Annotated in this window: 61 protein-coding genes and 2 tRNA genes (1 of these 63 only partly in view); 35 read left to right on the forward strand and 28 right to left on the reverse strand. The window is 55.1% G+C overall.

Annotated features, from left to right (window positions below):
* The 10 genes from FOM92_RS05320 to FOM92_RS05365 form a co-directional block, all read left to right on the forward strand.
* Positions 1 to 305: the 3' portion of a malonic semialdehyde reductase gene (locus FOM92_RS05320; RefSeq protein WP_143775740.1), read on the forward strand. Its footprint begins 286 nt before the window's first position; 305 of the gene's 591 nt are visible here — the last part of the coding sequence; its start codon lies beyond the left edge, outside the window; it ends in the stop codon at positions 303 to 305.
* Between the two features lie 17 nt (positions 306 to 322).
* Entirely contained in the window at positions 323 to 931 is a 609-nt protein-coding gene (gene tsaB, locus FOM92_RS05325; RefSeq protein WP_143775741.1) for a tRNA (adenosine(37)-N6)-threonylcarbamoyltransferase complex dimerization subunit type 1 TsaB, read from the forward strand.
* A complete protein-coding gene (rimI, locus tag FOM92_RS05330; protein ID WP_170226792.1) occupies positions 928 to 1,383 on the forward strand; it encodes a ribosomal protein S18-alanine N-acetyltransferase in 456 nt (151 codons plus the stop codon). The genes tsaB and rimI overlap by 4 nt, the downstream gene beginning before the upstream one ends.
* 95 nt (positions 1,384 to 1,478) lie before the next feature.
* Positions 1,479 to 1,913, forward strand: coding sequence for a Ros/MucR family transcriptional regulator (locus tag FOM92_RS05335; protein ID WP_143775743.1), 435 nt, complete (start codon positions 1,479 to 1,481; stop codon positions 1,911 to 1,913).
* A 112-nt stretch (positions 1,914 to 2,025) separates the two neighbouring features.
* A complete protein-coding gene (locus tag FOM92_RS05340; protein WP_143775744.1) occupies positions 2,026 to 2,448 on the forward strand; it encodes a Fur family transcriptional regulator in 423 nt (140 codons plus the stop codon).
* Positions 2,426 to 3,220, forward strand: coding sequence for a lysophospholipid acyltransferase family protein (locus tag FOM92_RS05345; RefSeq protein WP_246087152.1), 795 nt, complete (start codon positions 2,426 to 2,428; stop codon positions 3,218 to 3,220). The genes FOM92_RS05340 and FOM92_RS05345 overlap by 23 nt, the downstream gene beginning before the upstream one ends.
* 9 nt (positions 3,221 to 3,229) lie before the next feature.
* Positions 3,230 to 4,570, forward strand: a complete 1,341-nt coding sequence (gene miaB, locus FOM92_RS05350) for a tRNA (N6-isopentenyl adenosine(37)-C2)-methylthiotransferase MiaB (protein WP_143775745.1) — start codon at positions 3,230 to 3,232, stop codon at positions 4,568 to 4,570.
* 33 nt (positions 4,571 to 4,603) lie between these two features.
* The gene (locus FOM92_RS05355) at positions 4,604 to 5,566 is read left to right on the forward strand and encodes a PhoH family protein (protein ID WP_425473365.1); all 963 of its coding nucleotides are present in this window, start codon (positions 4,604 to 4,606) and stop codon (positions 5,564 to 5,566) included.
* A complete protein-coding gene (ybeY, locus tag FOM92_RS05360) occupies positions 5,559 to 6,065 on the forward strand; it encodes an rRNA maturation RNase YbeY (protein ID WP_143775747.1) in 507 nt (168 codons plus the stop codon). Before FOM92_RS05355 ends, ybeY begins: the two co-directional genes overlap by 8 nt.
* A gap of 32 nt (positions 6,066 to 6,097) precedes the next feature.
* Positions 6,098 to 7,036, forward strand: a complete 939-nt coding sequence (locus FOM92_RS05365) for a hemolysin family protein (protein ID WP_143775748.1) — start codon at positions 6,098 to 6,100, stop codon at positions 7,034 to 7,036.
* Between the two features lie 8 nt (positions 7,037 to 7,044).
* Here the strand turns inward: FOM92_RS05365 and FOM92_RS05370 are convergent, their stop codons facing one another.
* Entirely contained in the window at positions 7,045 to 7,713 is a 669-nt protein-coding gene (locus FOM92_RS05370; RefSeq protein WP_143775749.1) for an MOSC domain-containing protein, read from the reverse strand.
* Positions 7,714 to 7,843: 130 nt separating this feature from the next.
* Between FOM92_RS05370 and FOM92_RS05375 the strand changes: the two genes are divergently transcribed.
* The 4 genes from FOM92_RS05375 to FOM92_RS05390 all read left to right on the forward strand — a co-directional run bounded on the left by FOM92_RS05375 (position 7,844) and on the right by FOM92_RS05390 (position 11,308).
* A complete protein-coding gene (locus FOM92_RS05375) occupies positions 7,844 to 9,007 on the forward strand; it encodes a glycosyltransferase family 4 protein (RefSeq protein WP_143775750.1) in 1,164 nt (387 codons plus the stop codon).
* Positions 9,007 to 10,326, forward strand: coding sequence for a replication-associated recombination protein A (locus FOM92_RS05380; protein WP_143775751.1), 1,320 nt, complete (start codon positions 9,007 to 9,009; stop codon positions 10,324 to 10,326). The genes FOM92_RS05375 and FOM92_RS05380 overlap by 1 nt, the downstream gene beginning before the upstream one ends.
* Entirely contained in the window at positions 10,316 to 11,212 is an 897-nt protein-coding gene (locus FOM92_RS05385; RefSeq protein ID WP_143775752.1) for a hypothetical protein, read from the forward strand. Before FOM92_RS05380 ends, FOM92_RS05385 begins: the two co-directional genes overlap by 11 nt.
* A 20-nt stretch (positions 11,213 to 11,232) precedes the next feature.
* A tRNA-Thr gene (locus FOM92_RS05390) sits at positions 11,233 to 11,308 on the forward strand.
* Between the two features lie 12 nt (positions 11,309 to 11,320).
* On the opposite strand, the gene FOM92_RS05395 is transcribed toward FOM92_RS05390, so the two are convergent.
* On the reverse strand, positions 11,321 to 11,461 hold the full coding sequence (locus FOM92_RS05395; protein ID WP_143775753.1) for a DUF2256 domain-containing protein: 141 nt from the start codon (positions 11,459 to 11,461) through the stop codon (positions 11,321 to 11,323).
* Positions 11,462 to 11,688: 227 nt separating this feature from the next.
* On the opposite strand from FOM92_RS05395, the gene FOM92_RS05400 reads away from it, so the two are divergent.
* Entirely contained in the window at positions 11,689 to 14,265 is a 2,577-nt protein-coding gene (locus FOM92_RS05400) for a TonB-dependent receptor (RefSeq protein ID WP_143775754.1), read from the forward strand.
* Positions 14,266 to 14,409: 144 nt separating this feature from the next.
* On the opposite strand, the gene FOM92_RS05405 is transcribed toward FOM92_RS05400, so the two are convergent.
* The 5 genes from FOM92_RS05405 to infA form a co-directional block, all read right to left on the reverse strand.
* A tRNA-Phe gene (locus tag FOM92_RS05405) sits at positions 14,410 to 14,484 on the reverse strand.
* Positions 14,485 to 14,551: 67 nt separating this feature from the next.
* Positions 14,552 to 14,731: a DNA gyrase inhibitor YacG gene (locus FOM92_RS05410; RefSeq protein WP_143775755.1), complete on the reverse strand. Its 180-nt coding sequence runs from the start codon at positions 14,729 to 14,731 to the stop codon at positions 14,552 to 14,554.
* Positions 14,715 to 15,707, reverse strand: coding sequence for a ribonuclease E/G (locus FOM92_RS05415; RefSeq protein WP_143775756.1), 993 nt, complete (start codon positions 15,705 to 15,707; stop codon positions 14,715 to 14,717). Before FOM92_RS05415 ends, FOM92_RS05410 begins: the two co-directional genes overlap by 17 nt.
* Positions 15,700 to 16,275 (reverse strand): Maf family protein, encoded by a 576-nt coding sequence (locus tag FOM92_RS05420; protein WP_143776330.1) that lies wholly within the window; start codon positions 16,273 to 16,275, stop codon positions 15,700 to 15,702. The genes FOM92_RS05415 and FOM92_RS05420 overlap by 8 nt, the downstream gene beginning before the upstream one ends.
* A gap of 19 nt (positions 16,276 to 16,294) precedes the next feature.
* Positions 16,295 to 16,513 (reverse strand): translation initiation factor IF-1, encoded by a 219-nt coding sequence (gene infA / locus FOM92_RS05425; protein ID WP_125230427.1) that lies wholly within the window; start codon positions 16,511 to 16,513, stop codon positions 16,295 to 16,297.
* Positions 16,514 to 16,694: 181 nt separating this feature from the next.
* On the opposite strand from infA, the gene FOM92_RS05430 reads away from it, so the two are divergent.
* Positions 16,695 to 19,394, forward strand: a complete 2,700-nt coding sequence (locus tag FOM92_RS05430) for a TonB-dependent receptor (protein WP_143775757.1) — start codon at positions 16,695 to 16,697, stop codon at positions 19,392 to 19,394.
* 9 nt (positions 19,395 to 19,403) lie between these two features.
* Here the strand turns inward: FOM92_RS05430 and FOM92_RS05435 are convergent, their stop codons facing one another.
* The 8 genes from FOM92_RS05435 to hisG form a co-directional block, all read right to left on the reverse strand.
* A complete protein-coding gene (locus FOM92_RS05435) occupies positions 19,404 to 20,246 on the reverse strand; it encodes a cupin domain-containing protein (protein WP_143775758.1) in 843 nt (280 codons plus the stop codon).
* Positions 20,243 to 21,421, reverse strand: coding sequence for a GNAT family N-acetyltransferase (locus FOM92_RS05440; RefSeq protein ID WP_143775759.1), 1,179 nt, complete (start codon positions 21,419 to 21,421; stop codon positions 20,243 to 20,245). Before FOM92_RS05440 ends, FOM92_RS05435 begins: the two co-directional genes overlap by 4 nt.
* Before the next feature lie 119 nt (positions 21,422 to 21,540).
* Positions 21,541 to 23,655, reverse strand: coding sequence for an alpha/beta hydrolase family protein (locus FOM92_RS05445; RefSeq protein WP_143775760.1), 2,115 nt, complete (start codon positions 23,653 to 23,655; stop codon positions 21,541 to 21,543).
* A gap of 180 nt (positions 23,656 to 23,835) precedes the next feature.
* A complete protein-coding gene (locus FOM92_RS05450; protein ID WP_143775761.1) occupies positions 23,836 to 25,932 on the reverse strand; it encodes a sodium-translocating pyrophosphatase in 2,097 nt (698 codons plus the stop codon).
* 137 nt (positions 25,933 to 26,069) lie between these two features.
* On the reverse strand, positions 26,070 to 26,987 hold the full coding sequence (thiL, locus tag FOM92_RS05455) for a thiamine-phosphate kinase (protein ID WP_143775762.1): 918 nt from the start codon (positions 26,985 to 26,987) through the stop codon (positions 26,070 to 26,072).
* A 76-nt stretch (positions 26,988 to 27,063) separates the two neighbouring features.
* The gene (nusB, locus tag FOM92_RS05460; RefSeq protein ID WP_143775763.1) at positions 27,064 to 27,513 is read right to left on the reverse strand and encodes a transcription antitermination factor NusB; all 450 of its coding nucleotides are present in this window, start codon (positions 27,511 to 27,513) and stop codon (positions 27,064 to 27,066) included.
* Positions 27,510 to 28,799, reverse strand: coding sequence for a histidinol dehydrogenase (gene hisD / locus FOM92_RS05465; RefSeq protein WP_143775764.1), 1,290 nt, complete (start codon positions 28,797 to 28,799; stop codon positions 27,510 to 27,512). The genes nusB and hisD overlap by 4 nt, the downstream gene beginning before the upstream one ends.
* Entirely contained in the window at positions 28,786 to 29,442 is a 657-nt protein-coding gene (hisG, locus tag FOM92_RS05470) for an ATP phosphoribosyltransferase (RefSeq protein WP_143775765.1), read from the reverse strand. The genes hisD and hisG overlap by 14 nt, the downstream gene beginning before the upstream one ends.
* Before the next feature lie 39 nt (positions 29,443 to 29,481).
* Between hisG and FOM92_RS05475 the strand changes: the two genes are divergently transcribed.
* Positions 29,482 to 30,561 carry a DUF2332 domain-containing protein gene (locus FOM92_RS05475; protein WP_246087153.1) on the forward strand — a complete coding sequence of 360 codons (1,080 nt, stop codon included), beginning with the start codon at positions 29,482 to 29,484 and terminating at the stop codon, positions 30,559 to 30,561.
* Here FOM92_RS05475 and FOM92_RS05480 read toward each other — a convergent pair.
* The 4 genes from FOM92_RS05480 to FOM92_RS05495 all read right to left on the reverse strand — a co-directional run bounded on the left by FOM92_RS05480 (position 30,558) and on the right by FOM92_RS05495 (position 34,002).
* Positions 30,558 to 31,472 carry an alpha/beta fold hydrolase gene (locus FOM92_RS05480; RefSeq protein ID WP_143775766.1) on the reverse strand — a complete coding sequence of 305 codons (915 nt, stop codon included), beginning with the start codon at positions 31,470 to 31,472 and terminating at the stop codon, positions 30,558 to 30,560. The genes FOM92_RS05475 and FOM92_RS05480 overlap by 4 nt on opposite strands.
* A gap of 94 nt (positions 31,473 to 31,566) precedes the next feature.
* The gene (locus FOM92_RS05485; protein ID WP_143775767.1) at positions 31,567 to 32,445 is read right to left on the reverse strand and encodes a pirin family protein; all 879 of its coding nucleotides are present in this window, start codon (positions 32,443 to 32,445) and stop codon (positions 31,567 to 31,569) included.
* Between the two features lie 328 nt (positions 32,446 to 32,773).
* Positions 32,774 to 33,610: a helix-turn-helix transcriptional regulator gene (locus FOM92_RS05490; RefSeq protein ID WP_143775768.1), complete on the reverse strand. Its 837-nt coding sequence runs from the start codon at positions 33,608 to 33,610 to the stop codon at positions 32,774 to 32,776.
* A gap of 116 nt (positions 33,611 to 33,726) precedes the next feature.
* The gene (locus FOM92_RS05495; RefSeq protein ID WP_246087154.1) at positions 33,727 to 34,002 is read right to left on the reverse strand and encodes a BolA family protein; all 276 of its coding nucleotides are present in this window, start codon (positions 34,000 to 34,002) and stop codon (positions 33,727 to 33,729) included.
* 43 nt (positions 34,003 to 34,045) lie between these two features.
* On the opposite strand from FOM92_RS05495, the gene FOM92_RS05500 reads away from it, so the two are divergent.
* The 12 genes from FOM92_RS05500 (at position 34,046) to FOM92_RS05555 (ending at position 45,061) form a co-directional block, all read left to right on the forward strand.
* On the forward strand, positions 34,046 to 34,642 hold the full coding sequence (locus FOM92_RS05500; protein WP_143775769.1) for a J domain-containing protein: 597 nt from the start codon (positions 34,046 to 34,048) through the stop codon (positions 34,640 to 34,642).
* Between the two features lie 11 nt (positions 34,643 to 34,653).
* The gene (cobS, locus tag FOM92_RS05505; protein ID WP_143775770.1) at positions 34,654 to 35,649 is read left to right on the forward strand and encodes a cobaltochelatase subunit CobS; all 996 of its coding nucleotides are present in this window, start codon (positions 34,654 to 34,656) and stop codon (positions 35,647 to 35,649) included.
* 40 nt (positions 35,650 to 35,689) lie between these two features.
* Positions 35,690 to 36,226, forward strand: a complete 537-nt coding sequence (locus tag FOM92_RS05510) for a peroxiredoxin (RefSeq protein ID WP_143775771.1) — start codon at positions 35,690 to 35,692, stop codon at positions 36,224 to 36,226.
* Complete coding sequence (locus tag FOM92_RS05515; protein WP_143775772.1) at positions 36,223 to 37,425, forward strand: alpha/beta hydrolase; 1,203 nt, start codon at positions 36,223 to 36,225, stop codon at positions 37,423 to 37,425. Before FOM92_RS05510 ends, FOM92_RS05515 begins: the two co-directional genes overlap by 4 nt.
* A complete protein-coding gene (gene cobT / locus FOM92_RS05520; RefSeq protein WP_143775773.1) occupies positions 37,425 to 39,239 on the forward strand; it encodes a cobaltochelatase subunit CobT in 1,815 nt (604 codons plus the stop codon). Before FOM92_RS05515 ends, cobT begins: the two co-directional genes overlap by 1 nt.
* Before the next feature lie 64 nt (positions 39,240 to 39,303).
* Entirely contained in the window at positions 39,304 to 39,975 is a 672-nt protein-coding gene (locus FOM92_RS05525; RefSeq protein ID WP_143775774.1) for a nitroreductase, read from the forward strand.
* 64 nt (positions 39,976 to 40,039) lie between these two features.
* On the forward strand, positions 40,040 to 41,476 hold the full coding sequence (cysS, locus tag FOM92_RS05530) for a cysteine--tRNA ligase (protein ID WP_143775775.1): 1,437 nt from the start codon (positions 40,040 to 40,042) through the stop codon (positions 41,474 to 41,476).
* Positions 41,473 to 41,829: a hypothetical protein gene (locus FOM92_RS05535; RefSeq protein ID WP_143775776.1), complete on the forward strand. Its 357-nt coding sequence runs from the start codon at positions 41,473 to 41,475 to the stop codon at positions 41,827 to 41,829. The genes cysS and FOM92_RS05535 overlap by 4 nt, the downstream gene beginning before the upstream one ends.
* Positions 41,826 to 42,770: a D-2-hydroxyacid dehydrogenase gene (locus FOM92_RS05540; RefSeq protein ID WP_143775777.1), complete on the forward strand. Its 945-nt coding sequence runs from the start codon at positions 41,826 to 41,828 to the stop codon at positions 42,768 to 42,770. Before FOM92_RS05535 ends, FOM92_RS05540 begins: the two co-directional genes overlap by 4 nt.
* Positions 42,771 to 42,772: 2 nt before the next feature.
* A complete protein-coding gene (locus FOM92_RS05545) occupies positions 42,773 to 43,165 on the forward strand; it encodes a nuclear transport factor 2 family protein (RefSeq protein WP_143775778.1) in 393 nt (130 codons plus the stop codon).
* A 3-nt stretch (positions 43,166 to 43,168) separates the two neighbouring features.
* Complete coding sequence (locus FOM92_RS05550; RefSeq protein WP_143775779.1) at positions 43,169 to 43,864, forward strand: HPP family protein; 696 nt, start codon at positions 43,169 to 43,171, stop codon at positions 43,862 to 43,864.
* A gap of 42 nt (positions 43,865 to 43,906) precedes the next feature.
* Positions 43,907 to 45,061, forward strand: a complete 1,155-nt coding sequence (locus FOM92_RS05555) for a cupin domain-containing protein (protein WP_143776333.1) — start codon at positions 43,907 to 43,909, stop codon at positions 45,059 to 45,061.
* 173 nt (positions 45,062 to 45,234) lie between these two features.
* Here FOM92_RS05555 and FOM92_RS05560 read toward each other — a convergent pair whose 3' ends face one another.
* From FOM92_RS05560 to groES, 3 genes are all read right to left on the reverse strand, one after another.
* Complete coding sequence (locus FOM92_RS05560) at positions 45,235 to 45,786, reverse strand: pseudouridine synthase (RefSeq protein WP_143775780.1); 552 nt, start codon at positions 45,784 to 45,786, stop codon at positions 45,235 to 45,237.
* A 229-nt stretch (positions 45,787 to 46,015) separates the two neighbouring features.
* Positions 46,016 to 47,662 (reverse strand): chaperonin GroEL, encoded by a 1,647-nt coding sequence (groL, locus tag FOM92_RS05565; RefSeq protein ID WP_143775781.1) that lies wholly within the window; start codon positions 47,660 to 47,662, stop codon positions 46,016 to 46,018.
* A 58-nt stretch (positions 47,663 to 47,720) separates the two neighbouring features.
* Complete coding sequence (gene groES / locus FOM92_RS05570) at positions 47,721 to 48,008, reverse strand: co-chaperone GroES (RefSeq protein WP_143775782.1); 288 nt, start codon at positions 48,006 to 48,008, stop codon at positions 47,721 to 47,723.
* Between the two features lie 342 nt (positions 48,009 to 48,350).
* Between groES and FOM92_RS05575 the strand changes: the two genes are divergently transcribed.
* Positions 48,351 to 48,875, forward strand: coding sequence for a sigma-70 family RNA polymerase sigma factor (locus FOM92_RS05575; RefSeq protein ID WP_143775783.1), 525 nt, complete (start codon positions 48,351 to 48,353; stop codon positions 48,873 to 48,875).
* 1 nt (position 48,876) lies between these two features.
* Entirely contained in the window at positions 48,877 to 49,512 is a 636-nt protein-coding gene (locus tag FOM92_RS05580; protein WP_143775784.1) for an NrsF family protein, read from the forward strand.
* Here the strand turns inward: FOM92_RS05580 and hisF are convergent, their stop codons facing one another.
* From hisF to hisB, 4 genes are read right to left on the reverse strand one after another with little or no spacing between them, the layout of a single operon-like run.
* Positions 49,513 to 50,271, reverse strand: coding sequence for an imidazole glycerol phosphate synthase subunit HisF (hisF, locus tag FOM92_RS05585; RefSeq protein ID WP_143775785.1), 759 nt, complete (start codon positions 50,269 to 50,271; stop codon positions 49,513 to 49,515).
* The gene (gene hisA / locus FOM92_RS05590) at positions 50,268 to 50,996 is read right to left on the reverse strand and encodes a 1-(5-phosphoribosyl)-5-[(5-phosphoribosylamino)methylideneamino]imidazole-4-carboxamide isomerase (RefSeq protein ID WP_143775786.1); all 729 of its coding nucleotides are present in this window, start codon (positions 50,994 to 50,996) and stop codon (positions 50,268 to 50,270) included. Before hisA ends, hisF begins: the two co-directional genes overlap by 4 nt.
* A gap of 13 nt (positions 50,997 to 51,009) precedes the next feature.
* A complete protein-coding gene (gene hisH / locus FOM92_RS05595; RefSeq protein WP_143775787.1) occupies positions 51,010 to 51,621 on the reverse strand; it encodes an imidazole glycerol phosphate synthase subunit HisH in 612 nt (203 codons plus the stop codon).
* A gap of 3 nt (positions 51,622 to 51,624) precedes the next feature.
* Positions 51,625 to 52,212: an imidazoleglycerol-phosphate dehydratase HisB gene (gene hisB, locus FOM92_RS05600; protein WP_143775788.1), complete on the reverse strand. Its 588-nt coding sequence runs from the start codon at positions 52,210 to 52,212 to the stop codon at positions 51,625 to 51,627.
* A 94-nt stretch (positions 52,213 to 52,306) separates the two neighbouring features.
* On the opposite strand from hisB, the gene FOM92_RS05605 reads away from it, so the two are divergent.
* Genes FOM92_RS05605 through FOM92_RS05615 form a run of 3 tightly spaced genes read left to right on the forward strand, consistent with a single transcriptional unit; the run spans position 52,307 to position 54,373 of the window.
* Positions 52,307 to 52,783: an SspB family protein gene (locus FOM92_RS05605; RefSeq protein WP_143775789.1), complete on the forward strand. Its 477-nt coding sequence runs from the start codon at positions 52,307 to 52,309 to the stop codon at positions 52,781 to 52,783.
* The gene (gene fumC / locus FOM92_RS05610; RefSeq protein ID WP_143775790.1) at positions 52,780 to 54,171 is read left to right on the forward strand and encodes a class II fumarate hydratase; all 1,392 of its coding nucleotides are present in this window, start codon (positions 52,780 to 52,782) and stop codon (positions 54,169 to 54,171) included. The genes FOM92_RS05605 and fumC overlap by 4 nt, the downstream gene beginning before the upstream one ends.
* 10 nt (positions 54,172 to 54,181) lie before the next feature.
* Positions 54,182 to 54,373 (forward strand): hypothetical protein, encoded by a 192-nt coding sequence (locus FOM92_RS05615; RefSeq protein WP_143775791.1) that lies wholly within the window; start codon positions 54,182 to 54,184, stop codon positions 54,371 to 54,373.
* Here the strand turns inward: FOM92_RS05615 and FOM92_RS05620 are convergent.
* On the reverse strand, positions 54,370 to 54,972 hold the full coding sequence (locus FOM92_RS05620; RefSeq protein ID WP_143775792.1) for a DUF2585 domain-containing protein: 603 nt from the start codon (positions 54,970 to 54,972) through the stop codon (positions 54,370 to 54,372). The genes FOM92_RS05615 and FOM92_RS05620 overlap by 4 nt on opposite strands.
* A 48-nt stretch (positions 54,973 to 55,020) precedes the next feature.
* On the opposite strand from FOM92_RS05620, the gene gmk reads away from it, so the two are divergent.
* A complete protein-coding gene (gene gmk, locus FOM92_RS05625) occupies positions 55,021 to 55,674 on the forward strand; it encodes a guanylate kinase (RefSeq protein ID WP_143775793.1) in 654 nt (217 codons plus the stop codon).
* A gap of 3 nt (positions 55,675 to 55,677) precedes the next feature.
* Here the strand turns inward: gmk and FOM92_RS05630 are convergent, their stop codons facing one another.
* Entirely contained in the window at positions 55,678 to 56,154 is a 477-nt protein-coding gene (locus FOM92_RS05630; RefSeq protein ID WP_143775794.1) for a DUF3429 domain-containing protein, read from the reverse strand.
* Positions 56,155 to 56,164 lie beyond the last annotated feature (10 nt).

A 56,164-nucleotide genomic window follows, 5' to 3' on the forward strand; every position in this document is an offset into this window, starting at 1 on the left:
AGTTGCCGGAATTATTCCCCCATACCGATGCACGCAGCTGGTTTGTTGGAAATGCGGAGCTCATAGAGAAAACGGCATTCCGCAACTCCAGCCTGCAAGGCGGCTATTTCATCCTTGCAGCGCGCGCGATTGGCCTGGACACCGGACCTATGTCCGGTTTCAACAATCAGGCGGTAGACGAAGCCTTCTTTGCCGGAACCGGCATCAAATCCAATTTCATTTCCACTCTCGGATATGGTGATCCGGAAAGCATTTTTGGCCGCAGTCCCCGTCCGGAGTTTGCCCGTTTCAACACTGTCGTGTGACGGATGGACCGGCTTTCGTGCGCACTCTTGTCATCGATACGGCGACGAAAGCCTGTTCGGTCGCGCTGTTTGATGGCGACAATCTGATAGCATCACGTTTTGAAGTTATCGGGAGGGGTCATGCGGAACGGCTTTTGCCCTTCATTTCGCAAATGCCCGATAAGGGTCGCGCAGATCAAATATATGTGAACGTCGGACCCGGCAGCTTTACCGGCATCCGGATCGGCCTTGCTGCGGCAAAAGCCCTTGGACTTGCCTGGCGCGTTCCGGTTCATGGATATGGGTGTCTTGCGCTGGTCGCTGCTATGACAGTTAGCGAATATCCTGATGCAACCAAAGTGGACGTGCTCATGACCGGTGGCCATGGCGAATATTTCTTTGGCAGCTTTGATCAGGCAAGCGAAGCGTTGGGGGAAATCAAATCCATAAAGGCCGAACATGTTGGCAGCCATTCCACGGCAAAACTGATCGCGGGCGACTTTGATGTGGGCGATGCCGGCCGCATCTGGTTCGAAACGCTGCCGGATGCACGAAAATGGCATCTGTTACGTCACGCCGCCCCATTGAAGCCCAGCCCCGTCTATGGCCGTCCACCCGATGCAAAGCCGGCAATGGTGGCAATATGATCCGTGTCATCGAAGGCGACGCCTCCCAAATCGCATCCATCATGCCGATTATGGAGAGCGCCTTTGACCCTGCCTTCGGCGAAGCCTGGACATCAGCACAATGCCTGTCCGCGCTCGCCCTGCCGGACTGCCGCCTTTTGATTGCGCAGGACGATACCATGATATGTGGCTTCGCCATTAGCCGCTGGGTATTGGACACTGAAGAATTACTTATGATCGGTGTAGCAAAAGAACGTCAGCGACAAAAAGTTGGGACTATATTACTTCAACAAACTATCAAATTGGCCAGTGAAGAAAACCGAAGCCAGCTCTTTTTAGAGTGCAGAGATGGTAATCATGCTATCGAATTTTACAGCAACATAGGTTTTAAGCCGATTGGTAGGCGTAAAAACTACTATAAAAGCTCCGATGGTGTTCGGCCCGATGCAATCACGATGGCCTATGCCTTATAGGATTAATAGCTTTTAGACCCAATGTTGACTCTCAATAACATCACCGATACGTGATTTTACGCTAGGAAAACAAAAACAGGGTCCAGGAGGCTAATATGTCCCAAGAACGCAATGATGCGGCAGAATTGCTCATCACTTTAACTGCAGATATTGTTGCCGCACATGTCAGTAATAATAGTGTTGCTGTGTCAGATGTGCCGATTTTAATTGGAAACGTCCACGCGGCACTCACCGGCTTGACGAACGAAGTGGAGGCACCGGCAGCAGCGCTGGAGCCTGCGGTTCCCGTGCGCAACTCTATCAAAAGAGATTACATCATTTGCTTGGAAGACGGTAAGAAGTTGAAAATGCTGAAACGGCATTTGATGACCCATTATGGTATGACGCCGGATGACTATCGCGCAAAATGGGGCCTTGCCGCAGATTATCCCATGGTTGCGCCCGCCTATGCCGAACAACGCCGCGTGCTGGCAAAGGCAATCGGTCTGGGTCGCGCACCTGGTTCCGGTCGCAAGAAAAAGGCCAAATAAATCCATTTTTATTTCGGCATTCCACGTTGAATGAACATGTTGGAGAGAGGCCGGACTAGCATCCGGCCTTTTTCTTTGACGAATCGTCCGCTGCCACTAAACATCTGCCGCAATGGACACGAAAATCGACATCGAAGCGCTCTGTCAGGAACGCGGGTTACGTATAACCGACCAGCGTCGCGTCATCGCACGTGTGATTTCCGATGCTACCGACCATCCCGATGTCGAAGAATTATACCGCCGATCTTCTGCAATCGACCCGAAAATCTCGATTGCGACCGTGTATCGCACCGTCCGCCTTTTCGAAGAGGCCGGAATTTTGGACCGTCACGATTTTGGCGATGGCCGTGCCCGTTATGAAGCATCTCCGGAGGCACATCACGACCATTTGATCGACGTCGAAACGGGTCGCGTTGTGGAGTTTGTAGATCCCGAGCTGGAAGCGCTGCAAAAGATCATCGCCGAACGCTTGGGATATCGTTTGGTGGACCATCGTATGGAGCTTTACGGCGTTGCCATCGACCGCAAGGATTGAACGGCGCAATCCGGCCGCATTCATCGCCGGGCAGATCATGTTTTTGCTCCGCCTGTTGGTAATGGCCTGCAGCCTTATCGCCGGTCTTGTTCTCCACAATTTCTGGCGTCTTTTCAGACTGGAGTCGCCTTGGCCCCGCTTATTCCTACTGTCCATTAGCTGGACCAGCGGTATCGCCACGGCCACAACGGGCGTGCGGATCCGGCGCAATGTCTTTTACGCGGCGAACCACCATAGCTGGATTGATATTCCGGTCATGTCCGGCGTCACCGGTTGTACATTTGTTGCCAATGACGGGATTGAGAGCTGGCCTCTGATTGGCTGGCTTTGCAAGATCAACAACACGATATTTGTCAGCCGCGAAAACAAGTTGAGCGTCGGAAACCAGGTGGACGAATTGCGCGACGCCATCACCGGCGACCAGCCCGTGACCATATTTCCGGAAGGCACGACCCACGACGGTTCTGGACTATTGCCTTTCAAGCCCTCTCTGTTCGCAGCCCTTGTTCCCCCTCCCCCCGGTATGCTGGTCCAGCCTGTTTATCTGAGTTACGGACGGCATACGCATCGGATTGCATGGGTCGGCGATGAAAAAGTCACAGACAATTTCTGGCGGCTGCTTTCCTATCTGAAGCCCATAACCGCGACCCTGCATTTTCTCGAACCCTTTGATCCTGCCCATTATCCCGATCGCAAGGCCATTTCGGCTGAAGTGCGGGCACGCATCGGCTCGGCGATGGAGGGTGGCGGCCAGAGCATGCCCTATGTATAGGCGCTCCGCATGAGTAACAAATCGCCTAAAACCTATTCCATCAAAAATTACGGCTGCCAGATGAACGTCTATGACGGCGAACGCATGGCAGAACTGTTTGACGCCCAGGGTATGGTTGCTGCCGACGACAAAAATGATGCGGATATTGTTGTCCTGAACACCTGCCACATACGCGAGAAAGCGGTGGAAAAGGTCTATTCCGAAATCGGCCGTCTCGGCAAAACAAGCCGCGCAGAAGGTGGACCTATGATTGCGATCGCAGGCTGCGTTGCGCAAGCAGAAGGCAGTGAGATCAGCCGCCGGGCACCGACGGTCGATATTGTTGTAGGCCCCCAAGCCTATCACAATTTGCCACAGATGATCGCGGATGTGACCAAAGGCAAACGGGCCGTCGACCTTGATTTGCCGGGTCTCGATAAATTTTCCCAATTGCCACCGAAACGCAAAACGGGCGCTTCGGCATTTCTGACCGTGCAGGAAGGTTGCGATAAATTCTGCACCTATTGCGTCGTGCCCTACACCAGAGGGGCCGAGGTTTCACGCAGCTGGAAGGCGTTGCTGGACGAAGCAAAGGCCCTGGTCGACAGCGGCGCCAAGGAAATTACGTTGCTCGGCCAGAATGTGAACGCATGGTCCGGCGAAGATGATAAGGGCCGGATGCAGGGGCTGGACGGCCTAATTCGTGCGCTTGACCAGTTGGATGGTGTGCGCCGGATACGGTATATGACGAGCCATCCCAACGACATGACCGACGGCCTGATCGCGGCACATGGCGATGTCGAAAAGCTGATGCCGTTCCTGCATTTGCCGGTGCAAGCAGGGTCCGACCGCATATTGAAGGCAATGAACCGAAGTCACAGCCGCGACAGTTACATGCACATTCTGAACCGCGTACGCGCCGTGCGTCCCGATGTCGCACTTTCGGGCGATTTCATCGTTGGATTCCCGGGTGAAAGCGATGCTGACTTTGAAGATACGATGAGCCTCGTGCGGGCGGTCGGTTATGCGCAGGCTTTCTCGTTTAAATATAGCCCGCGACCCGGAACACCCGCCGCCGAAATGTCCGACCAGATCCCGACCGATGTCATGGACGACCGGCTTCAGCGGTTGCAAGCACAACTGATCGCGGACCAGACAGCATTTAACGCGCGGACCGAGGGCAAGGTCTGCGATATATTGCTGGAACGGCCCGGGAAATTGCCCGGCCAGTTGATCGGAAAATCCCCGTGGCTGCAATCCGTGCATGTGCTTGCGCCGGGGCTAACTATCGGTGATATTGTTACCGTTACAATGAGTGAGTCTGGACCACTAAGTTTGAAAGGCGATCCGATAATGAGAGCAGCAGCCTGAATGGCAAAAAGGGCGCAAGCGCAAGCAGGAGACATGTCGCGGCTCGAAATGAGCTTTGACAAACCCCATTTGATCAATGCTGTTTTCGGCGAATTTGACCGAAATCTGGTCACCATAGAAAACCGTCTGGGCGTATATATCTCGGCACGTGGCAATCGCGTGCAAATTGAGGGCGAAGCCGGCGCAACCGCGCGGTCACGGGACATATTGAATGATATCTATTCCCGCGTCCTGCGTGGCGAGAACATTGATGCAGAGGCTGTGCAGGCCATTATCGCCATGACTGCGGAACCGACATTGGAAGGCATCGTGCGCAAGGAAGTATCCGATGCGCCCGGCATCATGATCCGTACCCGCAAGAAGACACTGGTGCCGCGTTCGGCAACGCAGATTCCGTATATGGAGGCACTTGCGCGCGACGAGATTATTTTCGCGCTCGGTCCGGCAGGCACGGGCAAGACCTATCTCGCGGTCGCACAAGCGGTCGCGATGCTGATAACTGGCGCCGTCCAGCGTCTCATCCTGTCCCGCCCTGCGGTCGAAGCCGGCGAGCGACTGGGCTTTCTTCCCGGGGATATGAAGGAAAAGGTCGATCCTTATTTGAGGCCGATTTACGACGCGCTCTACGATTGCCTGCCTGCCGAGCAGGTCGAACGGCGCATTGCATCAGGCGAAATCGAGATCGCGCCGATTGCCTTCATGCGCGGACGTACGCTGGCGGATAGTTTCATCATTCTGGACGAGGCCCAGAATACGACAGCGGCGCAGATGAAGATGTTTCTGACCCGGTTTGGCATGAACAGCCGGATGGTCATATGCGGGGACCCCCATCAGGTCGACATTCCAGGTGGAGAGCGCATGTCCGGCCTGAACGATGCAGTCCAGAGACTTGAAGGTGTTGAGGGCATCAAGACGATCCGGTTCAACAGCGGCGACGTCGTCCGGCACCCGCTGGTCGGGCGGATTGTCGATGCTTATGAGGGCGGGAATGATTGATGTCGATCTGACGATCGGACTGGAATGGGGCAATAGCGGTTTCGGGCAGGTTGAAGTTGAAAAAGCGGTCGATGTGGCGGTCCGTTTCGCCGCCGTGCCTGAGCTTGCCGACCCCGTAGTTCCGGTCAGCGTCAGCATCAAATTGTCCGATAATGCCGAGGTGCATGCCCTGAACCGGGAATGGCGGGAAAAGGACAAGCCAACCAATGTGCTTTCGTTCCCGATGCTGGATGATGACGAACTGGATGCCTTGATTGAAGGCACCTATGAAGCACCCGAGATCATGCTCGGCGATATCATTCTGGCATTTGGAATATGCGAGGCAGAAGCGGCGGACAGAGGCATAGAGGTCGCCCATCACGCAACCCATTTGGTGATCCATGGCATGCTTCATTTGCTGGGCTATGACCATATCGAAGATGATGAGGCGGAAGCGATGGAGGCACTGGAGGTAAAAGCGCTTGCATCCATGGGCCTACACAATCCATATAGCGACTAGTTCAGGGCAAAAAGAGGTACTGATTTTCCCCAATGCCAGAGGGTGACAGTTTTGGCGGTGTAAAACCCGCAAGTGACGACGATAGCGACGGACGAATATGGCAGCGGTTAAAGACGATGTTCTTCGGCCGCGACCACGAACCGACACTACGCGAGCAGCTTGAAGAAGCGATTGCCGAACATGAAGAAGACAGCGAAGATCGCGGGCAGCCGGACAATGACGGCGACCTGACGGCTGTCGAGCGCACAATGCTGCGCAACCTGCTGCATTTTTCGGAACATCGCGTTGACGATGTCATGGTCACCCGCAGCGACATCATCGCGATCGAGGAAAGTGCAAGCTTTGCCGAATGCGTCGCCGCCTTCGCCGAACATGGCCATAGCCGCCTTCCCGTCTACCGCGACAGTCTGGATAGCATCATTGGCATGATCCATATCAAGGACATCTTCGCCGTCTTGGCCGAAGGCCGCGAAACGCCCGAAAATCTAGAAGCCTTCATTCGGCAACCGCGCTTCGTTCCCCAGAATATGAGCGTTCTGGCTTTACTTGACGAAATGCGGCGCACGCGCACCCATCTTGCGATTGTTCTCGATGAATATTCGGGAACCGAAGGCCTCGTTACCATCGAGGATCTGGTCGAAGAGATTGTCGGGGAAATTGAAGACGAACATGACGACGAACCCGAGGAAATGTTCCGTCAGATAAGCCCGGAGATGTGGGAAGCCGATGCACGCGTCGAGCTGGACGACCTTGCCGAAGCGCTTGACGCAAAACTGGCCGAAGTGGACGAAGATGTCGACACGCTGGGCGGCCTAGCCTTTGTTATTGCAGGGCAGGTTCCGAATATCGGGCAGATGTTGCTGCACGAGGCGAGCGGCTGGCGGCTGGAAATTGTTGAGGCCGATGATAAACGGGTATTCAAAATCCGTTTATTCCCGCCCGTAGAAGCGGACGAAGACGAAGACGCATAACTGGGGGTTTAAGGGGCGAGCTTTGCCGCCCTGCCCCGCCAATTCTCCGCAAGTGACGATAGGTCCCGCAATTCCTTCAGTGCATTTGCGGCATCCGGCGCACGATGTCCGCCGCCGATCAAAAGATGAAATACGCGGTCGATGGTCCAGTCATGTGGTGCCTGTTCGATCTGTTCAATCCGGTCGAACGGGGCGACCTCGCCCCCTTCGATGACCCGGAAGTAACCGCCGCATCGTCCGGTATTGATAACCAGTGCGGAAAGTCCATGAACCGAAAAATGATGGTCGATTTTCCAGCAAGGTTGACGCCCTTGCGAAATCTCCACAACCGCTTTGCCGATACGGAACCGGTCGCCAATGCGAACCTTATCTTCGGTGAGCCCCGATGCACTGATATTTTCGCCGAAAGCGCCCGCTTTTTCCAATAGCGGATGTGCCATTCCCTGCTCTGCGAAGTGGGCGATCCATTTGGGATAATGTTCCGCCGGATAAAAGTGCACAGCCTTGTCAACGCCGCCGTGCACTGTCGGGTCAGCTACCTTATCCCCTTCAAAGCCGAGTTTCCGTAGCATTACCGGACGATCAACCGCTTCGCGCGCCATCGCGCTTTTCGTTCCGTCTGCGCGAAAATCTTTCGGTCCACCGATCAGCAGGCTGTCTATTTGGCTCAATATCATCCCACCGTGATAGCGGGCAAAGCGTTAAACCAAAACTCCAATTGGCTGTGCAAGGGTCAGGACCTGGGCATGGGAAGGAAAATAATGTTGCGGATTGGCAATCCGGAAAGCGGTAGCTAAAAGCCCAACGATGCAAATGAGCAATCTCCGCATTGCGCTGTTCAGCGGCAATTATAATTATGTCCGCGATGGCGCGAACCAGGCGTTAAACCGTTTGGTTGGCTATCTGTTACGTCAGGGCGCCCATGTGCGCGTCTATTCCCCGACGGTTGAAAACCCTGCTTTTCCGCCGACCGGCGATTTGGTCAGTGTACCGTCCATGGCCATTCCCAACCGCCCGGAATATCGCATACCCTTGTCACTTTCACCCAAAGTCAAACGTGACCTGGCGCAGTTCGCGCCCAATGTTATTCATATTTCAAGCCCTGACCGGGTTGCGCGGCAAGCCGCCAAATGGGCGCGCAAGCGGAACCTGCCGGTCCTGTGCTCTGTACACACGCGCTTCGAAACCTATTTTCGCTACTATAATATGTCGTTCGCAGAGCCTCTGGTCGAAGCATGGCTGCGACGGCTGTATCGCAAATGTGACGCGCTTGTGGCCCCTTCGGAAAGCTTTGCCCAGGTCCTGCGTGAGCAACGCATGAATTATGATATCGATATCTGGTCCCGGGGTGTGGATCGGGAGATTTTCAATCCCCAGCGCCGCGACCTCGACTGGCGGCGATCACAAGGGCTGTCCGACGAGCTGCCTGTCATCGGCTTCCTCGGCAGACTGGTCATGGAAAAGGGCCTGGACGTATTTTCAGATACCATTGATTTGCTCAACCGGCGTCAGGTGGCGCATCAGGTCATGGTTATCGGCGAAGGCCCGGCCCGCGGGTGGTTTGAAAGCCGCTTGCCACATGCCCGGTTTGTTGGTTTTCAGGGGGGCGCTGATCTCGGTCGTGCGGTTGCTGCGATGGATGTACTCTTCAACCCCAGCGTTACCGAAACATTTGGCAATGTGACGCTTGAGGCCATGGCATGCGGCCTTCCCGTCGTAGCGGCAAAGGCCACCGGCAGCCAAAGCCTTGTAGAAGACAAGATGTCCGGTCGCCTCATTCTTCCGGGCGCCATTAACCAGTTTGCTGACGTGCTTCAGATATATTGCACCGATAAGGAACTGCGCCTGAAACATGGTTCGGTCGGCGAACAAAGATCCCTCGAATATAGCTGGGACGCCATCAACCAGACCGTTGCAGACACTTATGTACGCCTCATACGGCAGCGGGCAGCACGCGCCATGGCCGCATAATGTCCGATCTGTTCGGATCTCAAGAGCAACAGGAAATCCCAAAGGCAAATGCGCCACTTGCCGACCGCCTGCGCCCTGCATCGCTTGGCGAGGTCATTGGTCAGGAGCATTTGACGGGGCCTGACGGCGCAATCGGACGGATGGTTGCGGCCGGCACCTTGTCATCCATGATATTGTGGGGGCCACCAGGCACAGGAAAAACCAGCATTGCCCGCCTGCTCGCAGATGCGGTTGGAATGCACTACAAGCCGATATCGGCTGTGTTTTCGGGTGTCGCCGATCTGAAGAAGGCTTTTGCCGAAGCGGAAACGATGGCACGCACGGGCAAACAGACGCTCTTGTTTGTTGACGAAATCCACCGTTTCAATCGTGCCCAGCAGGACGGCTTTTTGCCATTTGTCGAAAGTGGCGTCGTGACACTGGTCGGTGCTACTACAGAAAATCCGTCTTTTGAGCTGAATGCGGCATTATTGTCCCGTACACAGGTGATGGTACTGCGCCGGCTGGACGATGAGGCGCTGGGAACATTACTTGACCGTGCGGAAGCTGCAGAACAGCGGAAATTGCCGATTACCGAGGACGCCCGGTCTGCACTGATCTCAAGCGCTGATGGAGATGGACGGTTCTTGCTGAATCAGGCCTCCACCTTGTTTTCCATATATGTGGAAAATCCCCTCGATCCTGCGGGTATGGCGGCGTTGCTGCAAAAACGAATGCCGGTTTATGACAAGGATCGTGAAGGGCATTATAATCTTATATCCGCACTCCATAAAAGCCTTCGCGGGTCAGATCCCCAGGCTGCGCTATACTGGATGGCGCGCATGCTCGTGGCGGGTGAGGAGCCGCTCTATGTCCTGCGCCGTCTCGTCCGCTTCGCGAGCGAGGATATCGGCCTTGCCGACCCGCAGGCACTTGTCCAATGTCTGGCGGCGAAAGACGCCTATGAATTTCTCGGCAGTCCGGAGGGCGAACTGGCGATCGTTCAGGCCTGTCTGTATCTGGCAACGGCCCCCAAATCCAATTCGGCTTATAAGGCCCAAAAGGCTGCATGGAAGTTGGCAAGGGAGACAGGATCCCTGATGCCGCCTGCGCACATCCTGAATGCTCCTACCAAGCTGATGAAGGATATCGGCTATGGCAAAGGATATGCCTATGACCATGATGCGGATGAAGGATTTTCCGGTGCAAATTATTGGCCGGAGGAGGTCAAGCCGGCGTCCCTTTACCAACCTGTCGAGCGCGGCTTTGAACGTAAGGTCATTGAGCGCCTTAACTATTGGGAAAATTTAAGGAAAAGCATCAACAACAATGGCGGGTGAGACCGAATTACTGCGCAGCAAAAGTGCAGCATTTAATCGAACCTATACCCGCTTCGCTTGCGTTGACTGGTCTGGTGCAAAGGGTGATTCCCATTCGGGCATTGCCCTTGCCATTTGCGGGAAAGGGACCGAGGCGCCGGTGTTGATTGACCCGCCCGGAAAATACTGGTCGCGAAACGGGGTTGCGCAATGGCTTCTGGCGCAGGACGATGACCTTCTGATCGGTTTCGACTTCAGTTTCGCGCCTCCTCTGGTGGAGCGCGGCAGCTATTTGCCGGGCGAAAACGTGCCGGAAACGGCGCGGGAATTCTGGAAATATGTCGATTCACTTTGTTCCGACCCGGATCTGGGTGCCGCATCGTTTCTGGAAATCCATCACCGCAAACATTTCTATCTCGGCGCAGCCGATGGTGCCAAAGCACAATATATGCATCTTCGCCGGTGCGAAGCCCATTACAACGCGCAAGGCGGCGGAAAGCCCTCTACGGTCTATGATGCGGTTGGCGCAGCACAAGTCGCGAAGGCCAGCTTTGCAGGTATGCGGTTTCTGCACATGGTGGGGTCACGGCATCCTGTCTGGCCATTTGACCCTCTTTCCGAAAAGGGGCCGCAAATTGTCGAAATCTATACGCAGATTGCCGCGCGCGCTTCGGGTTTGCGCAAGGGGTTAAGCAAGATCAGGGATGCAAATGGCCTGGATTCCGCGCTCGCAACGCTGGGTTGCAAGCCCCACAGGCCGCTATCCCGCTATACGGATCACGCTACCGACGCGATCCTGACCGCAGCCTGGTTACGCCAAAATGCCGGAAATACGTCTTTCTGGACCCCCGAACCCTTGAATCCGCACATTGCGCGAACTGAGGGCTGGACCTTTGGCGTTATTTGAGGCTAAGGGGCGCTCAGCGTGCCGGCTTAGCTCAGTTGGTAGAGCACCTGATTTGTAATCAGGGGGCCACGGGTTCGAATCCTGTAGCCGGCACCACATTTCCCGACACTATCGCGCCCGACGGCACCGATCCGAACAATAGCGGACATTTTCCCAGTCCTTCGCCCATTTTTTGCGCCATGCAAACGGCTTTTGGCACGCCGCGCATATCTTTTGGGGCAGGTCAGATTTCCGTACCATTTTCGGCATTCAAATGCTGCCTTTTCCCCGTGACTTGGTTAACGCAAGCGTATCATTTTTATCGCACTTTCAACAATATTTTTACGCGGCAAACTAATATTTGCTGCGCAGCATTTGTGCGGTTATTAAATCATCAATGCTTCTTGGCAGCTCAGAGGGATGCTGGGGGCGATAAAAAATAAACATCCCCAAGAAAAGCCGGAATACCGGCAAAAAAGTTTAACAGGAGAGAGATTATGAAATTGGGAAATAGGTTGATCAAAGCGACCATGCTGTCCACCATCAGCATCGCTTCGCTTGGGTTGGGGACCATTGCACATGCGCAGGACACTGCGCCACAGGCCGAAGAAGAAGCTTCGGAAGATGACGTCATCATCGTCACCGCAACAAAGCGTGAGCAAACATTGCAAGATGTGCCGATTTCCGTTTCGGTCACCAGTGCAGAAACAATTGAACGCTCGCAAGTACGCGACCTGATCGACCTGCAAACTCTCGTTCCGTCTCTAAAGGTTGGCCAGCTGCAAAGCTCGGCAAATACCAACTTCATTATTCGCGGCTTCGGTAACGGTGCCAACAACTCGGGCATCGAGCCGTCGGTCGGCGTGTTCATTGACGGTGTCTACCGCTCGCGCTCAGCCGCCCAGATTGGTGACTTGGCCAATATTCAGCGCGTGGAAGTGCTGCGCGGTCCGCAGTCGACCCTTTTCGGCAAGAACGCATCTGCTGGTATCATCAGCATCGTCACCAAAGAACCGCAGTTTGAATTTGGCGGCGGCGTAGAAGTTTCATACGGCAATTATGACGCCCTGGTTGTGAAAGCCAATGTCACCGGCCCGATTGCCGATACCCTCGCCGTCAGCCTTGAAGGCAATTACAACAAGCGTGATGGCTATGTGGATGTGGTCAATCTCGGCACCAAGTCGAACGATCGCAACCGTTGGGGCGTTCGTGGCCAGATTTTGTGGGAGCCCAGCGACCTTGTTAAAGTTCGTCTGATTGCAGATTATGACAAGATCAACGAAATCTGCTGCGGCGTTGCCAACGTCTTCAATGGCCCCACGGGTGCTGCGATTGCAGCCTTGGGCGGCAATATCGACCGCAACGATCCTTTCAGCCATGAAACTTTCCAGAACTTCGAATCCGTCAACAATATCAAAAACTACGGTTTTTCCGGTCAGGTTGATTGGGACCTGACTGATGCTATTTCACTCACCAGCATCAGCGCCTATCGTGCCGTACGGTCGTTTACAAATCAGGACTCGGATTTCACCAGCGCTGACCTGATCGGTAACAACCAGGCTGATACCGCCATCAATACCTATACGCAGGAACTGCGCGTCGCATCCGATTTCGATGGCATGTTCAACTTCCTGCTCGGCGGTTTCTACTTCAAAGAAGATATCGACATCCAGTCGCAGCTTCTCTTTGGCCGCGATTTCCGCAACTATGCCAACCTATTGAGCGGTGGCGCCTATATTGCAAACGAACCGCTTCTGCGCCTTCTCAATGGCATTCCGGCGACGGTCGCACCGTTCGGTTCACAAGGTCTCGGCCGGTTCGAGAATTTCGATTACAAAAACACGGCCTGGTCGATTTTTGGACAAGTCGATCTGGAGTTGACGGATGGTCTCACTCTGACCGGTGGATTTAACTACACCAAAGACCGGAAGGCCGTTGCGTCGAACAACTCCACGACGGATACTTTCTCCACAATCGATCTGATCCAGACTGCCGCAAATGCGGGTATTCCAGGGACTATTCCTGCCGGAACATTCCCGGGACAAACCACGGCCCTGTTCCCGCGGACCACGCCCTGTACAACCGGAGCACCAGCAGGAACCTGCAACCCGTTCCTTGGCTTCCGTCCGTTGCAGTTTTTGCCAGCCTTCCTGAACTTCCCGAACGCAGTAGAAAGCGGCAAGACACGCGATAGCGATCTGTCCTACACTCTGCGTGCGAACTATAAGTTCAGTGACCGGATCAGCGGCTACATCACCTACGCGACAGGTTTCAAGGCAACCTCCTTCAACCTGTCGACCGACAGCCGTCCCTTCCCGACCGACTTTATTCCCGGTTCGCCCGCCCAGGTTCCTGCACCTGCAGCATCGCCGATCCGCAGCGCCGGTCTGGCTCTGAACAACCTCACCACAGGTACGCGTTTTGCAGGTCCTGAAGATGCGGTCGTGTACGAACTCGGTCTGAAAGGTCAGTTCGACGGATTTGGCTTCAATCTGGCCCTGTTCAAGCAAGTTTTGAAAGGTTTCCAGAGCAACGTATTCTCGGGCACAGGCTTTGTGCTTGGTAATGCGGAAAAGCAATCGACACGGGGTATGGAAATTGATGCGACGATCTCGCCAACTCGCGATCTGAACTTCACCGTTTCCTATACCTATCTGGATCCCAAGTTTGACAAGTTCACCGGCGGTTCCGCATTCAACGCGACCAACAATATTGTGCCCACCGATCTGACCGGACGCACACCGACCGGCATCTCGAAGCACAGTGTCTCTGTTGGCGGCACCTATAATATCGAAGTCGGTGGCGGAAACAGGCTGGTGCTGCACTCGGATTACCAGCTCAATAGCGCCTACCAGATTGCGCAAGGTCTACCTTTCAAGGCAGCCATCGAATCGCTCAACGCATCGGTGTCTTTTGCCATGGAGAACGGACTTGAGCTCAGCCTGTGGGGCCGTAACCTGACCGAGCCGAAGTATAACCCTGTTATCTTCGCATCTGTGGCACAATCGGGAAGCCTTTCGGGCTATCCGCCGCCACCGCGTTTCTACGGCGCGTCGGCCAAGTTCAAGTTCTAAAGCTTAACTCTGGAGGGGAGAATGCCGGGGCAGCCATGCTGCTCCGGCTTTTTCTTTGCCTACTTCAATTGGGACGCAGCAACACACACCGGATCGCAGCCGCGATCAGGCATATATATTGCGTTGATTGAGACACCGGAAAAGTGGTGCCCGAGGGCGGATTTGAACCACCGACACGCGGATTTTCAATCCGCTGCTCTACCCCTGAGCTACTCGGGCTACACGGCAAAAACCGCGTGGGAGCGCAGCCTATAGAGACGCGATATACCCCTTGGCAAGCGCAAAATCAGTCTTGTGAAAAGCTATCTATACTATCTTCATAATCCGCGGGCGGACCGGGCACCCGATATCCTTCGTCAAGCCACTTCAGCAGATCGCGATCCTTACATCCCTGACTGCAAAAAGGCCGAAAATCGGGATTTTGCGGCTTATTGCAAAGAGGACACTGATTAGCTCTGCGCGACATGCACATGCCCATAGCCGCTGCATTTTTCGTCTGCAATGACGGTGACAGCAGCCCCGGCCAACCGTTCGCACTGCGCCCGGACTGTTTGCCATTCCGCCGACAGCATCAAGGTTGCCACTGCAGTGCTCGCGGTGACCGTGCGAATTCCAAAACCTTTGGACCGCGCCACATCCCGATAAAGCCAAAGCGCCTTTGTCTCGTCGGACAGGGCACGGATCGATGTGCCAAAGATCTGGTCCAGCACAGATGGACGAGGCCGGCTGCGAACAACCTGCATCAAACCAAAGCCGTTTATAGCGCTGCGCTCAAATGACCTTCTGTCAGCGGCGGATGCCGCGTCAAACTGTTCTGCGACCTCCTGCCGCTTTGCCTTTGATTCCATTGCCACGAAATCGATCATCACCATTCCGCCAATCTGAAACAGGCGCAACAGCCGCGCAATTTCACTGGCGGCGGCACTATTGAGTGCGAATGGATCACCTGTTCCGTCGATATCGAAAACAAGCCCCGCTTTCGTGCGTTGGAAATGCACGATGGCGTTACCCGCAACAGAATGGCCCGCCAACGCAACATCGAACAAGTCATCGAGAATCTTTGGTTCCGGCTCGGCCTCGGCCGCGAGCATAGCCAGACGCCTGTTCCATAACTGATCCGGATCGGCTTGCGCAACGAGGGATTCGACCTGTTTCGCCTCTGCCGGTTTAAGGCGTCCGGGTTCAGCAATTTCTTCGCGGGTTATCTCATAAGAGAGGTAGGCACCTTCGGATGAACCGACAGATTTCCGTATCAACAGCTCACGACCGGAACCGTCTATTATATAGCCACCCGCAGGCGTTTTTCGATCCAGACGTCCCGTTGCCTGCTGCCCTAAAATAGGCCGGAGGTCGCGCTGAAGGTGAATTTCGACAATTTTACCATTTTCAACCAGAGCCGCCCGCCGTTCACCCGGGGCCGTATCGGTCCAGATTTCAATCAAGGGGATATCCCGATGCCCGCAAAAGCGCGCGGGTTTCGTAAAGCGGCAATCCGATCACGCCGGAATGGCTACCTGCCATCCAGTCAATCAGCGCTTCCGCCCTGCCCTGAATGGCATAGCCGCCCGCCTTGCCAAGCCCTTCGCCGCAGTCGACATAGTGCTTGATTTCGTCTTCGCCGAGGCGCTTGAATCGAACAACAGTGTCACAGATCCGGCTACGCAGGCGACCTTCCGCATCTATAACCGCAACAGCACTCAAAACATGGTGCCGTCGTCCACTAAGCAGTTCGAGAAATCCGCGCTGCATTTCGGCATCCGCGGCTTGTGGCAAAATCCTGCGCCCGACCGCGACAGTCGTATCACCCGCGACCACGATTTCGCCTGCATGGCGCACGACGGCTACAGCTTTTTCTTCTGCCATCCGAAGGGCATAAACGCGCGGCACTTCGCCTTTGCGTGGATTTTCGTCGATGTCGGGCGATGCTATCCGATCCGGAACGACGCCGAGACGCGCGAGCAAGTCCCGCCGACGCGGGCTGGACGAGGCCAGTACAAGTTTGGGGTCCAGACCCAAGGTCTGCGCCGCCTTATTTGAAGCGGTAAGTGATCCGGCCCTTGGTCAGATCATAAGGTGTAAGTTCGCACAAAACTTCGTCACCCACCAAAACGCGGATGCGGTTCTTGCGCATTTTGCCTGCGGTATGGCCCAAGACTTCATGGCCATTTTCCAGCTCGACACGAAACATGGCGTTGGGCAGCAATTCGCGTACCGTGCCACGCATTTCGAGTAATTCTTCTTTTGCCATTCGGCCCCTTAAAATGCTTGAAATTCTAATGTTGCAGCGCCCTTAGCTTGTCTGCGCGTAAAAGGAAAGAGGCACCGCACAAAAGCCGTATTGCGACAAATTATGACAAAGTTCAGCTTCCGTCCATTATCCAGAAGTCTATGAACACTGAAAACAATATCAAGAATAGAGTTTCTCCCCCATGCGTATCATCCCCCTAAGCGCCCTATTACTTGCTTCAACGGCAATGCCCGCAATTGCTGCGACGGAAGAACAGCCCGTCGGCAGCACCGTCGGTATGGACATTGCCGAGGAAGAGCAGAGCGAAGAAAATGCATCAAACGAAATCGTTGTAATCGCCGAACGCATCCGAGGATCAGTGGATACGGACGTACCGCCCGTTGAAGAGTTGAATGAAGCAGATATCGCCGCTGTGGGCGCGTCATCGCTGACAGACCTCGTTGCCGCTGTTTCGCCACAGACAAATTCGGGACGCGGACGTGGCGGCGGGCAGCCCGTTATATTGCTGAACGGCCAACGCATTTCGGGTTTCCGGGAGTTACGCGACCTTCCCCCTGAAGCGGTAAAGCAGGTGCAGATCTTTCCGGAAGAAGTTGCCCTGAAATACGGGTTTCGCCCTGACCAGCGCGTAATCAACTTCATCCTGAAGGACAATTTTTCCTCATTTGCAATGGAAGTGGAGCATGCCCAGCCTGAAGATGGCGGATTTGCCACCAATGAATTTGAGGCAACCCTGACCCGGATCGGGGCCAAAACGCGCATCAATCTCGATGTGCAAATCGAACGGCAGACGCGTTTGACAGAAAATGAGCGTGACCTGATTCCGGCAGACAGTTCCTTACTCGCCCGGGGTGGTAACATCAGCGGACTTGGCGTCAATGGCGAGATTTCGCCGGCTCTATCGGCGCTCGCAGGCAGTATCGTCACACAGGCAGGTGTCCCGACAGGAATTGCCAACCCCAGCCTTTCCCAGTTCGCATCGACAGCCGGACGGTTAAATGATGGCAATATTGGCGAAGTCCGTACGCTGTTGCCCGAGACGGAACGGCTTGAAGTAAATGGAACATGGAGCAGGTCGCTGGGGCCGCAGTCGGTGGTATCGATCAATGCCAACTATGCTCTCAACGGCAGCAGATCCCTTCTGGGGTTGCCAGGCGCAAGCTTTGTCCTTCCCGGGACAAGTGCCTTTTCACCCTTTGGTACGGATGTGACGGTCAGCCGTTACTTCGATACGCCACGTCCTTTGGAAAGGGAAAGCGAGACACATCTGTTCCAAACCGGCGGCACATTAAATCATCTGATTGGCGGCTGGCGGTGGACGGTTACCGGCAATTATTCGCGGACCGACAGTGAAACCCGCACAACCCGCAACGTGGACTTTGCCGGCCTGCGTGCCGCGGTCCTTGCAGGGACCGCAAACCCTTTCGCAGCGGATTTCGGGAATGATCTGGTCTTTTTGGCGCCGGATCTGGCAAGCAGCCTTGTCCAGAATATCGATACAAGAAGTACAATCGCCGGATCGCCTTTCACATTACCCGCTGGCGAAGCGCAGATGACATTTGCATCCGGGTTTACCCGCCAAATGCTGGACAGCGATACCTACAGGCAGGGCGTCGTAACCGATGTCGCATTGCGCCGTAACATCATCAATCATTCGGTAAATGCCGAACTGCCGCTGACCGGACGCGATTTCGGTCTGGGCCGTATCATCGGTGAATGGGCGATCAACGGCAATATCGGGTTCAGTGACCTGTCCGATTTCGGCCGTCTTACAGAATATGGCGCTGGTCTCCGCTGGTCACCGGCAAAAAATCTGACTTTTCAAGCGTCGATCACCGGAGACGAAAATGCACCGGGCATTGGTCAATTGGGTAATCCGCTCTTGGTTACGCCCAATGTCGCCACCTTTGATTTTGCTACCGGTCAAAGCTCCTTCATTACCGTGCTGAGCGGGGGCAACCCTGCTCTTGTCGGCGAAAAGCGCCGCGATCTCATTCTGAATGCCAACTGGAACCCGACATTCATCAAGGATTTCGGGTTGCAGGTCAGCTATTTCAGAAACAACAGCCGAAATACGACCGCGAACTTTCCGTTGCTTACTCCGGAAATCGAGGCGGCTTTCCCCGGTCGGGTCACGCGGGATGCCAACGGCCAGTTGCTGAGTATTGACCAGCGACCAGTGAATTTTGACCAGGAAAAATCGCAGCGGATCCGTTGGGGCTTCAACGTATCAGGTGGTATCGGCAGCCAGCCACAAGGCCGGGGCCCCATGGGCGGTCCGCCGGCAGCAGGTGGCCCCGGCGGCGGACGTCCGCCCGGTGCAGGCGGCCCACGCGGTGGCGGCGGCGGTCGCGGCTTTGGTGGAGGAGGCGGCTTTGGTCCCGGCGGCGGAATGCCAAGCCGGTGGAACCTCGCGCTTTACCATACATATCGTATTGAGGAGGAAATACTCATCCGCCCCGGCGTTCCGGTACTCGATTTGCTGAATGGATCGGCGGTCAGCAGTAACGGCGGTGCATCACGGCACGAGATCGAGTTATCCGGCGGCGTGTTCCACAAAGGCTTTGGCCTGCGTCTGCAAGGAACTTACAAAAGTGGGACAACGGCCGATGGCACAGGCCTGCCCGGAAGCACCGACCTAAGGTTTAGCGACCTTGCCGCTATCAACGCGTTTTTGTTCGTCAATCTGGATCAGCAAGCGCGCGTCATAAAGGCCATGCCTTTTCTGAAAGGCAGCCGCATCACATTGCGTATCGATAACATCCTGAACGATGTCATCGATGTACGGGATCAAAATGGCAATGTACCGTTGGGATATCAGCCCGCATATCTTGATCCACGCGGCCGGGTTTTTGAGCTGAGCTTTCGAAAGCGTTTTTAGGCCGTGAACTCAGGCGCTGCGCAATTTGCGCAGTGCCCGCCATGCAATAGCCTTTGCCCTGTTTTGCGTCGGGAACCGTCCGGGCGCTTTTGGCCGCAACCCTATCTTGCGGAGCACATGGTTAAATGCCCGTGCATCGGCTTCGGCAAAGCTCCAGTCGCTGCGCCATGTAATCGACAGGGAAATGGAAACGGTGGGACCGTTTTTGACATAATGCGGTGCCATAACGGGCACGAATAACCCCTGCCCTGGCGATAGGGCCCATTCGGTACCTCCACTGGCAAGATCATCGTGCCAGATCAGGTTACGGTGACCACCTGTATGGTAGGCTTCATGGGTCTGATCCGGGGCGTACCGGGCGTCACCTGCTGGAAATTGCGTCATCACCTTGGTTCCGACCAGTTGCAGCAGGATGTTGTGCTCGGGGTCAAAATGATAAGGCGTCACCGCATTGGGGCTTGAAACGAAGATGAACCCCTGAGGCTTCAGCATCCGTCCGGTTTTGCTTTCGATATGCGGCTTCAATTCTGCAAGAAGCCCCATGAGCAGAGCGGCATATTCGGGCATCTGCTCGATATTTTTCAGAACAGCCCAACTTCCATTGGTTTCCGCACTGCGTATCGTTTCCCCGATGGTCAAACCATTCGCCGGAACCAGCTCTGGATCGATCCCGACGGGCAGGTCCGCCTTGTTATATTCCACCGATTGCGGTGGTAATGCGTCACCTAACACAGCCAGAGACGGAAGCGTGAGCAACGGATGATCGCGCATATTATGCGCCACTATGTGGGGGGTCTCGGGATAATTTTCGGCAAAAGTGCGGCGGGCTGCCGTGTCAAAAATGACCGTCATGACTCTTCTCCGGAATCAGATATATGAGGGGCCTGAACCTCGCGTGCGGCGCTTCGTGCAAGCTCGGCTTTCAGAAAAGCGCCGAATATCGTTCGCCGGCCTGCACCCCCGATGGCGATGGAATATCGCCCAATGCTGCGGCGGCCGGTCCAGATACTGTCGATCATTGGGTGCCCTTGGGCGGCACAGCTGTCGCACCATTTGATATCGGCCCGGTCAAGCAAGGCCAGATTTTCAATCTGCAACAGCACACCGGGGGAGTAGCGCGCAAAATCCTCGTCGAAAGCCGTTTTGAACGAGAAGCTTCCGGGCGGCGAATGAAAGTTTACGAGCATGGCAAGCGGTCGTCCTTCCAGACGAAGGTCAAGCCGCTCGACTTTACCCAGCGCGGCCGCGCCCGCCAGGACTTCCGAAAAAAGCGCACGTGTTTCCGGAAAACTTGCCAAGGCCGAACCGTTACGCCCTTTCCATCCCCGCTTTTCGAGTGCCAGAAATTCTTCGGTCCATTCGGCAAGCCCGGTAGAACTGTCATCGCGGGTAAAGGTCAAAGCGCCTTCTTCGGCCAACCGGTTCTTCTGGCGTCTTAATTCCTTGCGCTTTTTGGAACGCACTGCCTGCTCATAATAAACAGCGGGTGTCAGCCCTTGCTCCAGCAGCGCACGGTCGGTTTGCTGGACCAGTGCACATCGACGGCGCTGCGCGTCGCAGATGACTTCCAGCGCGCGAGCGACCTCACCGCCGATGGTCAGGCCGTTGATGTGGAAAAACAGAGCTTGTCCGGGGTCCGTATCGAGACCTGTCAGCAATTCTCGCCAAAAACAGTCTGCATAGCCTTTGCGAACAAGAGGAGAGCCCAGAAAGGCATTGTGATGAAGCCAATTCTGGACATGGGGGATGGGCCAGCGGCCATAACGGGGAAGTGTCGCCAACGGCATCAGGCCGCATAGCTGATCGCCATCCCAAAGGGTAAACAGGCGTACCTTGTCCATCGCGTCGAATTGTTCCAACGCCGGACGCAAGAACCAGCTTTCCGAGAAAATATTGGGTTCGGCCGCATGCGCGGCAAGATCATCCCAGGCGGAAATGAACGCGGCATCGGTCACCGTCCGCCAGCCCGAAAACTGGTGGTGGATGTCCCCTGCCCCTTTGACGGCATGCAATGCCCGCGTCGCCATGTAGCCCCTTGCCCCGAATTACGGGTACGGACTTAGCAACAAGCTGGAAACAAATTGCTAATGGAGACATGAAAAAGGCCGCCCCGAGGGGGACGGCCTTAAACTAGCTTCTTATACGATTATTTCGATGCGACCGTCATCGATACGGGCGGCGCTTTATCGGGGTCCGAAGGAATATAGGCCGGATTGAAACGTTCGGCCCATGCTTCGGCTTCCTTCAGCCACTCGATATGCACATCTTCATAGGGAAGATTGTGCGTTCCCTTGGGCTGTTCCACATAGCGGAAATCGACGCCTTCTTTCTTGCCGGAATTTTTCAGACGCGACACAAGCGTACGCGACTGTTCAATCGGAATACGGGCATCGCGCAGACCAGCCACAATCAAAATAGGTGACCATGGGCCATCGGTATTCCGTGCAGACGAAATGCCGATCAGGTCGTTACTGGTTGCCTGGAAATTCGCACCGAAATCGCCAAATGCGCGTGTATCATAGGCTTTCATCATCGGAAAATCATAGACGCCCGCCCCTGCAATCGCGCATTTCCATTTATCGGGATCACGCTGCGCACCACGTGCGGTGGCATAGCCGCCATAGGACCAGCCCATGATGCAGGCGCGTTTTGGATCGATCAAGCCCGATTGGCCGAACCAGGTCAGCACATCGTTCAAATCATCCTGCATCCGCAAACCATAGCCATTGGGCTTACGCCCTTCCTTGACGAACTCCTTACCATAGCCGCCCGAGCCCCGGTAATTGGGCTGAATAACGACATAACCGAGTTCAGCCATCGCCTGATGCCATGGGAAGAAACCAAATTCCTCCTGGTCCCGGACACCGAACGGGCCGCCATGTGGCATTACAATGACGGGCAAATTCTTGCGATGTGGACGATGGCGCGGATAGGTCACAACCGCCTCGATCTCCATACCATCCGACGCCTTGTAGCGGATGGAATCCATCGGATTCATCTCATAATCTTTCAACACCGGATGATACCAGCCCAGCAGGTTCAGATTGCCCGTTTCGGTGTCGAACAGATAATAGCCGCCAGGTTCGTTGACCTTGGCGATATAGAGCAGGATTTTCGTGTCACCATCGTTGGTAGAGATGATCTGGGCATTACCTTTGCCGAAATCTTCATCCATCAGTTTCTGCACTTCAGCCAAGCGGGGGTCAAACCAGCGGGTGCGATCGCGTGTGCTGGTGTAAGACACGCCGGCAAGGTTGTTGCGCTGCTCATTGGCAATCAAACCGCCAACGTCATAACCTTTGACGCCGAAAATCGGTTCGCCGACGATTTGCATCGTTTTCAGATTGACCTTGTATACCTTGCGATAACCGTCCTTGTTGCTGGTGGCATAGGCCATGTCGGGTTCATCAAGGAAAATGTCCGGAACGATCTGCGTGCCGGTAAAAGTTGTATCCGCCTCGTTGGCAACGGTTTTCATGGTGCCGTTCGCATCCGAACGATACATCAGGCGCTGCTTACCGCTATCGCCATCACCACCAACGCCGGCACGAACCACGCCCTTACCGTCGACGATCCAACCGCCCACTTCGACATTGGGACGCATGATGGTTTTGAACTTGCCAGTGCGTACTTCAACCTCGATCACTTCGGGATTGGGGCTGTATTTCATGTCTTTCAGAACATCGCGCTCCACGAGGAGTTTTTCATTTTCATCGTCAATGAACAAAATGGTCGCGCCGTCGCCGCCGGCACCGTCCCATGCAAGTGGGCTTACCTTCTTTGTTTCCAGATCATAAGACACAAGACGGCGAACGTCGGAACGGGTGCCGCCCAAAATTTCACGCGAAAGAACGGTGAATACAATCGTCTTGTTGCCGACAAAGCGCCACGAACCGATGGTGCGGTCACCTGCTTCGCGAAACTCCTCTGCCTGCGCAAAGAACACGGGAGCCGAGCCGGGTTTCGTTACATCGATGTAGCCCAGATTATCGACGCCATCTTTAGACATCATGACCGCGATTTTTGTGCCATCCGGCGACAAAACGGGCGACCGCATGAAGGGGCGCTTGCCGAATACAGCCGTGTCGACTTTACCGCGAGGTGCTTTGACAACGATAGTCCGGCTATCAACATTACCCGTTGCTGCTTGCGCGGCATAAAGAGCGGTGTTTGTCGACGAATCCTGTTCACCCGCCACAACGGCGGTCGACGTCATCAAAAAAGTACCCGCAAGCAACACACTCAAAATCTTGCTCTTCATCAATATTGCTCCCCGGCAAATAATGTTTGTGAATCGAGTTATAAGCGGGACAAAATGAGACGCAAGCGGGACGAAATATAATTACGGGCCTTTTTGCGGAACATGCGCAATTTTGACAAAAAGAAACCCCGCCGGAATCGCTTCCGGCGGGGTTTTTGGCTCTTTTACGAAGCGTGCCGCTTACATTCCGCCGTGCGCCAGCGCAGCGAGCAGGAGCAAGGCCACAATGTTCGTGATCTTGATCATGGGGTTCACGGCAGGGCCGGCAGTATCCTTGTAAGGATCGCCAACCGTGTCACCGGTAACAGCCGCCTTATGGGCTTCTGAACCTTTGCCACCATGATTGCCATCTTCGATATATTTTTTGGCATTATCCCAAGCGCCACCGCCCGAGGTCATCGAGATAGCGACGAAAAGGCCACCCACGATCACGCCAAGAAGCAGCGCGCCGAGTGCAGCAAAGCCTTCGGACTGTCCGGCAACCCAGGTAATGATGAAGTACACCGCAATTGGCGCCAAAACCGGCAACAACGACGGGATGATCATTTCCTTGATGGCGGCCTTGGTCACAAGGTCAACCGTCCGGGCGTAGTTGGGTTTGGACGCATAGGTCATGATGCCCGGGTCGTTCGCAAACTGGTCGCGAACGTCCTTCACCACTTCACCGGCAGCACGTCCCACAGCGGTCATACCCATGGCGCCGAAGAGGTACGGCAGAAGCGCACCAAGCAACAGCCCGACAATTACATACGGGTTTTCCAGGCTGAAATTGACCTGCAGATCCGGGAAGAATTCACGCAAGTCGGTGGTGTAAGCAGCGAACAGGACGAGCGCAGCCAGACCGGCAGATCCAATAGCATAGCCCTTGGTTACAGCCTTTGTGGTGTTTCCAACGGCATCCAGATGGTCGGTCTTTTCACGAACGGAATCGTCAAGTCCTGCCATTTCGGCAATACCGCCCGCGTTATCGGTAACCGGACCATAAGCGTCCAGCGCCACGACCATACCAGCCAAGGCCAACATGGCGGTTGCGGCAAAGGCAATACCGATGACGCCTGCCAACTGGAACGCGATCACGATACCAGCACAGATGACGATCGTTGGCATAGCCGTCGATTCAAGGCTGATTGCGAGCCCCTGGATAACGTTTGTGCCGTGACCCGTTTCCGAAGCTTTGGCAATCGAACGCACCGGACGGTAATTGGTACCGGTATAATATTCGGTAATCCAGATAATCAGCCCCGTAACGATAAGGCCGAGAAGCGAGCAATAGAACAAAGTACGGCCGGTAAAGCCGCCAACATCTGCTTCCATGCCGCCCAAAGCGGTGCTGATGGCGAACCAGATTGCCGGTACCGAAAGGATCGCGGTTACAAGGAAGCCCTTGTACATCGCGCCCATGACATTGGTGCCGCCGCCCAAGCGAACGAAATAGGTCCCAATGATCGAGGTGATAACGCAAACACCACCGATCAGGAGCGGAAGGCTCATCAGGTTGAGGAACAGACCCGTATCGGTCACGCCCTTTACCAACAATGCGATCAGCACCATCGTTGCGCCTACGGTCACAACATAGGTTTCAAAAAGGTCGGCAGCCATACCAGCGCAATCGCCGACATTGTCGCCCACATTGTCCGCAATAACGGCGGGGTTGCGTGGATCGTCCTCCGGAATTCCAGCTTCAACCTTGCCGACAAGGTCAGCGCCAACGTCTGCAGCCTTGGTAAAGATACCACCGCCGAGACGTGCGAAGATCGAAATCAGCGAAGCGCCGAATGCCAATGCAACCAGCGCATCGACAACGGCACGGTCATTTGGTGCAAAGCCGCGAATATCTGTCAGATACCAGAAGAATACGGCAATCGCGAGCAAGGCGAGACCAGCGACCAGCATGCCGGTAATTGCACCGGCACGAAACGCCATTGTCAGACCGGCTTGCAGACCGGTTTGCGCAGCGGCAGCCGTGCGGACGTTGGCACGAACCGAGATATTCATCCCGATATAGCCTGCAACGCCCGAGAGCACGGCACCGATCACGAAGCCGATAGTCGGAATCACGCCCAAAAACAGGGCGACCAAAATCGCAACGACGACGCCGACGACGGCAATCGTACGATATTGACGACCCAGATATGCCTGCGCGCCTTCCTGAATGGCTGCAGCGATTTCCTGCATTTTCTCATTTCCAGCAGATGCGCCAAGCACCTGCCGACTGGTTACAAAGCCGTACACAACGGCCAGTAACCCGCATAATATTGCGATTACTGTCAGAGACATGAAATGTCCTCTCCCCTATTAGTTTGCCAAAACAGCATAGAATGGCATCCTCCTCCCAGAAGATGCGAGCCACACGGCTATAGGGTGGCTTGAAGCAGGAACGCAACCCTTAAAAGCGGCCTTTCGGGCCGACTTGATCAATGATGCTGGTAACCAAGCGAGGACGGCAATGCCAATCTCGTTTCACCGTCGAACAAAGACAGGCCCGCGCCTTCGCGGACATATCCCACTTGAGTTGCCGCAGCGGTTACTTCTGTATGCGGAGCAACCGTAAACAGCAGCTGGTAGTCGTCACCCCAGCTCCCCGCCTGCAAGCGACTTTCCAAAGCATCTCCGCGATAGCTGACATAAGTGGGTGACAGAGGAATACGGGCAAGGTCGATGGCAATTTCCACCTTGCTCGCCGATGCCAGGCGCTCGGTATCAAGCAGGAGCCCGTCCGATACATCCATCATTGCATTGACCAGAGGCGCCAATAGTCGACCTTCGGCCAAACGGGGTTCGGGACGATTATACGCCTTGGCCAATGGACCAACTTCGTCAAAGCCTGCTTCGATCAGTTCAAAGCCAGCGAGCGCATCGCCCAAAGTGCCAGTTACATAAACAAGGTCCCCTGGAAGCGCTCCGCCACGGGATGGAACAGGAATGCAGGTCGCTGTACCGATTGCTGTTAACCCTAATGCCCGTTTGTCGCCGCGATTGGCAACGGTGTCTCCGCCCAGCAAAGCTACGCCAAAATGGGTGAGCGCGGTTTCCAAACCGGCGGCAAATGCCCGATCCCATTTGTCGTCGCCCAGCATAAAGCCGAGCAGAACGCCCAGAGGATTTGCACCCTTTGCAGCCAGATCGGAAAGATTCGAGGCAACCAGCTTCCACGCCACATCGGCTGGATCAGCATTTGGCAACCAGTGGACACCCTCTGCCATCATATCGTGCGTCAAAATGACCGTTTCCGAACCCAGACTTATTACAGCACAATCGTCCAGCAGGTTCCGCGCCGCAGGATCTGGTGCCATCGCCCGCATCAGACTTATGAAAGTGGATTCGGATGTCATTGGCGGACTCTAGCCTATGCAGCATCTATCCAGAACTGGTTTCGGCATGGCGGCTATTGCCATATCTTCTTACAGTTTATCCGCGTACGTCTTTTGCCACCGCGTCGAGCAAACCGTTGACGAACTTTGCATCCTTTTTGTCAAAAAATGCATGGGCGACGTCCATATATTCATCGATAACCGCACCGGTAGGAACGTCGGCGCGTGCGATGATTTCGTAGGTGCCGCAGCGCAGGATTTGAAGCATTGTCTTGTCGAGCCGCCCCATCTTCCACATTTCGCCCAGCTTACTTTCGATCAAGGCATCAATTTCTTCACGCCGCGCGTCGACGCCGGCAACGACATCATCGAAAAAATCGACTTCGGCATCTGCATATTGTGCGTCTTCAATCTCCGCGCCCAGACGGTGGGCGTGAAATTCGTCGAGCAACCGGGCAAGACCGACCTTTTCCATATCCATCTGGTACAACGCCTGAACGGCGGCCAAGCGCGCGGCCGAACGGGATTTGGAGTTGCGGGATTTCATAATCTTTTCCTGACGCTGGCGGCGTGTGCGGGAAGGCCTTCGGCATCGGCCAAAATTGCCGCTGCTGGACCGATAGCTTTGATGGATTGCGCATCAAGCGCAATAAAACTGGTTCGCTTCATAAAGTCGAGAACGGACAAGCCGGATGAAAAGCGGGCTCGGCGCCCTGTTGGCAACACATGATTTGGCCCTGCCACATAATCCCCGATCGCTTCCGGTGTCATTCGGCCCAAAAAGACCGAACCTGCGTGACGCACCAAATTGAACAATGCCTCTGCGCGGTCGTCATCAACGGCTAGTTCAAGATGTTCGGCGGCCAGACGGTTCACAAGCGGCATGGCATCTTCGAGGCGCGTGACCACAATGATAGCGCCATTGGCTGACCAGCTTTGTCCTGCAACCGCGCCCGTCGCCAGACCGGCAATCTGGGCATCGACCGCCAATGCAACCTTGTCCGCAAAGGCCGCGCTGTCAGTGAACAAAATCGACTGGCTGGTCGGATCGTGCTCCGCTTGGCTCAGCAGGTCGGCAGCAATCCATTCGGCCTTGTTTTTGGCGTCGGCAACAACCGCGATTTCCGACGGTCCGGCGACCATATCAATACCAACAACGCCATATAACTGACGCTTTGCCTCTGCGACCCAGGCGTTGCCCGGACCTGTAATAACATCGACTGGCCGGATACGATCGGTTCCATAAGCCAGCGCGGCAATCGCTTGCGCACCGCCGACGCGCCATATCTCGTCGACACCCGCCAAATGCGCGGCGGCCATGACGGTCGGGTTCACCTCTCCGCCCGGCGTGGGCGTTACCATTACGAGCCGCTCGACCCCGGCAACTTTGGCCGGAATGGCGTTCATCAGGACCGAAGACGGATAGGCCGCGCGTCCGCCGGGTACATAGACGCCCGCCGCATCAACGGCAGACCAGCGCGCGCCAAGGCGCACGCCCGTCTTATCGGTATAGTCACGGTTCTTGGGCAACTGCGCCTTGTGATATGCCTTGATGCGCGTGGCTGCCAATTTCAGTGCATCGCGCAGTTCGGGTGCAAGGCCGTCAAATGCCGCTTTGCACGCAGCCGCATCGACTTGCCAACCTTCCTTGTTCAAATCGAACCCGTCGAAGCGCTGGGTCATCTCCAGTAGCGTCACGTCACCACGTGCGCGCACATTGCGGATGGTCTGCTCAACTATGCTGGACACATCGGTGCTCGTTTCACGCCGGTCGTTGACCAGCGCGTCAAAGGCTTCGCCAAAGCCTTTTTGCGAGGAATCAAGCCGCCGCACGTTCACCTGACAATAAACGGAATCGTTCAACCAATGCGGGCAATGTGCCGCTCATCATCTTGTAGGCAGCGCGATTGACGATCAGCCGGGCAGAAACCTGTGAAATGACATCGGTTTCGACAAGGCCATTTTCCGCCAATGTCCTGCCCGATGAAACAAGATCGACAATTCGGCCGGAAAGACCAAGGGATGGCGCCAGTTCCATCGCGCCATTCAGTTTCACGCATTCGGCCTGGATACCTTGCGCCTGATAGTAGCGGCTGGTTGTCGCCGGATATTTGGTGGCGACACGGATATGACCGCCATTGGCAGGATCGGACGCACCTTCGGGCATGGCGACAGATATACGGCAACGCCCGATGCCGAGATCAACAGGTGCATAAAGTTCGGAATAATCGAACTCATCAATAACATCCGATCCGACAATCCCGATATGGGCCGCACCGTGGGCTACGAATGTCGCCACATCAAAAGCGCGCACGCGAATGATGCTCATATGCGGGTTATTCGTGGCGAACAGCAACGCGCGGCTGCCTTCGTCAAAAAAGGCAGATTCCGGCTCTATACCCGCACTCTGCATCAACGGCAGTGCTTCGTCCAAAATCCGTCCCTTGGGGATTGCAAAGATGATACGTTCGGTCACAATGGGCGCGCTTTAGGGGCCGAAGGCGGAAAGGGCAATATGGCAGACACATTCGGTATCGGTGTGATGGACGATCAGAGAGTTGCCCAAGGGATTAAGGTTCAGGCGGAACATTGCCGCCGGAACGGCGCCCCTGTCACGGCCCGCATTGTGGAAGCCCAACTGGCCTTGATGGCAAGCGACACCATGTGCGGCAAACGTATCGTGGAATGGCCCGGCCTGCCTTTGGAAGATGCGATGCCTTTGCGGCTTGCCGGGGGCTTTCACAACTTGCTGTTAACGGGCGCAGAATCCCGCCTTTTGCCTGTTTATAACGGGCACATTACCGATCAGTCAGATGTGGATGCCATCGTCGTTGCTGTTACAACCGATCATGACCAGCGGCTGTTGCCCTGGCTGGATGGACCCCCGCAAACCAACGAAGCAGGGCGGTCGGCGAGTTTCATGGCAGGTCTATTGTGGCTGGCTGACAAAACTGGGCCACGGTTCGAACTTAACGAAATTGGTGCGAGCGCCGGTATCAACACGATGATGGAACGTTACCATTATAATCTCGGCGGGGTCGAAGCCGGACCGGCAGCATCGCCGATGCGAATCAAACCGGAATGGCGCGGACCACCGCCACCAAGTCCCAAGATCGAAATTGTACATATATCGGGCTGCGACCAATCTCCTGTTGACCTGTCCGATCCGGAGTCGGCCTTGCGTGTCAAAAGCTATGTATGGCCCGAAAATTCGGAACGGCTGGAACGTATGGACGCGGCAATTTCACTCGCGATGCAAAAGCGTCCGGAACTGGTCAAGGCCGATGCCTTAGACTGGGTGCTCGAAAGATTGTCATCGCCACAGCCTGCCGGGATCACGCGCGTTTTCAACCACAGTATTGTCTGGCAATATATTCCGGCCGACCGCCGCGACGCGATAACCGCCGCAATCGAGGCACATGGACGCAATGCCACAGCCGAGCGTCCTCTGGCCTGGATGATGCTCGAAACCAACCGTGAAACATTCAGGCACGAGCTGCAGATACGCTATTGGCCGGGTCCGGCCCAGTGGCATCTGCTCGCCGAAGCGCAGGCGCACGGTGCCTGGGTTGAATGGCGGGCGGCGCAATCCTAGGCGAGAAACCGCTCCATTGCCGCATTCACGGCCTCCGGTTTTTCCCAGATAACGAAATGGCCGCAGTCATATACCGGCTCCACTATAACATCGGGAACAAGCTGTTCGATTCCGTCGATGTTGCTCGCGGGTAAAGCAAGGTCGTCCATCGCCCAAATAACCAATGTGGGGATGGTCAGTTTGGGAAATTCCCCGGACGCAAAGGCCGGCATTTCGGCATCTTCATCCATCGCCGGAACGTAAAGTGCCGATGCGCGGTACCAGTTGAGCATGCCAAAACAAGCGTCGCGATCTTCCCAGTCGGCAAGCAACGCCGCACGCTCGGCAGGTTCCATTGCACTGGGTTTATCCCATTTGATAGTCTCCAACAGAAGACCGGTCAGCCCTTTTTCCCGAACCAACGCGTCATGGCCCGTATCCCGAAAGGCGCGGATATACTGGCTTGCCGCACGCTGGTTCATATCGGTGATCATCAAACGCTGGAAAAGATAAGGGTGCGGCGCATTGGCGATAATTGCGCGGGTCACCCTGCCCGCCCATGCCGGATTGAACCCATCCGCCTGTCCGTTTAGCGCAACGCTCCATGCTATTGCGCCACCCCAGTCATGTCCGGCGATAATGAAGTTCGTTACCTCCAGCGCATCGGCCAGGGCAAAGATATCTGCGGTCAGCTTATCCGCCGTATAGGCGTCAACCTGTTGTGGTTTTGACGTCCCGCGATATCCGCGTTGATCAGGTGCGATGCAATAGAACCGGTCCGACAATGCCGCAATCTGATGCCGCCAGGTGCGATGCGATTCCGGAAAACCATGGAGGAATATGATAGCCGAATCGGACGGGTTCCCTGCGGTATAGGCATCCATTTCAATGCCTGTGGACAGAGACAGGCGACGGTGGGAGAGATCGGTCATTCGGGTTTTAACCTTCTGTAAGCGATAGGAAATCTGCATCGCCTTAACGCTTCAAACAGAATTAAGTCCATTTTGATTGTAAAAAATCGGCAAATTATGCGCTTCGGGTCAATGGAATCTCCGGAATGGGGATAGATTCATTTTCATCGCCGGGAACGAGAGGAAAATTGCCTGCTTTCCAATCGGACTTGGCCTGGTTGATTCTGTCGCGTGAGGATGACACGAAATTCCACCAGACATGACGCGGCGTGGCAAAATCTTCGCCACCCAGCAGCATTACCCGGCAATCCGAATCTGCACGCAATGTCATCGCCTGCCCCGGTTGCAGGACATAAAGGCTGTGCCGTTCCAGCGCTTCGCCATTCAGGCTTGCTGATCCCAAGGCGACCAGAATAGCGCGCTCGTCCGCATCGGCATCAATGGGGATGGTGGCACCCGCGTTCATCAATATATCGGCGTAAATTGTTTCGGCATGCTGTGTAGTGGGTGCCGTAACCCCCCAGAGGGATCCCATAATGACCCGCGCGGAAACATTGTCCGTTTCGATAAGCGGCAGATTTTCTTTCGACACATGTTCAAAGGCCGGATCGATTTCTTCCTTGCCATCCGGCAAAGCGAGCCAGGTCTGCATACCTGAAATGGGCGATCCAGTGGATCGTTCGGGCAATGGAGTGCGTTCGCTATGCACAATTCCCCTGCCCGCCGTCATGAGATTGAGCGCGCCCGGGCGAATGGTCGCAAATGTGCCCAAGCTGTCGCGGTGATCAATCGCGCCTTCAAACAGATAGGTTACCGTTGCCAGATTGATATGCGGGTGCGGACGGACGTCCATGCCCTTCCCTATGTCAAAATGATCGGGTCCGAATTGATCGACGAAGATGAACGGCCCCACCATCGTCCGCGCCTTGCTCGGCAATGTCCGGCGGACTTCGAATGCACCAAGGTCATGGGTCGTTGGCGTTATTGTAAGCATAGCCGAAGGATGCTGCCACCCGCCCCGAAATGTCAAGCCGGGATGACGGGATGCATCAATATGCTAGGCCGTGAACTCATAACTATCGTCGTCGAGGTTTGAGGCCATTTTGCTCAGGGCAAGGAAGGAAGCCGCCGGGATATAGATATATCTCAAGGCTTTCTGACGCAGCCATGGGCAAAATGGGGCAAATCCCTTCGGACGTCAAAATGGCTTCGATCTCGAACCAAAATCCGCTTGCCGGTAGAATGACTATCGGCGGCGCGCATTTTGGCCCGATATCTTCGCCATTTTGACGCCTCGACGACGATAGTTATGAGGTCACGGCCTAATCTTCGAACCGGCTTTCTTCGCGTAACTTCAGCCCCGCGGTTTGCAGAGGTGTGACGGCCTTGGAAAAAACCCGTGGCGTCATTCCCGTATACCGGCGGAATTCCCGGTTCATATGTGATTGGTCATAATAGCGCAAAGCGCCCAGTTCGATTTCACTCGGGCTGCTAAATCCGCGCAATGCGGTCGCCGCATCCAGAAAGCGGCTACGGCGCAAAACGGCCTTCGGCGTCAAACCGAAGGCGGCAAGGCAGCGGCGCTCCAGCTGACGGACGGATAGCCCCAACTGGCCCGCGGCATCTTCGATACGGATCGTACTGTCGGTTCGCGCAATAATTTCAAACTGGGCCATTTGGGGATCGGGCAGATGTCCGGGAAACAATTCCAATCGCTCCCTGATACAGCGCTCCATGGCAGCGAGCTGTCCTTCATCGTCGACAGCTTGCGAAACACCGGCAATCATTCTGTCTGCAAGTTCACCCCATAATTCCTGCAAAGGACGCATTTGGTCGGCGAGCTGGTTATGCGGGCTTGAAAAGAGCGCGTGCCAGCCGCTGGGGCGAATGGCAAAACCCGTGACCGCAAAACCGCCCTTTACGCGCACTTTCAAGGGACCGCTGTTGGCACCGAAGAAGACGATGTTACCTGCTGTATTCCATTCACCGGGCCTTGTTTCGGCCGACCAGTCACCACGCAAAAGGCAGCGGACAAAAGCAGTTTCAGCGAGCAGAAAGTCCTCGACGACAACCCCATCGGGCAATGGCGCTTCGAAGACATAGAAACGGCGAATATAGGGTGCGAGATCAGCCGACGGCCGATAGGTGCGCGAAAGCATCAACCCCCCATTTCCCCGGTGCGACCCTAGTCAGGACAAGCCTGCTAATCCGGTAGAGAGAGACTAAGCCGATTAAGCCTTTGTAAGCAAGGATATTCCGTTACATGTTGTGACATTCAGTCGTCGGGCGCAGTCGCCTTAATGGCCAGAGCGTGAACGCGCATCCCCGGAATATCACCCAGAGCTTTATTGACCATACGTTGCCGCATCACCCGGCCAACGCCCGAGAACGCCATACTCTGAATCTCGATCGTGAAATGTGATTCACCTGACCCATCGTCACCGCTGTGACCCTGATGCTTGGCGCTATCGTTGGTTACGACGAGACGGGAGGGCGAAAACGCTGCGGTAAGCAACTGTTCCATTTCCAGTTGGGCGGGTCCTTTTTTCATTCAGAACTCTTCCCATATGGGACGTTTTTCGCCAAGGAAAATCATGGCTTCCGATCGATCGCACGACAGATTCCACGGCCGCGTGCGCGGATCGCGCCGTATTTGCAGCTATCCTGGCTGTCTGGAAATCGGTGAATTCAGGGCACCCAATCCCTATGGTCAGTCAGCCACAGCAGACGGACCGGGCGACTATCAATATCTCTGCCTAGATCATGTCCGCGAATTCAACGCCGGCTATAACTGGTTTGACGGTATGACGATGGAGGAAATTTTGGAGGCGCAGAGCCCCCTCAATGTCTGGCCATCCGAAACCAGAGCCTTCCGCGCGACGGGCGGAGCCGATTCGCCCCCCAGATGGGCGGATTTCAAAGACCCGCTGGATGCAATTTCTGCACGTTTTCGCGAACGCATGCCGAAAGAGCGAGCTGACGGTAAAATGCTGTCTTCGGAAGACCGGAATGCGTTGAAGACGCTAGGGCTTGGCGTAGATGCCGACAGGCGGGCTTTACGATCGGCCTATTCCGAAAAGGTGCGGGCCTATCACCCCGACAAAAATGGCGGGAACAGGTCGTATGAAAAGGCTTTGCAAGACGTGATTGCGGCCTATACGCACCTAAAAACATCTCCTGCTTTCATTTGACGAGAATTTGCATGACCGACATTCCCAATATCCAGCCTGATAGCCGCGATGCCACCATATTGGCCGCGCCGGACAAAACAATCAGCGTCCGCGAAATGTTTGGCATTGATGTGGATATGGAATGCCCCGCATTTTCCATCGCTGATGAGCGCGTTCCCGACGCCGACGACAGCTATGTATTTGATCCCGATACCACGCTCGCGATCCTGGCCGGATTTGCCCATAATCGCCGGGTGATGGTGCAAGGTTACCATGGGACCGGTAAATCAACCCATATCGAACAGGTTGCCGCTCGTCTCAAATGGCCGTGCATCCGTATCAATCTGGACGCACATATCAGCCGTATCGACCTGATTGGACGTGACGCAATTGTGTTGCGCGATGGTGTGCAGGTAACCGAGTTTCGTGAGGGTTTGCTGCCATGGGCACTCCAGACGCCAACCGCACTCGTCTTCGACGAATATGACGCAGGTCGTCCGGACGTTATGTTTGTGATCCAGCGGGTTCTGGAAACCGAAGGCAAGTTGACGTTGCTTGACCAGAACCGGGTGATCCGCCCTGATCCCTATTTCCGCCTCTTTGCGACGGCCAATACGGTCGGTCTTGGCGATACGAGCGGATTGTATCACGGCACACAGGCAATCAACCAAGGGCAAATGGACCGTTGGAACATTGTTGTAGGACTGAACTATCTGCCTGCGCAGGTCGAAAGCGAAATCGTTCTTGCCAAGGCATCGGGCACAGATGCCGAAAGCGTAGCCAACATGGTCAAAGTTGCCGAATTGACGCGGCAGGGCTTTATCAACGGCGATATTTCAACTGTCATGAGCCCCCGGACCGTTATCACCTGGGCCCAGAATACCGCAATTTTCAAAGATGTTGGATTCGCATTCCGGCTGTCCTTCCTGAACAAGTGCGATGAGGCGGAGCGGGCTTTGGTTGCTGAATATTACCAGCGCGTATTCGGCAAGGATCTGCCGGAGAGCGTTGTGGGCAAAGCAGGCTGAGTTAAGACCTATCCCCCTAGCGTTGCGTCAGGAGCAAAACATGAAACGTCTCGCCTTTCTTATGACCCTCGCACTCGCAACAACGCCGGTGTTCGGTGCTTTGAAACCGGGCGCGCGCGCAACAGATTTTACGACGCAAGCGGTTCAGGCGGGCGATGCCTATACGTATAATTTGAACAAGGCACTGAAACGGGGGCCGGTTGTCCTCTATTTCTATCCAAAGGCATTCACATCGGGCTGTACAGTCGAGGCACATGAATTTTCGGAAGCGGCCGATGATTTTGCGGCCTATGGCGCATCCATCATTGGCATGTCAGCCGACAAGATCGATACGCTAAAGAAATTTTCGGTGGAGGCCTGCCGGAACAAGTTCACCGTGGGTGTAGCATCCCCGCCTGTTATCAAAGCCTATGATGTGGGCCTTCCGGTCATGGGTGGCTCAAACCGCACCACCTATGTGATTGCGCCGGACGGAAAGATCCTGTTTGCCTATTCGGATCTGAGCGTGAAAGGTCATGTTTCAGGTGCCCTGAAGGCTGTAAAAGACTGGCGCGCGGCAAATCCCAAAGGGAAATGATGCGGCAATATCTCGCCATTTTATTTGCACCTCTGGTGCTTTCCGGCTGCGGTGTGGCTGTCGAATATGGCGACATTCCGCATAGCCAGTTGGTCGAGAACCCGCGTTGCAACCCCGTCGAAACCGATAGAAACGCGGTAGCGGACAAGAATTATTTCGCAGTCACGAGCCGCCTGCCCGATTGTCTGGGTGAAGCCGTATCTTTGACCAACCACCGCACCGATCGGGTGCGGTTTGCACGCTTTGCGCCGCCAGAAATATCTGCAAACGCAAAAGGTAAAAAGCAAACACGGGTCCCCCTGGCCTTTCAACCTGAGGCAGACTGGTGGAACGGCCTTCGTGAAGCGTCAAATTTGCGCAAGGGTCGCGTACTATTATACGTGCACGGCTATAGGGAGACCTTTCTGTCTACAGCTAAAGACACGGTGCAGATTGCCGAACTTTCAAATTTTGACGGTCCGATCATCCAGTATAGCTGGCCCTCGCAAGGCGATTTACTGAGTTACGCTGTTGATGAGACCAATATGTATTGGGACGAACGGAATTTTCGCAACTTCCTCACCAAATTGGCGCGGCAGCAATGGGTGAAAGAGATTGTCATTGTTTCCCATTCACTTGGTGCCCGGCTCGTCATTCCCGCTGTAGAATATGTTGACCGGACGTCGTCAAATGCCGATTCCAGCAATATTTCAAATATCATATTGGCGTCACCTGATATCGATCGCGAGGATTTCGAACGGGATATCGCAGAGGAAGTGCTGGCGGCACGTCGGGTGAATAATGACCGGCGCATTACCGTCTACGCGTCTCTCAATGATAAGGCATTGGCCGTGTCGCGCGCATTGCATGGCTATCCACGCCTCGGATCGCCTTATTGTTTCAATCCGTTTGAAGCGAATGAATTGAAGGCCAAGGGTTTGCCCGAACGGTGCTTTGCCACGAAAAGCACATATGAAACGCAACCTGAAAAAACAGGCTTTACGATAATCGACACGACCGATGTCACAAGTGGCGGAAGCGGTCATAGTGACTATTTGCGCAGCAGGGAGGTATGCCTCGATTTTGCAGCTGCCGTTAACGGAGCACGCGAAAGCCCAGGACGTATTCCCACGCATATTGCGCATGTTTTTCGGCTAAAAAATATCGGCAAAGCCACCAAGGAACAGGTGGCAGCCTTCTGCAAACGGGCGGCAGACTGATGGCAAACGAATCCCCACTGGAACAGTTTAAACAAGTGCTGACCGGCACAGCCCGTGCGATCGCGCACGAGCCGGAGGTTGAGCTTGCCTTCACGGCCGATGCACCGACGCAGGCCGGCAAAAATTTCAAGGTCCCTATGCCCGGTCGTCTTCTGCCTCCCGAACAGGTGGCCGAGGCGCGCGGTTTTGCGGACAGTTTCGCTCTGAAGCTGAAACATCATGATGCCGCACGCCATGCCGCACTTCGTCCGACAGAGGCTATTGCCGGAGCCGCTTTTGACGCCGTCGAAAACGCCCGTGTTGAAGCGCTGGGCTCGCGCAACATGGCCGGTATCGCGGCCAATCTTGCCCATTCCCTTGATCTGAAGCTGCGCACCGATCCGATCAGCCGGGCACAATCGGCGGACGAGGTACCGATTTCGACGGCTCTCTCGCTCATCGTGCGCGAACGCCTGACCGGCTCTGCAGTACCTGATAGCGCCGCTGCAGGGGTCGACATGCTGCGTGGCTGGATTGAAGAAAAAGCAGGTAGCGATCTCGATGCACTCGGCCTTGCGCTTGATGACCAGACCGCTTTTGCCGCCCTCACGCAAAGCATGCTGGCGCATCTCAATCTTACCGAAGGCGACATCGATCCTTCCGATGCCGATGATGGTGGAGAGGATTCCGAAGACCAGAAAGAAGAGGACGGAGAAAGCCAGGACGACAATGAGGGCGAAGCCGGCCAGTCCGAAGCCCGCGCGCAACCGCAGGACGGCGAAGGGGAAGAGACCGAAGCGGACTATGACAGCCAGGACATGGACGATCAGGACAGCGCGGACGGTGAAATGGGTGACGACGGAATGCAGCCGGTCACACCACAACGTCGCAACTGGGATCATTTGCCGCAAAGCGATTACAAGATCTGGTCGACCAAATATGACGAAACGATCACCGCAACGGAGCTTGCTGACGAAGATGAGTTAAATCGCCTGCGCTTCTATCTCGACCAGCAACTGTCGAACCTGCAGTCTGTCGTCACCAAGCTGGCGAACCGGCTGCAACGGCGCTTGATGGCGCAACAGAACCGCAGTTGGGATTTCGATCAGGAAGAAGGCATGCTTGATGCCGCCCGTCTTTCGCGCGTCGTTGTGTCCCCGGGCAGCTCTCTGTCGTACAAAGTGGAGCGCGAGACCGATTTTCGAGATACGGTGGTAACGTTGCTGCTCGACAACAGCGGATCCATGCGTGGCCGCCCGATCAGCATTGCCGCGATCAGCGCCGATATCCTGGCCCGCACGCTGGAACGCTGCGGTGTGAAGACGGAAATACTGGGCTTTACCACCCGTGCGTGGAAAGGCGGACAAGCGCGTGAAGACTGGCTCGCGTCGGGCCGCTCTCCCATGCCGGGTCGTCTTAATGATCTGCGCCATATCATCTACAAAAAGGCGGACGAACCCTGGCGCCATGCCAAGCGTAATCTCGGCCTGATGATGCGCGAAGGGTTGTTGAAAGAGAATATCGACGGCGAGGCCCTTTTGTGGGCGCACAACCGCCTGATTGCCCGCGCGGAGGATCGCCGCATATTGATGGTCATATCCGATGGTGCCCCAGTCGATGACAGTACCCTGTCGGTCAATCATGGCGGCTATCTGGAACAGCATCTGCGCAAGGTTATCGAGATGATTGAAACCCGTTCGCCTGTGCAGCTTGTTGCCATCGGAATTGGGCACGATGTCACGCGCTATTACCGGCGTGCTGTAACCATCATGGACGCCGAACAATTGGGCGGGACAATGATCGAACAACTGGCTGGATTGTTTGACGAGGAATAAGCTTGCCTTTCGCAACGCGCATGGCATGAATTAATCAACCGATTAATTCGCTGGAGCTTTTCCCATGAACGTAACTGAAGCCGTTTCCACCCGCCGTTCAATCCGCCAGTTCCTGCCCACTCCGGTGTCGCAAGACGTGCTTGAACGCGTCCTGCAAAAGGCGCAGCGCTCTCCGTCGGGCGGTAACACACAACCTTGGAATGCCGTCATACTGACCGGACAGCCCCTTGCCGATCTTACCGCCAAGATCAAAGCGAAAGCAGCGTCGGCACCCATGGGTGAAGGTCATGAATATGACATTTATCCAAAGGGCCTTGAGGGCCGCTACGAGGATCAGCGTCGCGGAGTTGGCAAGGCGATGTTTGATGCCCTAGGTCTCGCAAGGGAAGATGGCGCTGGCCGTGTTGCGCAGATGATGAAAAACTGGGACAGTTTTGGGGCGCCAGTGCAGCTTTTCACCTTTACCCGCAAATATATGGGCCCGCCGCAATGGTCGGACATGGGCATGTGGTTGCAGACGGTGATGTTGCTGCTCCGCGAGGAAGGTCTTGATAGCTGTGCACAGGAAATCTGGGCCATGTATGGCACCTATATGCGCAAGTTGCTGAATATTGATGATGACCATATTTTCTTCTGCGGTATGGCAATCGGCTATCGCGATCCGGATGCGCCGGTGAACAACTTCACGGTACCGCGCGTCGAGATTGGTCAGGCTGTCCGCTGGGAAGGATTCTGACCTTAGCCTTTGCAAGATTGAGCCAACTCTTGACCTTGCAACGTGGGTAAGCCATCGCCATCCCATGACCGAATTGCGCCTCTTCAACAGCCTGACACGGCAACTTGAACCCTTTGTTCCCGTCCACCCCGGCGAGGCGCGCGTCTACACATGCGGGCCTACGGTCTATAACTATCCCCATATCGGCAATATGCGGGCCTATGTGTTTGCCGATACGCTGGGCCGGACACTCAGCTTTGCAGGATATAAACTCACCCATGTCATCAACATTACCGATGTCGGTCACCTGACCGATGATGCGGATGCGGGTGAAGACAAGATGGAAAAGATGGCGGCGGAAAAAGCCCAATCCATCTGGGACATCGCAAAGCATTATACCGAAGCCTATTGGGCCGATGTACGTGCGCTCAACATTCGGCAACCCGCGCACTGGTCGATTGCCACAGATTATGTTCCGGCAATGATCGATTTCGCCAAGAGTATCGCGGACAAGCATTGCTACGAACTCGACAGCGGCCTTTATTTCGATACGTCGACGGTCGCTAATTATGGTGCACTGGCGCGTGCAAAAACCGAAGAAGGCGAAGGCCGCATTGAGGAAGTCGAAGGCAAGCGCCACGCCGCCGACTTTGCCATCTGGCGCAAGACGCCACCCGGGGAAACCCGGCAGATGGAATGGGACAGCCCGTGGGGCAGAGGTGCGCCGGGCTGGCATCTGGAATGTTCGGTGATGTCTGAAGCGCTTTTGGGGCTGCCTTTCGATATCCATACCGGCGGCATCGATCATCGCGAAATCCACCATCCCAATGAAATTGCCCAAAATCAGGCACGATGCGGGGGCGACCATAGCGGTGCAAAAATCTGGATGCACAACAACTTCCTGATCGAACGCAGCGGCAAAATGTCCAAATCGTCTGGCGAGTTTCTGCGTGTGCAGTTGCTGATCGATAAGGGCTTTCACCCCCTCGCCTACCGTTTGATGTGCCTGCAGGCACATTATCGGAGCGAATTGGAGTTTAGCTGGGAAGGACTGCAGTCGGCATTTGTTCGACTAAAGCGGATGCTTATGGCCTTTGAAAAGCTGCCTAAAGACGAAGCAGAAGAAGTGCCCGCAGATTATCCGAATTTTTCGAGTGCCTTGAAAGCTTTTAACGAAGCAATTTTCGAGGATCTGAATACAGCGCAAGCACTTGTGATCTTCGATACGCTATTGGCAGGATCGGGCTCAAAATATCCCAACGCTCAGCGATCGGCAATTCTTGAAATGGATCAAGTGCTAGGTTTTGGATTTGAAAGCCTTACCCGCAAGGATTTGCGCGTCCGCCCCAAATCCGCCCAAATCACCGAGGAGGAAATCGAGACCGCGCTGCAAACGCGCAAGGAAGCGCGTGCAGCCAAGGACTTTGCCAAGTCCGATGCAATCCGCGACGAACTTATCGCAAAGGGCGTGGAAGTGATGGACGGCGACGCACTGGGATGGGATTGGAAGTTGGATATATGATGCTGAAAATTGCTTGGCTCGTTCTTGCTGCTGTGCATGCCACGCCCGCTCTAGCATTTTTCAGACCTGCAACTCTCACCACATTATATCGCCTCGACAATTCAAATCCTCTGTTCCTGTTGATGCACCACCGCGCGGCATTGTTTCTTGCCGTTTTTGCGCTTTGCCTGTGGTCTGTATTCGATAGCCAGCCTCGGCGCGCAGCCGTCGTGCTTACCGCAATCAGCATGCTGTCCTTTCTGGCGCTTTATTTTCAATATGGTAGCCCGAAGCCGTTGAAGACGATCGCTCTGGTCGATCTGGCCGGCCTCCCTTTTCTCTGTTTCGTGGCATGGAAGGCCTTTTTGCGATGACCAAAACCAAGCTCGTTATGGCCGGACTTGTACGGCCGCTTATCGAACCCCGGCTTCCGGACTGGGTGGAGCCCCACTGGTTCATGTCCAAGGGTGAAGCCTTGCACCTGGCGCCATTGGCCGAAATTGGATGGTTCGACATGTATGACAAGGCGGATATGGCCACTGTCATTGGAGCCGCCACTCAAATGAAATGGCTCAATTCCATCTATGCGGGTGTCGACGGCATGCCGCTTACTCAACTCAAAAAGCAGGGCTGCATGGTCACCAATGGCGCGGGAATCAATGCAATAACTATCGCCGAATATGTGGTGATGGGAATGCTGACGATGGCCAAAGGATATCGTGAGGTTGTCCGCGCGCAGGAACGCCACGAATGGTTGCAGGATTCGCCGGGCAAGGTCGAACTTTACGGCTCAAAGGCGTTGCTGCTGGGCTATGGCGCGATAGGAAAGCTGATTGAACAGCGGCTTATACCTTTCGGGGTAGATGTGACTGTCGTCCGCCGTACTCCTGGCCCCACGAGTCTTGCGCCGGATGCATGGCGGGCGCGTTTAGGCGAGTTTGACTGGGTGATTCTGGCGGTTCCAGCAACCGCCGAAACCGACAGCATGATCGGCGCTGACGAGCTTGCGACGATGAAACAGAGTGCCATACTCGTCAACATCGCACGGGGCTCCGTCGTGGAGCAGGATGCACTGATCCATGCCCTTCGCGACAAGCAGATCGGGGGCGCATTTCTGGACGTCACGACACCCGAGCCACTGCCGGCCGATCATCCCTTGTGGACGCTCGACAATGCTCAGATTACCATGCACCTGTCCGGCCGTGCGCAGGACAAGATGTTTGTCCGTTCCGCAGATCGCTTTTTCGAGAATCTCGATCGCTACCGGAAGGGAGAGAAGCTGGAACCTCTGGTCAATTTGGATTTAGGATATTGAACATGGCTCATAACCCTGCGGAAATCTGGCATAAAGTCGCGCTTTCGCGTGATGTCGACACCATATCGGCCATCCTGCACGACGACTGCATTTTTGAAAGCCCCGTGGTCCATACGCCGCAGGTGGGAAAAGCGATTACCGCCAAATATCTCGCCGCTGCGGGACATACATTAGGCAACGGCGAATTCGCCTATGTCGGTGAATGGCACCGGGAAAACTCGGCCATATTGGAATTTCAGACTGTCATTGACGGCATAACAATCAACGGGATCGACATGATCACTTGTGACGACGATGGACTTATCACCCATTTCAAAGTCATGGTCCGGCCGTTGAAAGCGATGAACATGCTCCACCAGAAAATGGGCGAGATGTTGATGAAAATGTCCGGCTGAACTGTGCAACTTAAACGCAACCCGTCCTTTCGACTATTTGTTCCAAAACTGGCAGGCGCCCGGCTGAATGACAGACTGGTCGCGAGCCTGGGCGCCGGGTTAGGTGTGTTTATTGCCGCGGTTGCGGGGTTGGGTATTCAGAATGTGTGGCCGGCTCTTCCCTTTCTGATCGCCCCCATTGGCGCATCGGCTGTACTGGTCTTTGCCGTGCCTGCGAGTCCTCTGGCGCAACCCTGGCCCGTGTTTGGCGGCAATGTACTGTCCGCCGCCGTGGGCGTTACTATAGCCCATCTTGTGCAATATCCGATGCTGGCGGTCGGCCTCGCCGTTGCAGTGGCAATAGTTGCGATGTCGTTGTTACGATGCCTCCACCCACCCAGCGGCGCAGTTGCAGTTACGGCCATTATCGGCAGCGATGCTGTGATTGCCGCCGGCTATATATATCCTGTCACCCTCGTCGCGGCGAATTCGGCAGCACTGGTGCTTGCCGGTTTCCTCTTCCATCGCATTTCGGGGCATAGTTATCCCCACCGCATCTCTGACACCCCTGCCCCATTGCCGACGGCAATGTTGCGGGAAGATATTGAACGCGCAGTTGCCCAAACCAAAGAGACATTTGACATTAACCCCGCCGACCTCGAAACCCTGCTGATGACCGCCGAAGGTTTTGCGGCGCAACGCCTTGGCAAAAAAGGCTGACAACGGTTCCGGTCAAACAAACGCTATGGCGTCAGGATGAATATGGTTTTGAAGGATTTTGACAGCGCAGCATTCCTGCGGGATTACTGGCAGAAGGCGCCGTTGCTGATCCGCAATCCTTGGCCGGTCTGGAACAATCCGCTGGAGCCGGATGAGCTGGCAGGTCTGGCTTGTGAAGCGGAGGTGGAATCGCGTCTTGTTGTCGGCGCTCAGGGCAGTTGGGCGGTTGAACATGGCCCAATGGCTGAAACCCATTTTGCCCGTCTCGGGAAAGCGCCTTCAACTTTGCTTGTTCAGGCAGTCGACCATCATGTGCCCGAAGTCGCGGCATTGATTGAGCCCTTCCGGTTCATTCCCAATTGGCGGATCGACGATGTGATGGTCAGCTATGCCACCGACGGCGGCGGTGTCGGGCCGCATTATGACCAATATGACGTCTTCCTGATACAGGGCAACGGTCGGCGGCGTTGGCGCGTAGGCCAATTATGTGACGACGATAGCCCCTTGATTCCCCATGATGATCTGCGGCTTTTAGCGGAGTTTCACGCCACGGACGAATGGGTGCTGGAGCCGGGTGACATACTCTACGTTCCGCCACGCATCGCCCATGATGGCGTTGCCGTCGGCGACGATTGCATGACCTATTCGGTAGGCTTCCGTGCCCCTTCGCGCAGTGAGCTACTGACCCATTTTGTCGATGATTTGGTCGCCCAGATGCAGGATGATGACCGCTATTCGGACACGGACTTTGCGATCCAGGATAATCCGGGCGAGATTTCAAATATTGCATTGGACAGGCTGCACAGGCTCGCGATCGAACAACTTCAAGACCGCGCTAGTTTTACCCGCTGGTTTGGCCGTTTTAGCAGCACGCGCAAATATCCGGAAATTGACTGGTCGCCCGAAGATTTGGTCAGCGAAGCGGATATTGAAACATGTTTGCGATCCGCGGCCATCGTGATGCGCAATCCGGCGAGCCGATTTTCATTTGTGCAGGAAGGCGTGATGACCTTGCTGTTTGTCGATGGCTCCACATTTGAATGCGTGAGCGCATGTAAAGCCTTTGCCGAGGCCCTATGCAAGGCGGACAGAGTAGCATTGCCTCCTCATCCAAATCCGGACGCGGAGCTCGTAAAACTTATGACCGATCTGGTTAATCAAGGCAGCATTGCTTTTGACGAACAGGTTGAAAGTTAAATGCGAACCAGGCTGAGTATCTGCGTAAAAAAGCGAAGTTTTTCAACGCAATCAGATGCTCAGCAAGCGGCCTTAAAGGGCGATGTCGCGTTACGCACTTACCGGTGTGATCGATGTGGCACCTATCATCTTACAAGCCGGACCAAAGGAAAGCGGATTCCCAGACCAGCGGCCTAAACCTCAATTACGCGCATCTGCCCCTGCCCCAATCCGTCCAGCGACCAGTCTCCGATTGACCATCGGACCAGCCTCAAAGTCGGAAAGCCGACCGCAGCGGTCATACGCCGCACCTGCCGATTTCGACCCTCGCGAATTGTCAGGCTGATCCAGCAGTCAGGCACCGTTTTGCGGAACCGCACCGGTGGATCACGGGGCCACAAGTCCGGGTCCGCAACCCGATCCGCCTCTGCCGGTCGCGTAATTCCATCTTTTAACGGAACACCGGAACGTAAAGCGGCTAAAGCCACGTCGGTTACGGCCCCTTCGACTTGGACGAGATACCGCTTGGGCATTTTGAATCTGGGGTCCGATATGCGGGCTTGCAACCTGCCGTCATCGGTTAGCAACATCAGGCCTTCGCTATCCATATCGAGCCGTCCTGCAGGATATACACGGTCGATCTGGATATAATCGGAAAGTGTCGGCCGTGGTGATGCCGCCATATTCTTGTCTGTGAATTGGGGCAGCACCCCATAGGGCTTATTGAAGAGGACAAGGCGCGGCATGGGAAAAGCCCTATCTCTATCTGGACCATATGTCTTGGAAAAGAGCATGGCAGAGGCAGATATAACCACTAAATTTTCAACATTGCCAACGTTCCATCAGCAATGAAAATTCCAATTCGACAGGTACGGTTGCCATAAAGCGATCGAAACGAGTCACAACATAACGAAAAAAGAGGCCGGAAAGCTACCTTTCCGACCCCTTCTTTTTGATTTGACGAAGTGGCTAGACTTAGAAGTCCATTCCACCCATGCCGCCCATTCCACCGGGCATACCGCCCATGGCAGGAGCCTTGTCTTCCGGTGCGTCCGAAATGGTCGCTTCGGTGGTGATCAGCAAACCGGCAACCGAAGCTGCGTCTTGCAGGGCAGTACGCACAACCTTGGTTGGGTCCACAACACCGGCCGCTACGAGATTTTCGTAGGTATCGGTCGCAGCGTTGAAACCCTGGTTCTGATCGCCGACGCGCAGCAGGTTACCAGCTACCACAGCGCCATCATGACCGGCATTCTGCGCAATCTGACGGACAGGAGCTTCGATCGCCTTGCGGACAATATCGATACCGCGGGTCTGATCGTCATTTGCACCCTTCAAGCCATCAAGTGCCTTGGTTGCATAGAGCAACGCAGTGCCGCCACCGGGGACGATTCCTTCTTCAACTGCAGCGCGAGTTGCGTGGAGAGCATCGTCAACGCGGTCCTTGCGCTCTTTCACTTCAACTTCGGTAGCGCCACCGACCTTGATTACAGCAACACCGCCGGCAAGCTTTGCCAAACGCTCTTGCAGCTTTTCACGGTCATAATCGCTGGTGGTGGTTTCGATCTGTGCACGGATCGCTTCGACGCGGCCTTTGATCGCCTCGGCATCGCCCGAACCATCGACGATGGTTGTGTTGTCCTTGTCGATGGTAACGCGCTTGGCCTGACCAAGCATGCCAATGGTCACCGACTCAAGCTTGATGCCGAGGTCTTCGCTGATCATTTCACCCTTGGTGAGGATAGCGATATCTTCAAGCATCGCCTTGCGACGATCGCCAAAGCCAGGAGCCTTCACAGCAGCAATCTTCAGACCACCGCGGAGTTTGTTGACCACGAGAGTTGCGAGAGCTTCGCCTTCGACGTCTTCTGCAATGATCAGCAACGGACGACCCGACTGAACGACTGCTTCAAGGATCGGCAACATGGCTTGCAGGTTGCTGAGCTTCTTTTCGTGGATCAGAATATATGGATTTTCCAACTCGACCGACATCTTCTCGGTGTTGGTGATGAAGTAAGGCGACAGATAGCCGCGATCGAACTGCATACCTTCCACGACATCGAGTTCAAATTCGAGGCCCTTGGCTTCTTCAACAGTGATAACGCCTTCTTTGCCGACCTTGTCCATGGCTTCAGCAATTTTTTCACCGACTTCGGTGTCACCATTGGCCGAAATGATGCCGACCTGAGCGATTTCCGACGAACCGGTAACGGGCTTCGAACGAGCCTTCAGATCTTCAACAACCTTGGTTACGGCGAGATCGACGCCACGCTTCAGATCCATTGGGTTCATGCCGGCAGCAACAGACTTCATACCTTCGCGAACGATTGCCTGGGCAAGAACGGTCGCCGTGGTGGTGCCGTCGCCTGCAGCGTCATTCGCCTTGGAAGCGACTTCGCGGATCATCTGCGCGCCCATATTTTCGAACTTGTCCTTCAGTTCGATTTCCTTGGCGACAGTGACGCCGTCCTTGGTGATGCGCGGAGCGCCGAAGCTTTTGTCGATAACAACGTTACGGCCCTTGGGACCGAGCGTCACTTTTACCGCATCGGCAAGGATGTCTACGCCGCGCAGGATGCGTTCACGCGCATCGCGGCCGAATTTCACGTCTTTAGCAGCCATGATTTTATTCCTTCAAATAGAGCGCAAAAAATTGCGCAAGTTCACACTTGGTTCGGCGTTAGCCAACAATCCCGAGAATATCCGATTCCTTCATGATCAGCAGGTCTTCACCATCGATCTTGACTTCGGTGCCCGACCATTTGCCGAACAGCACACGGTCGCCAGCCTTTACGTCGAGAGGGGTTACAGTGCCGTCTTCAGCCTTTGAACCCGAACCTACGGAGACGACTTCGCCTTCCTGCGGCTTTTCCTGTGCGCTGTCAGGGATGATAATCCCACCAGCAGTTTTTGCTTCGGCCTCGACCCGACGGACGAGGACACGGTCATGCAAAGGACGAAATGCCATGTTGAACCTTCCTTTTTTAGTTTCGCCATCCCGCCACACCCACCTGGAAGCGAGGGACGGCAATGAATGTCAGTTAGCACTCAATTGGGGCGAGTGCTAACGACGCCCAGATAGGAGCTTTTTGTGACGGGTCAAGGACAAGCGCTCAAAAAAATTGGATTGTGTAACTTTTACGATGATCATTGCGAAACAGAGCGGTGCAGACAAATGGCGCCCCCGCAGATATCAACCCATGCCAACGAACGGTGTAGTGCCATAGCATCGTCCGGCAATCGAGAAATGAAGTAGAAAATTGCAGCAGTATCAGACCCTTCACCACATCCAGTACGGGTATCACATATCGTGATCGCGCGCGAAGAAACGATGCGTGACCTGATGCGCCTTGCCCAATTGGGGGACAAGCAAGCTTATGCTGTTTTGCTGGAGCAGGCAGGACGCTGGCTCACGCGCTTCTTTGCTTCCAAAATTTCTCAAGATGCGGTCGATGATCTGGTTCAGGACACATTGATTTCTCTTCACCGCAAACGGGCGAGCTATGATCCGTCGCGCCCCTTCCTGCCCTGGCTCGCCGCGATTGCACGCTATCGCTGGGTCGACCGATTAAGGCAAACATACCGACACGCTGCCGACGAACTTCTCGACCAGCATAGCGAGAATAGTCACGAAGATGAGGTTGGTGCCAAAATCAGCATCGACAGCCTTCTCCACAAATTACCCGAAGCGCAGGCACTGGCCATTCGACTCGTCAAGATTGATGGCCTCAGCATAAGCGAAGCCTGCGCGCGAAGCGGTCAGTCCGAACCGCTTGTAAAAGTGAACATACACCGCGGCCTCAAAAAATTGGCAGCGCTGATCGAGAGTGAATAATATGCCCAATAGTTTTGATGTTTCCGCGCTTGTGCAGGACTTGGAACCTGTAAAGCCATTGCGCCCGCAGATACCTTTGCTGGTCTCTGCGCTGTTAACGGTAATCGCCACTGCAATTGTTATTTGGCTGCAAGGTATGCGTCCTGATCTGTTGGCGGGAAAACCAGATGAAATGTTCTTGATCCGCGCAGGTGTTTTGCTGCTTTTAGGGGGGGCAGCCGCACATGCCGTTACAGCTATGGCGAGCCCTTCGGTTGGGCGCAGTCAAAATGGCTGGCAAATGGCGCTTGGCGCCGCAGTTCTGTTTCCGTTGGCAGCTATAATTGTTGCAATGACGGGGGATACAGGCCCCGCTTTCACGGCGATGGACTCTGGTATGCGGTGTTTGGGTTATAGCCTCGTGGGCGGGCTTGCCACCGCGGCTCCTATGATAGTCTGGTTACGCAAGGGCGCACCCACATCACCGGAACGCGCAGGTTGGTTGACAGGGCTGGCTTCAGGCGGCCTTGGCGCCTTTGCCTACAATATCCACTGCCCCTTTAACGATGTGGTCTACATCGGCATGTGGTATAGTCTGGCGCTTGTTTTCTGTTCGATACTTGGCCGGTTGATCGTCCCGCGAATGATACGCTGGTAATCAGCTCCGGGCCGGTAATCCTGCTGCGCGCAAAGCTGCATGCGCTTCGGCAATGCTGTGCTGACCAAAGTGGAATATTGAAGCCGCCAACACCGCGCTGGCATGCCCTTCACGGACACCTTCGACCAAATGGTCGAGATGCCCTACCCCGCCGCTGGCGACCACCGGTACGTCAACCGCGTCGGCAATCGCGCGGGTGAGTTCCAAATCATAGCCATCGCGGGTGCCGTCCCGATCCATACTTGTCACGAGCAGTTCTCCTGCCCCCAGTCTGGCAAGTTTAACCGCGTGTTCCAAGGCATCAATGCCCGTCGGTTTTCGGCCGCCATGCGTAAAGATTTCCCAGCAATCGCCGCTACGTCGCGCATCGACCGATGCCACCACGCACTGGCTTCCGAAGCGCTCGGCGATGTCAGCCACCACTTCCGGCCGGGCGACTGCCGCGCTGTTGACCGCCACCTTATCTGCGCCAGCCAAAAGTAACGCGCGGGCATCTTCGGCACTGCGGACGCCGCCGCCAACGGTTAAAGGCATGAAACAGACTTCTGCAGTACGGCGCACTACATCGATAATCGTTCCCCGCCCCTCATGGCTTGCACCAATGTCGAGAAAGCATAGCTCGTCAGCCCCGGCCATATCATAAGCCTGCGCCTGTTCGACCGGGTCACCGGCATCGCGAAGGTCGACGAAATTCACACCTTTCACGACGCGTCCATTTGCCACGTCAAGGCACGGAATAACCCGTATACGGACTGTCACGCCCGGTTCGCCAATGCTATGGCAGTCGCAAGATCAAGGCGACCGTCGTAAATTGCCCGTCCGGTAATGACGCCTTCAATGCCGTCTTTGGCATGCAATGACAGCATATGGATATCGTCAATACCCTTGACCCCACCGCTGGCGATAACCGGTATTTGCACCGCCCGTGCGAGATCGACCGTGGCTTCGATATTACATCCCGTCAGCATTCCATCGCGGCCAACGTCGGTAAATAATATCGATGCTACGCCGGCATCCTCGAACCTGCGCGCCAGATCCACGACAGGCATATCCGATTTTTCAGCCCAGCCTTCGGTTGCAACAAAGCCGTCACGGGCATCTACGGCAACGACAATGCCATTTTCGAATTCGCGGGCCATATCCTTTACAAATTGCGGGTCTTTCAGCGCTGCCGTTCCGATAACCAGCCGCGCCACGCCCATGTCAAACCATCGCTCGACGGTTTGCACATTTCGTATTCCGCCACCGAGTTGCACATAACCCGGAAAATTTTCGATAATCCCTTCAACCGCTTCGGCATTCTCGGGCCGCCCGGCAAAAGCACCGTCAAGGTCGACAACATGCAGAAATTCAGCCCCTTGTTCCGCGAACAACAAAGCCTGCGCTGCCGGATCGTCGGCATAGACCGTCGCACGATCCATGTCGCCTTCCGCCAGGCGCACCACTTCGCCGCCTTTCAGATCGATTGCAGGAAATACGATCATGCCAAATCCCTTGTCATGGACGCCACTCCAGAAAGCGTTTCAGGAAATTGATGCCATAGGCCTGGCTCTTTTCGGGATGGAATTGCACACCGATGATATTGTCCCGACCAACCGCAGCGACCAGTTCGCCACCATGGTTTGTAGCGGCCAGTTTGTCTGCGGAATTTGTCACGTCGAAATGGTAACCGTGCAGAAAATAAGCCTCACCCGTTTCAATCAGAGGCACATCGGAAACGGGTTTCACGTCATTCCACCCCATATGCGGTACTTTCAAACCTTCAGCCGGTTTGATTGCCTGTACCGTGCCACCAATCCAGCCCAAACCTTGTGTTGTACCATGTTCCACACCAGCATCAGCCAGCAACTGCATACCGACGCATATGCCCAAAAAAGGCGCCTTATCTTGCAACACCCGGCTTTCGAGAGCCTCGATCATCGACCCAATGGCCGACAATGCCTCCATACAATGCGCGAATGCACCGACACCGGGTAAAACGATGCGTTCGGCTTTTTCGACAATGGAGGGATCTGCAGTGACCGCAATATTCGCGGCGCCTGCTGCTTTCAACGCGTTGTGCACCGAATGCAGGTTTCCCGCGCCATAATCAATTAGCGCCAGGGTCACGGCTTACAGCGTCCCCTTGGTGGATGGAACTGCGTCCGCTTTGCGGGAATCAATCTCCACCGCTTGCCGCAGGGCACGGGCCAAAGCTTTGTAACAGCTTTCCACAATGTGGTGGTTGTTCGAACCGTAAAGATTTTCGACGTGCAGAGTGATGCCGGCAGCAGTCGCAAAGCTATGGAACCAATGCTCGATGAGCTCCGTATCCCACTCGCCCAGACGCGGCATCCCCAGCGAGACCTTCCATACGAAATAGGGACGGCCGGAAATATCAAGAGAACAACGTGTCAGCGTTTCGTCCATCGGCGCATAAGCTGTACCATAGCGCGTAATTCCGCGCTTATCCCCCAGCGCTTGAAGAACTGCCTCGCCAATCGCGATCCCGGTATCCTCGGTCGTGTGGTGCTGGTCGATATGCAAATCGCCGACCGCGTTTACTTTCAGATCAATCAAAGAGTGCCGGGACAATTGTTCCAGCATATGATCCAGAAAGCCGATACCGGTCGAAACGTCATATACTCCGCTTCCGTCAAGATTGACCTCAACATCAATCGACGTTTCGCTTGTCTTTCGGCTGATATTCCCGGTGCGCATGGCCGCCGCTATACGGATAATATCGCGCTTGGCAAGTTGACATGACCACAACAAGCATCTTGATTTCAGCGGCTCCTCGGTCCACCAAGCGCGCATGACCGATGAGCATATCGATAGCCTGATTCCCTATGATGACGTCGTGCAAGAGGCGTTACGCGCCGTTGTCGGACGCGTACTTGGCGATGTGGCTGTCAATGGATTGCCCGGCGACCATCATTTTTACATAACTTTCAAAACGCAAGCACCCGGTGTTTCCATTCCGGTTCATCTTCACGAACGTTTTCCGGACGAGATGACGATAGTGCTTCAGCACAAATATTGGGATTTGAAAGTCGAATCGGACCATTTCGAAGTTGGCCTGTCCTTCAGCCAGATTCCTTCGCATCTGGTCATTCCCTATTCCGCCATCACGGCATTTGTGGACCCTGCCGTTGATTTTGCACTGCAATTTCATGTCGATGCGGGCGAAAGCGGTCCGGAGCCCCACGATGAGGCTGGTAATGACGAGCCTACCGTACTTGTAGAAGATGGTTCCAACGTCGTCAGTGTGGATTTTGGACGCAAAAAATGACGGGTAAAACCCGTACGGAATTTGACAGCTTTGGTCCTATAGAAGTTCCTGCGTCCGCATATTGGGGTGCGCAAACCCAACGCAGCATTACCAATTTCCCGTTCCCTCCGCAGGAACGAATGCCATTAGGTATCGTTTACGGCCTGGCCCACGTCAAACGCGCGGCTGCCCGAACGCACAAGGCATCGGGTGCGCTTTCAGCTGAAATCGCGGACGCCATCGTTGCCTCTGCTGATCGCATCCTGGGAAAAGAGTTTGATGACCAGTTTCCGCTCGTAATCTGGCAAACCGGAAGCGGCACGCAATCCAATATGAATGTGAACGAGGTCATTGCCGGTATTTCGAATGAGATTCTCACCGGCACGCGGGGCGGAAATTCTCCGGTGCACCCCAACGACCATGTAAACAAGGGGCAGTCCTCGAACGATAGCTTCCCCACCGCAATTCACGTCGCTGTTGCCCAAGCAATCCACGGCTCATTATTGCCTGCCCTCGCGATCCTAACCGAAGCTCTAGGGTCTAAATCTGAGGAATGGGCCGACATCATCAAAATTGGCCGGACACATCTGCAAGACGCAACTCCACTTACGCTCGGACAGGAATTTTCAGCTTATGTCGCCCAGTTGATTGCCAATCGGGCGCGGATTGAAGGCACTGTCGTGCATAATGTTCAAAAGCTGGCACAGGGTGGCACTGCGGTGGGTACCGGATTGAATGCACCCAAAGGGTTTGATCTGGCTATTGCGAAGGACATTTCAGCCGCAACCGGCATCGCATTTGAACCGGCACGCAACAAGTTCGAGGCGTTGGCATCCAATGACGGGCTAGTTCAAATGTCCGGCGCATTAAACACCCTTGCCGTCAGCCTTACTAAAATCGCGAACGACATCCGTTTGCTGGGGTCCGGCCCTCGCTCTGGTCTCGGGGAGCTTTTGCTCCCTGAAAACGAACCGGGCAGTTCGATCATGCCTGGCAAGGTCAATCCCACACAATGCGAAATGCTGACAATGGTTGCAGCACAAGTGATCGGAAATCACCAGGCAGTTACCGTAGGCGGTCTACAGGGCCACCTTGAGTTGAATGTGTTCAAGCCGTTGATCGGTGCCAATGTCCTGCGTTCGATTGAATTGCTCAGCATTGGTATGGAAACTTTCGCCAAAAATTGTGTCGAGGGGCTGCAGCCTGACAAGGACCGGATCGCGGGTCTAATGGAAAACTCGCTTATGCTGGTCACCGCCCTCGCCCCGGTCATCGGCTATGACAACGCCGCCAAAATTGCGAAGCAGGCACATGCGCACGGAACCACTTTGCGCCATGCGGCTTTAGAATCCGGACTGGTTGACGAAGCAACATTCGATACCCATGTCAGACCTCAGGATATGGTGTAGGAGAACCGAAATGTTAAAATCCATCGCTGGAGCCGTTGTTGGCGAAGTAATCGGTCGCAAACGCGGAAACGGGCTTCTGGGCGCTGGTATCGGTCTTGTTGCCACGCGTATTGCAACGCGTTCAATTCCCGGTCTTTTGCTAGTTGGCGGCGCAATTGCGGCAAAAACGATTTACGACAAACGCCGCGGACGTCGCGCCTAATCTGCTTTTCCGGTCAACCAATAGCCGGAACCCGCTGCCTGCCAGTTTTTGACGGCTTCAATGGGTGCCACGAGCATCAATATATTCAATGTCAGATTGTCCCGGATCATCCATCCGGTGAAGACTTCGAATATCAACGCGAGTGCTAACGTCGCTTTCCAGGGCAAGCGTGATGCCAAGAAAAAGCCCAATATCATCCAGACCATGTCGAACATGCTATTGATGATACTGTCGCCTGAATAGCCGTAGGAAATAGTCACTTCGCGATATCGATCGATAATCACCGGCGAGTTTTCCAGTATTTCCCAAGCCCCTTCGACGAAGATTGCCGCGCATAAGGAAAGTCCCAGCGGCCATCGGCGCAGGACCAGACGCCCGAGACCGAAAAATATGAAACCGTGAATGATATGGCTCGGAGTATACCAATCCGCGATATGCTGGCTGTTTTCAGACGATTGGACAATTCCATGCCATAATTTTATCTTGCCACATGCACAGATCGCAGGACGATCCATCGCGAAGAGAATAGCGACCAAAAGTGCAAGAAGCAGCAGAGCGATCAGGACGCTGAACTTACTTACCCGCAATGGCCAATCCATCTCAGCTTCCCCCTTGACGCATGCCTCTTCTTTCGCGCAGTAGCGGCTATGGCCGATAGCAACAACCACAAGCCGCATGAACTCGAACGCAGGGGTCTGCTTTTTGTGCTTTCCTCGCCTTCGGGTGCCGGGAAATCCACATTGTCCCGCATGCTTCTGGAGGCAGATGAGAAGATTGCGCTGTCGGTATCTTATACCACACGTCCGCCACGTCCCGGCGAAGTGGATGGCGTTCATTATCACTTTACCGATGTGCCCACCTTTAAAAAAATGGCTGCTGACGGTGAATTTCTGGAATGGGCGCATGTGTTCGGTCATCGCTACGGCACACCCAAAGCGCCGGTTGAAGAGAAGCTGGCGGCCGGTTGCGATGTTCTGTTCGACATTGACTGGCAAGGCGCACAGCAATTGTATCAGGAAGCCGGTCCCGATGTGGTTCGGGTATTCATCCTGCCGCCGTCAATCGAAGAATTGGAACGCCGCTTACACACGCGGGCGCAAGATAGCGAAGAAGTCATCGCCGATCGCATGAGCCGCGCGAAGTCGGAGATTGGCCATTGGGACGGATATGACTACGTCCTGATCAACGACGATATCAAAACCTGCTTTGACAAGGTCCGTCAGATACTGGCCGCAGAGCGCATGAAAAGACGACGGCAAAAGGGATTGATCGGCTTCGTTCGCGACCTCGCTGCGACATAAGCCTCAGGCCATAACGGCGAGTAACAGAGTCAAACCACCCAATCCCAGAGAAAGATGCCAACGCAACTTCATCCAACCTGCGGGCAAGTGGCAACAGTGTTGCAGCCAGCGATCGGCCAGCGGCGAGGCGATAAGGAAAATCCCAATCCATGCCAATGATGGACCGGGCCATTCCCATCCCCATATCCAGGGCAGATAAGTTGCAAACGCAATAAGACTGGGCGCCACGGCAAGAATGAAAATGGGTCCGGCCGCTGCATCTGTTTTTCGGGCGGTCATGCCAAAGCCCCACCAAATTCCGCCGAGAAAACTGAAAATAAGTGCGGCATAGCCATATGCCGCCGCAAGGCCGGTCCAGCGATATTCACTGTCTGTAAAAACCAGAATGGCGGCCAATATCTGCGGCAGAAGTCCAGAATATCCAGCAATGAGCGCAGTCTGTGGCAAATTGGATGAGCTCGTGGTCGAAATGTTGTTCATGGCGGCGATT

The organism is Sphingorhabdus contaminans (assembly GCF_007280415.1).
Classification (GTDB): Bacteria; Pseudomonadota; Alphaproteobacteria; order Sphingomonadales; family Sphingomonadaceae; genus Sphingorhabdus_B; species Sphingorhabdus_B contaminans.

Bases quoted from the DNA above. Each gene is read 5' to 3' on its own strand.
- rimI (WP_170226792.1), top strand. From the start codon at position 928: ATGATCCGTGTCATCGAAGGCGACGCCTCCCAAATCGCATCCATCATG.
- FOM92_RS05335 (WP_143775743.1), top strand. From the start codon at position 1,479: ATGTCCCAAGAACGCAATGATGCGGCAGAATTGCTCATCACTTTAACT.
- FOM92_RS05340 (WP_143775744.1), top strand. From the start codon at position 2,026: ATGGACACGAAAATCGACATCGAAGCGCTCTGTCAGGAACGCGGGTTA.
- miaB (WP_143775745.1), top strand. From the start codon at position 3,230: ATGAGTAACAAATCGCCTAAAACCTATTCCATCAAAAATTACGGCTGC.
- FOM92_RS05355 (WP_425473365.1), top strand. From the start codon at position 4,604: ATGTCGCGGCTCGAAATGAGCTTTGACAAACCCCATTTGATCAATGCT.
- ybeY (WP_143775747.1), top strand. From the start codon at position 5,559: ATGATTGATGTCGATCTGACGATCGGACTGGAATGGGGCAATAGCGGT.
- FOM92_RS05365 (WP_143775748.1), top strand. From the start codon at position 6,098: ATGCCAGAGGGTGACAGTTTTGGCGGTGTAAAACCCGCAAGTGACGAC.
- FOM92_RS05370 (WP_143775749.1), bottom strand. From the start codon at position 7,713: ATGATATTGAGCCAAATAGACAGCCTGCTGATCGGTGGACCGAAAGAT.
- FOM92_RS05375 (WP_143775750.1), top strand. From the start codon at position 7,844: ATGCAAATGAGCAATCTCCGCATTGCGCTGTTCAGCGGCAATTATAAT.
- FOM92_RS05380 (WP_143775751.1), top strand. From the start codon at position 9,007: ATGTCCGATCTGTTCGGATCTCAAGAGCAACAGGAAATCCCAAAGGCA.
- FOM92_RS05385 (WP_143775752.1), top strand. From the start codon at position 10,316: ATGGCGGGTGAGACCGAATTACTGCGCAGCAAAAGTGCAGCATTTAAT.
- FOM92_RS05395 (WP_143775753.1), bottom strand. From the start codon at position 11,461: ATGCCGAAAATGGTACGGAAATCTGACCTGCCCCAAAAGATATGCGCG.
- FOM92_RS05400 (WP_143775754.1), top strand. From the start codon at position 11,689: ATGAAATTGGGAAATAGGTTGATCAAAGCGACCATGCTGTCCACCATC.
- FOM92_RS05410 (WP_143775755.1), bottom strand. From the start codon at position 14,731: ATGTCGCGCAGAGCTAATCAGTGTCCTCTTTGCAATAAGCCGCAAAAT.
- infA (WP_125230427.1), bottom strand. From the start codon at position 16,513: ATGGCAAAAGAAGAATTACTCGAAATGCGTGGCACGGTACGCGAATTG.
- FOM92_RS05430 (WP_143775757.1), top strand. From the start codon at position 16,695: ATGCGTATCATCCCCCTAAGCGCCCTATTACTTGCTTCAACGGCAATG.
- FOM92_RS05435 (WP_143775758.1), bottom strand. From the start codon at position 20,246: ATGACGGTCATTTTTGACACGGCAGCCCGCCGCACTTTTGCCGAAAAT.
- FOM92_RS05440 (WP_143775759.1), bottom strand. From the start codon at position 21,421: ATGGCGACGCGGGCATTGCATGCCGTCAAAGGGGCAGGGGACATCCAC.
- FOM92_RS05445 (WP_143775760.1), bottom strand. From the start codon at position 23,655: ATGAAGAGCAAGATTTTGAGTGTGTTGCTTGCGGGTACTTTTTTGATG.
- FOM92_RS05450 (WP_143775761.1), bottom strand. From the start codon at position 25,932: ATGTCTCTGACAGTAATCGCAATATTATGCGGGTTACTGGCCGTTGTG.
- thiL (WP_143775762.1), bottom strand. From the start codon at position 26,987: ATGACATCCGAATCCACTTTCATAAGTCTGATGCGGGCGATGGCACCA.
- nusB (WP_143775763.1), bottom strand. From the start codon at position 27,513: ATGAAATCCCGCAACTCCAAATCCCGTTCGGCCGCGCGCTTGGCCGCC.
- FOM92_RS05475 (WP_246087153.1), top strand. From the start codon at position 29,482: ATGGCAGACACATTCGGTATCGGTGTGATGGACGATCAGAGAGTTGCC.
- FOM92_RS05480 (WP_143775766.1), bottom strand. From the start codon at position 31,472: ATGACCGATCTCTCCCACCGTCGCCTGTCTCTGTCCACAGGCATTGAA.
- FOM92_RS05485 (WP_143775767.1), bottom strand. From the start codon at position 32,445: ATGCTTACAATAACGCCAACGACCCATGACCTTGGTGCATTCGAAGTC.
- FOM92_RS05490 (WP_143775768.1), bottom strand. From the start codon at position 33,610: ATGCTTTCGCGCACCTATCGGCCGTCGGCTGATCTCGCACCCTATATT.
- FOM92_RS05495 (WP_246087154.1), bottom strand. From the start codon at position 34,002: ATGAAAAAAGGACCCGCCCAACTGGAAATGGAACAGTTGCTTACCGCA.
- FOM92_RS05500 (WP_143775769.1), top strand. From the start codon at position 34,046: ATGGCTTCCGATCGATCGCACGACAGATTCCACGGCCGCGTGCGCGGA.
- cobS (WP_143775770.1), top strand. From the start codon at position 34,654: ATGACCGACATTCCCAATATCCAGCCTGATAGCCGCGATGCCACCATA.
- FOM92_RS05510 (WP_143775771.1), top strand. From the start codon at position 35,690: ATGAAACGTCTCGCCTTTCTTATGACCCTCGCACTCGCAACAACGCCG.
- FOM92_RS05515 (WP_143775772.1), top strand. From the start codon at position 36,223: ATGATGCGGCAATATCTCGCCATTTTATTTGCACCTCTGGTGCTTTCC.
- cobT (WP_143775773.1), top strand. From the start codon at position 37,425: ATGGCAAACGAATCCCCACTGGAACAGTTTAAACAAGTGCTGACCGGC.
- FOM92_RS05525 (WP_143775774.1), top strand. From the start codon at position 39,304: ATGAACGTAACTGAAGCCGTTTCCACCCGCCGTTCAATCCGCCAGTTC.
- cysS (WP_143775775.1), top strand. From the start codon at position 40,040: ATGACCGAATTGCGCCTCTTCAACAGCCTGACACGGCAACTTGAACCC.
- FOM92_RS05535 (WP_143775776.1), top strand. From the start codon at position 41,473: ATGATGCTGAAAATTGCTTGGCTCGTTCTTGCTGCTGTGCATGCCACG.
- FOM92_RS05540 (WP_143775777.1), top strand. From the start codon at position 41,826: ATGACCAAAACCAAGCTCGTTATGGCCGGACTTGTACGGCCGCTTATC.
- FOM92_RS05545 (WP_143775778.1), top strand. From the start codon at position 42,773: ATGGCTCATAACCCTGCGGAAATCTGGCATAAAGTCGCGCTTTCGCGT.
- FOM92_RS05555 (WP_143776333.1), top strand. From the start codon at position 43,907: ATGGTTTTGAAGGATTTTGACAGCGCAGCATTCCTGCGGGATTACTGG.
- FOM92_RS05560 (WP_143775780.1), bottom strand. From the start codon at position 45,786: ATGCCGCGCCTTGTCCTCTTCAATAAGCCCTATGGGGTGCTGCCCCAA.
- groL (WP_143775781.1), bottom strand. From the start codon at position 47,662: ATGGCTGCTAAAGACGTGAAATTCGGCCGCGATGCGCGTGAACGCATC.
- groES (WP_143775782.1), bottom strand. From the start codon at position 48,008: ATGGCATTTCGTCCTTTGCATGACCGTGTCCTCGTCCGTCGGGTCGAG.
- FOM92_RS05580 (WP_143775784.1), top strand. From the start codon at position 48,877: ATGCCCAATAGTTTTGATGTTTCCGCGCTTGTGCAGGACTTGGAACCT.
- hisA (WP_143775786.1), bottom strand. From the start codon at position 50,996: ATGATCGTATTTCCTGCAATCGATCTGAAAGGCGGCGAAGTGGTGCGC.
- hisB (WP_143775788.1), bottom strand. From the start codon at position 52,212: ATGCGCACCGGGAATATCAGCCGAAAGACAAGCGAAACGTCGATTGAT.
- FOM92_RS05605 (WP_143775789.1), top strand. From the start codon at position 52,307: ATGACCGATGAGCATATCGATAGCCTGATTCCCTATGATGACGTCGTG.
- fumC (WP_143775790.1), top strand. From the start codon at position 52,780: ATGACGGGTAAAACCCGTACGGAATTTGACAGCTTTGGTCCTATAGAA.
- FOM92_RS05615 (WP_143775791.1), top strand. From the start codon at position 54,182: ATGTTAAAATCCATCGCTGGAGCCGTTGTTGGCGAAGTAATCGGTCGC.
- FOM92_RS05620 (WP_143775792.1), bottom strand. From the start codon at position 54,972: ATGGATTGGCCATTGCGGGTAAGTAAGTTCAGCGTCCTGATCGCTCTG.
- gmk (WP_143775793.1), top strand. From the start codon at position 55,021: ATGGCCGATAGCAACAACCACAAGCCGCATGAACTCGAACGCAGGGGT.
- FOM92_RS05630 (WP_143775794.1), bottom strand. From the start codon at position 56,154: ATGAACAACATTTCGACCACGAGCTCATCCAATTTGCCACAGACTGCG.